The sequence below is a fragment of the Lactobacillus kullabergensis genome (genome assembly GCF_000967195.1).
GTDB classification, from domain to species: Bacteria; Bacillota; Bacilli; order Lactobacillales; family Lactobacillaceae; genus Lactobacillus; species Lactobacillus kullabergensis.
On sequence record NZ_KQ033871.1, the window covers coordinates 1 to 57,671 of the forward strand.

Genomic DNA, 57,671 nt, shown 5'->3' on the forward strand with positions numbered 1-57,671 from the left:
TTGCCGTGCTTTTTAGCAATCCGGCTTAGCTCAGTTGGTAGAGCGCTTGACTGTTAATCAAGATGTCGTCAGTTCGAGTCTGACAGCCGGAGCGAGCAAAGAGAGAAAAGAGGACCTGCGGGTTCTCTTTTTTTGTGCTTAAATTTAATAATTAACTTATATTTGGTTCAATCTTTAGTTTCTTAAATGCTGAAATTAAATTCTTAAGTCCGGGTTTCAGTTTTTGCCCATGTTTAACTGCAATAAAATATTTAATTTGAATCAAATTATGATCAACTGGAAGTAAGTTAATAGGTGTTTGAGCCATTCGCTTGATAATGCTGGCAGCTGAAATAGTTAGTCCTACTCCTTTTATTGCTAAATTAGTTGCAGTAATAATACTGCTGCTTTCCAATATAATATTAGGTTTGATATGAAATTTCTGAAATGCACCATTAACTTGATGACGGATTGCAGAATTGCTTGAACTAACAACGAACGGCTCTTGTAAAATGTCTTTAATATCATATTCATTTGGCTCAAGTATAAATCGACCTTTTTTAAAGTATTTTGATCTTGGTGAAATGATTACAAAATAGTTTTCTCCACCGTTAACATAAAAATCCAATCCTTGATTAAGAGACTCAGGTGTTTGACCCAGATAACAATCAATTTGCTCATGTAAAAGATGAGCTTCACTTACTCTAGGAAAGTTTTCTGATAGCTGAATTTTAATATTTGGATGTGTAAACATAAAGTGAGGTAAAAGCTCTGGCAATAAAAATGTTCCCAGGCTTTCTAAAACTCCAATTCGGATTAATTCTTTATTCGGTGATGCATAGGGAATTAACTGTTCAGCTAACTTTTGCTTGTTACTAATTTTTGTTTCCAGATAATTGTAATAAATTACCCCAGCTTCCGTTAATGTAAATGGGATCGTCTCACGATTAATTATTTCAGTTCCCAATTTATGTTCAATTCGCTTAATTAGTTGAGTCAAATATGGCTGTGATATATATAGTTCACTAGCCGCTCTAGTAAAATTACTTTCTTTTAATAGCACATCAATAAAATGTAGGACGGTTTCAGGATTGTTCATATTTTGCCTCCGATAACAATTTTATTATAGCTTGCTTGCTAGAAAACTATTTCCTTTTAATCAGAAAAGTTAGTAAAATTTAACTAATGAGTATTGAAAGAAAGGAAGTATATTAATGATGAAATCAGGAATTTATGAAGTAAAAGCTAAGGGTCATGGCTCTAGTTTTATGCCTATGAAGGTGAAACTTTCTGAAGACAAAATCAAGGAAATAGATATTGATTCCAGTGGCGAAACTGCTGGAGTAGCAGATGAGGTCTTTAAACGTCTGCCCAAGCAAATTATTGCTAATCAAACCTTAAATGTTGATGCAGTTAGTGGAGCTACAATTTCCAGTCATGGCGTGATAGATGGTGTGGCTCAGGCGATTACAAAAGCTGGTGGAGATGCACAAGAATGGCTTAACAGACCAAAGCCAAAAACTGCTAATGCTTCTGACAGAGAATACCAAACTGACGTTGTAGTTATTGGTGCCGGTGGTGCTGGTCTGACTGCAGCTGCTAGAACAATTCAAAATGGTAAAAAAACAATTGTACTGGAAAAATTCCCTCAAATTGGTGGTAATACCACCAGAGCGGGTGGACCTTTAAATGCTGCTGAACCTGAGTGGCAAAATCAATTTAAAGCTTTGCCGGGTGAAAAAGAAAGTTTGGAAAAATTAGCTGCAACTCCAATTGATGAAATTGATCCAGAATATCGTGATGACTTTAAAGAACTGCAAAAGCAAATTAAGGCTTATGTAGATTCTGGTAAAAATTATCTGTTTGATTCAGTATTATTGCATGAAATACAGACTTATTTAGGTGGTAAAAGAACTGACCTGAATGGTAATGAAATTCATGGTAATTATGCCCTGGTTACTGAACTTGTCAATAACGTACTTGAGTCAGTTAAGTGGTTGACTGATTTAGGCGTAAAGTTTGACCGCTCTGATGTTACCATGCCGGTTGGAGCCTTGTGGCGTCGCGGTCATAAGCCAGTTGAACCTATGGGCTATGCCTTTATTCACGTTTTGGGTGATTGGGTAAAAGACCATGGTGCTACAGTTTTAACAGAAACCCGGGCACAGCACTTAATTATTGAAAATGGTAAAGTTACCGGTGTTGTAGCTCAAAGTAGTGAGGGCAGTAAAGTTACCATTCATGCGCAAAAAGTGATTTTAACTTCTGGCGGTTTTGGTGCCAACACCAAAATGGTGCAAAAGTATAACACTTATTGGAAGCATATTGATGATGATATTGCTACCACTAATTCGCCTGCAATTACTGGTGACGGTATTGCCTTAGGTCAAGAGGCTGGTGCTGATTTAGTGGGTATGGGATTTATTCAATTAATGCCTGTTTCAGATCCTAAGACAGGTGAATTATTTACTGGTATTCAAACCCCGCCCGAAAACTTTATTATGGTCAATCAAAAAGGTGAACGCTTCGTTAATGAATTTGCTGAGCGTGATACTTTAGCTAAGGCCGCTATTGCCAATGGCACTTTATTCTACTTAATAGCCGATGAAAAAATAAAAGCAACAGCTTATAACACAACTGAAGAATCACTTGCTGCTCAGGTAAAAGCTGGTACTTTGTTAAAGGCAGACACTTTGGAGGAATTAGCTGAAAAAGCCGGTATGGATCCAGCCACTTTGGTTGATACTATTAAAAAATATAATTCATATGTTGATGCAGGTAGTGATCCAGAATTTGGTAAGAGTGCGTTTAACCTTAAATGTGAGGTTGCACCGTTTTATGCTACTCCGCGTAAGCCGGCCATTCACCATACAATGGGCGGCTTAAGGATCAATCCAAAAGCGCAAGTAATAAACAAAGATGGACAAGTAATTACTGGTCTTTATGCAGCAGGGGAAGTCGCTGGCGGATTACATGCCGGTAATCGTCTAGGTGGTAATTCACTAGCTGATATCTTTACTTTTGGTCGGATTGCTGCTGACAATGCCTGCAGTGAAATTGCAGATAATGATGCAGTGACAGGTGCATCAAAGGAATAAATATTAAACAAAGTTTATAAAAAATAGTTAACCTAATTGGCTAACTATTTTTTTATTTAAAATAAGTATTAATATAATATGTAATAATTATTATATATTAAAAAACAGCTTATAAATAAAGATACCAACTACTGCGCCTAAAGTAGGAGCAACTATTGGCACCCAACTGTAATCCCAGTTTGAAGAACCCTTATTGGGAATAGGCAGAATAGCATGAACTATCCTAGGCTCCAAACCCCTAGCGTAATAAAAACCCAGCCTCTGTTAGCTTGACTTTCTTTGCCATTAGCCGTTGTTTTCTTTTAAAATGAGTTGGCAACTGATCCATTACCAAAAACTATAAAGATAGCTGTCCCCAAAAGTTTGGCAAGATAGCGTGTCATTCAAGTTCCAGTTATAATTTTCCACCTTTAATTAATTAGACTTTGCACAAACTGTAAATCAACTTCAAACATCCCACAAATGAGCAAATTCTAACTGATACATTTAGTTATTAACCCTATTAAATTTAGTTATTACTTTTTAACTTCACTAATAGTAGGGCTTTAAGTGTCTTTTTAACAAATATGATTGACTTATCTAAGTTGGTTATTCTCTTCATAACTTTTTTTCAAGTGCGAAGAACCATATGATATTCTAACTTTTTACTTAATTTTTGAAAAAATACTAAAAACAATCAAAATTTGATATTTGGTTCCGCTTACATGAAAATTATAATTTGAGAGCAAAAAAATGAGTTTAGTATTGTGAAAGGAATCGCGAGATTATGAATTTTAATAAATATGATAATGTTTTGTTAGAAGCCACAGATGGTATAGGAACATTGACTATTAACCGTCCCAAAGTTTTAAACGCCTTAAACTCTGCTACGCTTCAAGACATTGGAGATGCATTAAGAGAGGTAGAATCTCATCCAGATGAAATTAAAGTATTAATTATTACAGGCTCAGGAACAAAGTCTTTTGTTGCTGGAGCTGATATTACAGAAATGCGTAGTATGAATACAATGCAGGCATTAGCACTTTCTAAATTAGCTCATAAGTCATTTGGTGAAATTGAAGATTTACCTCAATTTACTATTGCTGCAGTAAATGGTTATGCACTTGGTGGTGGCTGTGAATTAGCCTCTTCTTGTGATATGCGTATTGGCTCTGCCAAAACAAAATTTGGTCAGCCGGAAGTGGGCTTAGGTACAATTCCTGGCTTTGGTGGTACACAGCGTCTGACTCGTCTAGTTGGACGTGGAAAAGCAAAAGAAATGATTGCAACTTCTACAATGATTTCTGCTGACGAAGCATATCGTATCGGACTTCTTGATGAATTAGTAGAGCCCGAGGAGTTGATGAACAAGGCTCATGAAATAGCAAAGCAAGTTATGAAAAATGGCATGATTGCAGTTGCTTTAGCCAAATATTCTGTTGATCGTGGTGCAGATTTACCACTTGATGTAGCTGTAGATATGGAATCACAACTATTTGCAGAAACTTTTGCTACTCAAGATCAAACTGAAGGAATGAATGCTTTTGTCGAAAAAAGAGATTCCAAGTTCACAGGTAAATAATTAAAAAATTTTAAGGAGATTAATATGAATCGCGTTACCAATTTATTAAGAATTAAGTATCCAGTCATTCAAGGTGCCATGCAAGAAGTCGCTACAGCTGAGCTAGCTTCAGCTGTTTCTAATGGTGGTGGCCTCGGTATAATTGCTGCAGGTGGGAAAACACCTGAACAAGTCAGAGAAGAAATAAGAAAAGCTAAGAAACTCACTGATAAACCATTTGCTGTTAACTTGATGTTGATGGATAAGAATACTCCCAATGTTGTTAAGGTTTTAATTGAAGAGGGAGTAAAAATTGTTACTACCGGCGCAGGAACTCCAAAACCTTATATGACAGACTTAAAGGCTGCAGGTGTAAAAGTAATGCCTGTTATTCCAAATGTCAAAATTGCTAAAAAAATGGAAGAATTGGGTGCTGATGCAGTTATTGTTGAGGGCATGGAAGCCGGTGGTCACATTGGTAATACCACTTCGATTGTTCTGTGGCCTCAAATTGCTGATGCAATTTCTATCCCGTTAATCGCTGCTGGTGGTATCGGAGATGGTCGTGGTGTTGTTGAAGCCTTTGTTGCAGGAGCAGAAGGAGTTCAATGCGGTACTATTTTCTCAATTGCCAAAGAAAGTCCTGTTGGTGATAATTGGCGCAAGGCTGTCATTGATGCAACAGACACTGGTACTGCAGTGGTTGGAACTTCAATTAAAGGCGGTGCTACTCGTGGTATTGCTAATGAAGAGGCATTAAAGTTGATGGAATTAGAAAAGACTGGTGTCTCTCGTGATGAGTTTAACGCAGCAATGAATAAAGCTTTGTATAAAGGCGTTAGAGAAGATGATCCGAAAGAAAGCTTCTTTATGTCTGGTGAAGTTGCAGGATTGGTCAAAGAGTCAAAACCAGCCGCTCAAATTATACAAGACCTAATGGATGATGCTCAAAGAGTTATTAAAAAGGGTATTGAAATTTTTTAGAAAGTTTGAGAGGCAAGCATTATAGTCGAAGAAAATTTAAGAATCGGATTATCTGGTACATTTACCAAACAAGTCACAGAAGACATAGTTCAGCAATTTGCTGAACTTAGTGGTGACCATAATCCTGTTCACATGGATGAAGAATTTGCAAAAAAAACACAATTTAAACATAGAATTGCACACGGAATGATTACTGCTGCTTTTATTTCTACCTGTTTAGCAGAGCATATTCCGGGGCAAGAAAGCTGTATTTATCTAGATCAGAGCCTTAAGTTTGTCAAACCTGTGTATTTAAATGATGTATTAACAGTCAAATGTACGATTACTGAATTTATTCCTAAAAAAAAGTTTACCATTGTGGTATATGATACTACAGTAACAAACCAAGATAATGTAGTTGTTACTAGCGGTCAGGCACAATGTATGGCTACTAAATAAATTTATGTGTAAAATGCCTTGCACTAACTAGAATTTAACTAGTTATGTGCAAGGTTTTTTATTAATACTATAACTTTCAGTTATACGTATAGTGAAAATTATATATTTCACAATCTATGCTTGTAAGCGGTACCCTAACTGTGTCGGAACAATGTATGAATGACATGGTTCGGGTAATTATTGGTTTGAAATTAATTTTTTGATTACATCAATTGCTCTCAACAATCTTAAAAAACTCATTTTTATTAGTTGTAATTGAATAAATTAAGTTTTAGCTCATTAGGAGGATTTATCTGATGGCAATTCAATTTATTAACAGTCAAAAAGCTGCGGAATTAATTCCAGATAATGCAGTTATTGCACTAGATGGACTTTTAGGGGCTGACAGTCCGGAAGAAATTTTAGAATACTTGAGAGCAAGATATAAAAAAGAAGGACATCCTAAAGGACTAGATGTTTGGCATGCTTCAGGCATAGGCGATAGTAAACATAGGGGAACTAACAATTTTGCAGAAAAAGGTTTTCTTCATCGTTTAGTGGGCGGACATTATGCTTTGGCTCCTGAGTTAGCCCCATTATCTGAAGCTAACGATTTTGAAGCTTTTAATTTCCCACAAGGAGTCTTGTCACAAATATTTAGGGATTCAGCTGCACATAAGCCTGTTTTGATTACTAATGTAGGCTTAGGTACTTTTGTTGATCCAAAAATTAGTGGTGGAAGATTAAATGATGCAGCTAAAAAAGCAACACTAGTTAATAGAATAAATATTCACGGTAAAGATTATTTAGCTTATGAAGTACCAAAACCAAATATAGCTCTTTTACGCGGTACATATGCTGATGAAGATGGCAATATTACCTTTGATGATGAGCCATTGACTTTGGTTGCTACAGCAGTCGCTATGGCTGCTCATAATAATGGTGGCAAAGTTTTTGTTCAAGTTAAACGTGTTGTAAAAAGTGGCTCTATGAATCCTAAAGATATTAGAATTCCTGGTGTTTTAGTTGATTATGTTGTTGAAACCGAAAATAAAGATATGACAAGGCAAACTACTGATACAATATATAATCCTGATTTTGTTAATTCTGCTGTCGTTAAAGAAGCTGATGAAATTAATGTGCCCTTAGATAGCAAAAAAGTAATCGCTCGTAGAGCTACATGTATCCTTGATCAGAGGACAGATCATGTTGTTAACTTTGGCATAGGGAAATATCCAGAGACATGTTCATTAGTTTTAAAAGAAGAAGGTTTATTAGACAATATTGTTACTACAGTTGAAGGAGGTTCGTTTGGTGGTACTCCGTTAGTTGGTGGTGACTTTGGTGCCGCTATTGCTCCACAAGCAATTATCGATGAGCCATACATGTTTGACTTTTATGACGGTGGTGGTATTGATTTAACGTTTTTAGGCTTAGCTGAGGCTGATAGAAAAGGAAACTTGAATGTTTCTAAATTTGGTCCAAAAGTTGCAGGTACAGGAGGTTTTGTTGACATTACACAAAATACACCTAAGATAGTTTTCACCGGTACATTTACTGCAGCTGGTTTAAAGGAAGAAGTCAAAGATGGCAAGCTTCATATAATTAAAGAAGGAAAAGTTAAGAAATTTGTTAAAGATGTTCAGCAAGTAACTTTTTCAGGTGAAGTAGCATATGAAAACAATCAAAAAGTTTGGTATGTAACTGAGCGTGCTGTATTTGAACTGGTTAAAGATGGGTTGAAGTTAATAGAAATTGCACCTGGTATAGATTTACAAAAAGATATCCTTGATCAAATGGAATTCAAGCCGATTATTAGTGATAATCTGAAAGAAATGGATCCTAGAATTTTTCAAGAACCTATTATGAATATTAAAAATAATAGTTAGTTTTATTAAGTTAAGCTAATAAAAGAAACAGTATTTTAAATGATTTAAGAAAATACATTTAATGCTGCTTTTTTTATAAATCTGAATATTAATGAAAGTAGGAAAGCTTATCTTGGATATTAATCAAATTAAATATTTACTTGCGATAGTAGATAATGATTTTAATTTAACTAAAAGTGCTGAGATCTTACATGTTTCTCAGCCAGCAATTAGTAAGTCAATTAAGGATATTGAGTTTAGACAAGGAATAAAAGTCTTTAAGCATAAAAAAGGCAGAATTGTCGGTCTTACCCGTTATGGCCTAGCCCTAGTCAATGAATCAAGAAAAGTATACCAACAGTATATTGAAATGATGGAAAAACTAAATCGCTTTTCTGAAGAAAAAAATGGAACAGTTAAAATCGGTATTGCTCCTGTGATTAATTCAATCGTCTTTAACGATGCGTTGATTTCTTTCATTAATTCTAATCCTGGTATTGAACTTAAACTTGTTGAATGTGGTGCTTATAGCCTGCAGAAAATGCTTGCCTTAGGAGATATTGATTTGGCTGTAATTGTTTCTCCAGCAACAATCGAGGGTATTTATGAGAATTTAATTTATGAAAGCAGTGTTCGAGTTTGGTTTAATTCTAATCATCGTTTTAACAAGATAAAGGAAAAAGTGATACCTTTTACCGAAGTTGAAAAAGAAAAAATAGTAACTTTGACTGACAGCTTTATGGTTACCTTCCAGTTAAATAAAAGATTCAGGGGAGATCGAATAAAGCCTAATTATTTTTTACAAACTGTTTCTTGGGACTTAGTTTTAAACCTAGTACAGCGAGATTCAGGCTTAATTGGAATTTTGGCTGCTCCCATAGGACAAAATTACAGCGATAAGGAAATTAAGAGTAAAGAAATGACCCCAACTTTCCCTTGGAGAATTTCGCTTTGTAATACTATTACATCCATCGAAAGTCCTACTGTTGATTACACTAAAAAATGGTTTTTGAAATATTTTTCTAAGTATAAAAAAATTTCAATTGAAAGCTAGAAAGAATAAAAAATGTTAATGCAAATTGCCAATAGAAAAATATACTATGAAATAACTGGGACAGGCCCCGCAATTGTTTTTTTTCATGGTTTTGGCGGGAATCATGTTGTGTGGGCAGGACAAGTGCCGTACTTAGTGAAGCACGGTTATCAAACAATTACTTTTGACTTGGCAGGTCATGGTAAGTCAAAAGGACCAGCAATAAGCAACATGGTTGAGCTTGCAGATGAGGCAGCTGAATTAATTACGAATTTAGATTTGAAATCCATAATTTTAATTGGTCATTCTATGGGAGCAGGTCTAGTATGGGCAATTTTAAAATATCATCCTGAACTCAATATAGTTAAAATTATTACAATTGATCAATCACCTAAAATGCTTAACGATGAAGAATGGCATTATGGTTGGGTTCACGGTCAGATAGAACTTACACAATATAATTTTAAAGATGTATTGTCATATTATGACCATATTAAAGAAACGCTTAATGTTATTGATGATCAAGTTTGGTCTAAACTTTACCCGTTTAAGCAAAAATATCCCTTTAAGCGAGAGAAAAATATGTCGCTGCTATTTGATCATGTTCAAAAAGATTGGCGTCCAACAGTCTATGGTATTCACATACCTGCACTTTCAATCAGTTCAACTAAAAGTCCTTATTTTAAGATAGGATATGTTACTGAAATGCAAAAACATAATAAGAATATTGAAATAAATACAGTTGATGATGCAGGTCATGACATAATGGCAGAAAAACCGGCAGAATTTAATCATTTGTTGGGGAAATTTTTAGGAATTGAATAAAAAATATGATGGTGTTTTTCCAGAAAGTTTTGATTCTATTAATAATGGTCATTTTGATATTATTGCGAAAGCTACCAAAATACTAATGAAAAGCGTCTTTTTCAGTTGCTAAAAGATATCAATTTGTGAAAGAAACTATTCAGAAATTGGCAAATGTAAATATGGGGATAACGCAAGTAATCTTAACCATGGAAGCTTTAGATAAATTAAATGCAGATGTTATTTTCCGTGAAGTTCGAAACGAATAAAACTTTATCTATGAGCAGAAAATAGTAGCCTTGAATAAAAATTTTGAAATGGTCATTTTGTTTTCTAATTCTGATAGCCGTTTTATTTTTTCTGGCTTGATAAATGGAATGACACATATTTATAGTGATGTTTCTAAATTTGTACCTGTCAAAGTTAATGCTGCACTTAAAATGTCAAAATAAATTAATATGGAGTGAAAAAATATGAAACGAAAAAATACAGTTAAATTAGCAATAACTGCCGTTTTTTTGGCAATACTGATTTTACAAACTTTTGTACCTAATATTGGTTACATTCGTATCTTGCCTGCACTTCCAGCTATTACTACTGTTCCTCTGACAGTCGCAATTTATAGTAGTTTACTTGGACCAAGCTATAATATTGTTTTTGGGCTATTTTGGGGATTAACTAGATTGATAGTGGCATATACACAACCAGGCGATATGGTTAGCTTATTGCTGTTTCGAAATCCAATAATAGCTTTAGTGCCAAGTATGTTTGCTGGCTTTTTACCGAGCTTATTGACAAATTACTTTACACAAAAAAATTTAGAAATTAAAAGTTGGGTATATTCATTAAATGGAGGCATAGCGTCAATAACTAATACGTTGCTAGTTATTATATTGGCAAGTTTGTTTTTTATGAAAAACCCCAATGAATTAATTTCACATATAGGAAATTTTACTGCAGGAATGCCACTATTCCTAGTTTTACTAACATCTTTAGGAATAAACGGATTAATTGAGGCAATTTTTACAGCAGTAGTCACACCTGTAATTGTTTCTCCTTTGCATTATATAATGGAAAGAGCATAGAATATGAAAAATTTTACGAAAGTTTCCCGATATGATTGGTCCCAGACAGAGAATAAAACTAGTGAAATCAGCAAAAGTGAATTAAAGAGTCTTACTTCATTAGGAGATATAGTTAATACCACTGATATCAATGAAATTTATAGTCCGTTAGTACATTATTTATATCTTTTTGTCCATAATGACAAATTACTGTTAAAATCAATGAATCATTTTATTAATGCTAATAATGTTAATAAGCCTTTCATAATTGGTATTTCCGGTCCTGTAGCAGTAGGTAAGTCTACGGTTTCCAGATTATTAAAAGTGTTACTTAAACGTCTGTATCCTACACTTAAAGTACAACTCATGACAACGGACGGCTTTTTATATCCAAACCGAGATTTGCAGAAGAAGAAGCTAATGGACAGTAAAGGATTTCCTGAATCGTATAATATGAAGTTATTAGCAGATTTTCTCTCGGATGTGGCAACAGGACAAAAGGAAGTTTTTTATCCCTTATATTCACATGAATTGTCTGACATAGTTCCTGGGAGCTATGGGAAAATAACTAATCCGGATATATTGATTATTGAAGGAATAAACACTTTACAAATCCCACCTAATAAAATGATAGCAACAAGTGACTTTTTTAATTTCTCGATTTACATAGATGCAAACGAAAAACTGATCAGAACTTGGTTTTTACAGCGTTTTGTTCATCTCTTAGTTATGAATCAAAACAATCCTTCAAGTTTTTATTACTCTTGGTCAAATAAACCAAAAAGCCAAGCAGTCGAAATGGCTGAAAAAGTTTGGCAAACTGTAAATTTAGTTAATTTGCGAGAATATATAGAACCTACAAAAGGTAGAGCAAATGTTATACTGCATAAGACATTAGATCATAAGATTAACTATGTATACTTACGTAATTATTAAAAAAGGAAGGCTTGTGCTTTCCTTTTTATATGTATCCACGTTCTAGAGCTACAAAAATGGTAACAATTAATAAATCTGCACAGCCGCCTAAACTATAATTGTGGGCCAAACAGTCATCATTTAATTTTTGCAGGCTTTTTTTACCAGCTGGAGAAGCATAACCACCTAGCTCTAAATATTTATTAGCTGCTTGATGTAGCCAGTCAGTTACATTATAATTTCCAGCTCGCTTAATCAAATTACTGTCAACCGTGACTGTTGCTATCTTCATTAGGGTATCAAGGAATCTCGTTTGGAGCGTTCCCTTACTGTTTTTTAAAAAGGGTAAAGCTACTTCACGTACAATGGGATAGCCTCGTTCAGCTTGAGCACGAGCCCCGCCAATATGATAATGTTCAAATTCTTTTTCACCTGCTGTTTTTAACTCATTATTTTGAATCAGATCATGCTGTACAAGTCCTTTACACATCTTGCTGATAGTCAGAAATAGTTCAGTATTGTTTGTCATACTGTAGCTTTCAGCGCAGACAAAAATGCCTAGAGCAAAAATTGCTCCTTTATGTGTATTGGCGCCGTGAGTTGCAGCAAACATTTCTTTTTCAGCAGTAATACCTCTTTGTCTTAATTTATAAAACATTTGGGTTAAATCAGTCGATTGAAAATTTTGTCCAATTTCAACAGCAGTAGAAAAATATGCCTCTAAGCTTAAACTGCTGTCAATAAAAGTATAAATATTCATGTCGGGATGCGGACCTTGGCTGATGGGGTCTACTAAACCAGGTTTTGGTGCGGTAACAGATTCATATAAGAGTGAGCGTAAAGCATTTTTTGTAATTGAATTAGTCATAAGTATCTATATTTAAATCATTAATTAGTTTAATAACATCATTTTCAGTATAAACTATTTTAAAATTAAATTTAATTACCTGTAATTTATTTCTTTAGCGAATTAATCTAAAGCATTAAAAAGCCACATATCAAATAACCTTGATATGTGGCTTTTTCTAATGCTATAAAAAATTAATTTTATTTACTAAGTTTGCCAAACAGTTTCTTATAGCGAATTGCAATTAACAGTGTATCAATAAATCCTATTAAAGCAATAATTACGTCTAAGAACATAACATTTTTCATATTGCCAATCCAGCCTATGAAAAGCGGAATGGTAAAGGAAGCGATGGAACCTGCAGTATAAAAGAATCCAGTGACTGTACCTTTACCGGCAGGGAAAAATTCAGCCATAACAGTTAAAGCTAATTGCATTACTCCACCAGCTGCAAAGAATCCTACTAGAAACGCTAAAATGATCATCAAGGCAGCATTAGTTGGAAATAGCCACATTAATAAAATGGAGACAAAAGCTCCCAGAGTGTAGACTGGCACAAATTGAATTTCACTAATCTTTTTACCTAAAACAGCAGTTAAAAGAACACAACAAATTGAACCTAGGGAATACCATGAGACTAAGGAATGGGCAGATGCTTGAGCCATGTCACCAACTTGTTGACCATATTGTGTGAGCATTTGACTTACTAAATAGAAAGTTGCTTGAGAAATATATCCGTAAATGATAAATAATGTACCATCAATCCAGACGTTGCTTGCAATATTGTTACTTGCTTGTTCTTCAGCTTTTTCAGCTTTCTCTTCATCTTCTTTGGTAACTTCATTTGAATCTGGAAAAGCTCCACCAAATAGGAAATATAAAAAAGTAACTACTAGAATTGCAGCTGGAATTATAAATGACCAACCATACCACATGTGTGCAGCGGCGAGTCCGCTAACAATAAATGGTAATAGAAACTGACCAGCAGAAATAAAGGCTTTTAAAACAACATTTGATGTACCCTTTGAGTTGGGATATATTTCCATAAGTCCAGGATACGTACCCGTATCCAAAAATGAATTAGCCATTCCAGCTAAAATACCTAGAATGTATGCTATGACCGTATTGGGTGAAAGTAGAATACCAATAAAAAAGATAAAGTAAGTCACAATACCTAGTTGGACGAAAGGCTTACGTCCAAATTTGTCCGATAAAACACCTGAAATTAATAAATTAATAATCCTGCCTATACCTAAGGCAGAAACTACTGCTAGAGCAGCTGTTTGACTTGTACCCCATTGTTTAGCTAAAGCGGCAGCATTTTGTGATAATATTATCACTCCCATACCATGAACAAAATAGTTAAAATACAAGGCAAGAGCTGTAGGCGTATATTTATTTTTCATACTTTTCTCCTATTCTCCTAAAAATTTTATTTATCTTCGTCTGAAAACATAATTTCACGAATATAATCTGTTGGCATCTCTTTACCGGTCCACAGCTTAAATGAGGCCGCTCCCTGATCAATCATCATGCCAATGCCATCAAAAACATGCTTAACTCCAGCTTTTTGAGCCACTTTCATTAATTTGGTAGTTCTAGGAGCATAAACTGTGTCAAACACCACCATGTCTTCATGGAACCAGGAAGGATCTGAAACCAGCGTCTTATCTTCAAGTGGCTTCATACCAACGCTGGTGGCATCACAATAAATATCGCTTTCTGCAATTGATTGTTTAAATGCTTCCTGATCAGTCAGCTCAGTTAAAGAAACCTGGCAATTAGTTTTTTCTTGAATGGTTTTGACGTTCTTTTCAGCCTGAGCCCACTTGTCATCTTTAATGTTAAAAATTCTGATTTCTTTAGCACCATCTAAAGCCGATTGAACAGCTATTGGGGTTGCGGCACCGCCGGCACCGGCTAAAGTCATCACTTTGCCTTTAATGTCAATGCCTTCATCCTTAAGTGACTGGACAAAGCCAATGCCATCAGTAGTGTAGCCCGTCAAAACGCCATGGTCGTTCACAATAGTATTAACCGCATCACACATCTCAGAAGCTGGCGATAATTTATCAAGGTACTGGATTACCTCTTTTTTATTGGGCATCGAAACGTTTGAGCCACGCATATCTAAAGTGCGGATAGCGTCAACTGCACCTTTTAATTTATCATTGCCAATTTCAAAACAGAGATAAGTATAATTCAAGCCCAACTTAGCAAAGGCATTGTTGTGCATTGTAGGTGACATTGAATGCCGAATAGGATATGCCATTAAGCCAATTAAGTAGGTATGGCCATCTAGCCAGCCAGTAATCGGACCAGTAACACCAGTAATTTTATTAGCCATTATATTTCTCCTTTTTATAATATATAAGTATTCTATTTTATGTTATCGCTTGCAAAGTTAGAATAAATAAAGCTAATTTGTATTATTAATAGAAATGCTTTATGATTTAGATAATACTTAATGTAAAGTGAGCCACTTATGAATTTAAAACATTTACAGTTTTTCGTAGAATTAGCACATACGGAACATATGGCAAAAGCTGCTGAAAATTTGGGTATATCGCAGCCTTCTTTGTCATATGCTATTTCTAATATTGAACATGAATTAGGAGCTCCTTTATTTGAAAAAGATGGCAGAAATATCAAGTTAACTAATTACGGTAAGATATATTTAAAATATGTAGAAGAAAGCCTAAATAAGCTAAAACAAGGCTCCAAGTATATTAATGAATTGTTAGACATTAATAGTGGTCATATCAATTTAGGATTTACTTATACTTTGGGTCAAGATTTATTACCACATCTAGTAAGTGTTTTTAAGAAGCAAGAGGAGAATAAAAATATAAAATTCTCTTTTAAACAGGATACTACTGAACATCTGATTAATGACATTTTAAATGATAAATTGGATCTTGTATGTAGCTCTATGCCAGAGCAAAATTTAGATCAATTGTGTGTTCATCATTTGGTTGATCAACAAATGAAAGTAGCTGTACCACTGCAATGTAGCTTAGCAAATAAAAAAAGTTTGTATATAAAGGAATTAGAAAAATGTCCATTTATAATGTACTCACATAAAAGCGGATTAAGGCCAAAGATTGATCAAATTTTTTCTACTGTAAATTTTAAACCTAAAGTTGCATTAGAAGCAGTTGAAGATCATGCTATTATAGGATTTGTTCATTGGGGATTTGGAATTGCTATTGTCCCTAATTTGCCACAACTTAATGATAAAACAGTTAAACTTTTAGATATAAAAGATAAAATTGCTAAACATAGTTTGTATATCATTACAAAAAACAATCATTTCTTGTCGCCGGTTGTTAATAAATTTCAAAATTTTGCACAACATTATTGCCAAGAAAATTATATTAATAAAAATAAGTTGATATAGTTAAAAATATTAATTAAAGCACAAACATTATTAAAAAACTTACAGAGGGAATCAATAGATAAATTGTATTAATTTAATAGAATTCCTTTATTTTTATTGCCCTAAAATTGTGTCATATTTAAGGTAGTTTTGAAAGCGATTTATTTATGGGGGATAAATTTATGAAAAGGTCTATTACTTATGAAGTTGCCGTGGTAGGCGGAGGAGCAGCTGGTATTGCTGCTGCTCTTGCTTCAGCTAAAGCAGGTGCCAAAACAATTTTAATTGAGCGCGCTTCCGCTTTAGGCGGTCAGGGTGTTAATTCACAAGTTGCTGCATATTGTGGCTTTTATACTAGAGGTCAGAATCCAGATAAGGTTGTTGGTGGAATTGGTGATTTAGTTTTGAAAAAAATGAATGCTGCAGGTATGGATATTACACCTCATCCATCACCATCCACTGGCAATGTTTCAATCAAGTTCGATCCAGAAAAAATGAAATTTATTTTTGATGATTTGTTTCTTCAAAGTAAAGCAGACTTACTTCTTCATACAAGTTTGGTAGGGGTTAACAAAAAGGACAAAAAGATAAAAAGCTTAATTTGTTATGATGATGAAGGATTAATAGAAGTACATGCGAACTCTTTTGTTGATGCGAGTGGTAATGCAAACTTGATTCATTTAGCAGGATTAAAAACTAATTGGGGAGATGAAAATACTCATGCTGTTCAGCAAGCTTCTCTTGCGTTTAGAGTAAATAATATTCCTGCTAGAAATATTTTAATGAGTGAAATCCAGAGTGCAGTAAAAAAGGGTAAAGAAGAGGGTATCCCATATTTAACCAAAGAAAAGGGAGTTTTTATTAAAAATAATGGTGATGATTATGGCTTTCTCACTCTGCCAAGTGTTGATTTAAATTCTCTAGATGGTAGCAATTTGACTAATGCTGAAATTATGCTTAGGAAGAAAGTCCAAAGCTATTTTCTGATTGTTAAAAAATATATTAAGGGTTGTGAAAATGCATTTCTCGTAAGTTCTGGCCCCAATATAGGAATTCGTGAATCCAGACGAATGATTGGAGACACCACTTTGCATGGTAAAGATATTTTAAATGTAGTTAAAAGAAAAGATAGTATCGGAAGGGCAGCATGGAGCCCAGAAATTCATCATACTAATAATCAAGTTGAATACAAGCATATGCCAGATAATGACTATGCCAGCATTCCACTGGGCTCATTAAAGGCAAAAGATATTGATAATATTTGGGGGGCTGGACGCTTGATCTCGGTTGATCATGTAGCTCAAGCTTCTATAAGAGTCATGGGAACTAGCTATATTACTGGACAAGCAGCTGGAATAGCAGCTGGACTTCAGAGTAAAGATACTGATGAAAAAAACTTTTGTGCTGATGCGGTTCAGAAGGAACTTAAAGCTCAAAGAGCACTTTTATAGCGGGAGGAACAATAATGAGTAAACAAAAGAAAGACTATCTGTTTTTATTGGTTTCTTTTCTGATAATACTAATTTTTGGTACGTTGTTGCCTGCTAGTAATGGTTTAACTCCTCAAGGATTATGGACGTTAGGTATTTTTGTGGCTGCGCTGGTAATGTGGACTACAATTTCTATTTCGTGGCCAAGTTTAATAGTCCTATTTTTGCTTGGATTAATACCAAGTGTAGGATATCAAGCCGCGTTTACGGGAACTTTTGGCAATTCCACAGTTGCTTTTCTGATTTTTACTTTTGCATTAGTTTACCCACTATCACAAACAAATTTTATAAGAAGATGTACTATAGCGTTAATTACCAACCGGATTGCTAAAAAAAGCCCATGGAGATTTGTGATTTTTCTATTTACTGCCATTACTTTCTTAGGACTTTTTATTTCACCTACTGTTTTGATGGTGACATTTATGCCATTTTTGATTGATATTTTTAAAGTGTTGCATATAGAAAAGGGAAGCAAGGTTGGCAGCATGATTACCATGGGAGCGACATTTTGCATCAACCTTTCTTCAGGAATGACAGCAATCGCGCATGTATGGCCAACCTTAGCCATAGGATTTTATAAAGGCGCAACTGGAAAAGAAATATCACAAGTTCAGTACATGATGGTTGGAATTCCTATTGGAATTTTAATTATTATTGGTATGCTTCTTGTTTTTCGTTTTATTTATTGTCCAAATGATATTAAAAATATAAATTTAAAGGCTGTTGAAAAACTTAAGGGAACCATCAAACCTGCTGATAGAAAAGAAAAAATAATATTAGCCACTATGCTTTTAACGGTAATATTATGGATAATGCCTAGCTTTATTAAAGGCATACTTCCTACTGTTTATACAACAATAAGCGGTTGGACTACGGCTTTTCCACCGTTATTAGGATGTATTATATTGATGATTGTCAATATTAACGGAAAAAGTATATTGAGCTTTAAAGAAGTTACAAACAAAGGTATATCTTGGGCTTCCGTCCTTATGGTAGGTGTAGCTAGTGAACTTGGTGCAGTTTTAACTGCTAAAACAATGGGAATTGAAACATGGTTAACGAACATTTTAAGCCCATTAGCTAAAGGATTACCAGAAATCCTTTTGGCTCTTTTCTTTATTGTTTGGTGTGTTGTTGAAACTAATTTCTCTTCCAATATTGTGACTACGACTATTGTTTCATCCGTAGCAATTTCTGTAATCAGTTCTTTGAGTACTACGGCAAATGGTATTAATCTAGCAGCAGTAATTATGTTGATTGGCTTTGGGGCTGCTGTTTGCAATATGACTCCTGCAGGTCAAGCGGGCGTTAATCCGGTTGCTATTGGTACGGAATATACAACAGCAAAAGATATGCTAATTTGGGGAGCAGCATTTGCTGTTATATCTATCGTAGTTATGACATTTGTCGGTTATCCATTTGCAAAACTAATCTTGTAATAAATAATATTAATTATTTAAAGGACTCTTTCTGAAAATGAATTAGACATTTTTTATTATATCTCGATTCGAATAAGGTTAAATTTTGCTATTAATTTAAAAAATTGATTAATGTTGTAAAATAAATTTATTTTTCTTATGTTATTACTTTTATATACTGAAAACGGTTAAAAAAAGAAAAAGGACTGAACATTAATGACAGAAAAAATAATTAAAGCAACGGCAGAAGGAAGAAATGGCCAAATCGACTTTGACATCAAAGTTGAAAATAATCACATTACAGATATTAATGTGACCAAAACTGCAGAAACCCCAGGTATTTTTAACCAGGTGGTAGGTAAATTAAAGAAGAATATTATTAATAATCAAAGTTTCGATGTTGATGCCATTTCTGGTGCTTCGATTATGACACAAGCCATGCTTGATTCTGGAAAGAAAGCCTTAAAAGCAAATGATGTAAACGTTGTTGCTAAGTCTAGTGATAAGTCGCATCAAGATATAACTTATGATGTGGATGTAGCTGTAATTGGTTCGGGTATGGCTGGCTTGATGGCAGCCTCTCGGGCACTATCAATGAGTAAAAATGTTCTTTTACTTGAAAAGAATGGCTATCTCGGTGGAGCTACAATTCTTAATGGTTCAAATGTCGTTGGTACAGGTTCAAAATTAGCAGCTGCTTTATTTGGTGAGGAAGCAAAAAAAGATTCTCCGCAGCTTTTAGTCCAAGATATTGTCCGTGAATGTCGGGGGACAAATTATCCGCTACTTTCAAATATACTTGCTCAAAATATTGGTAAAGCAGTTGATTTTATTACTGAATTTGCAGACCTAACTTATCAAAAAGCTGAAACACAGACTATTGAGCATTCTGTTGACCGGCAAATTGAAATGCCAACTGAAAGTTCTTATGAATTGATAACTAAAGTGGCAAATGCCTTTACCAAAAAGGGTGGCAAAATTTTACTTGAAACTCGGGTGGAACAACTTAATAAAAATAAACGGGGCCAGCTTGTCTCATTAATTGCTGAAAGCAAACATGAAACAGTTACAGTAAACTTTAAGTCCTTAGTTATGGCAGCTGGTGGCTGGGGCGCTCGTGATTATCGGCAACATAAAACCAATATTCCTTACTACGGTCCAATGACTTCTACTGGTGATTATTTCGATTTTGCTAAAAATATGAATCTGGCTACACGCAATCTTGATTGGTATAAAGTTTACCCCCATGGTTTAGAAGTTGAACCTGGCATTGCCAAATTAACAACTTATTCAACAAAAGAAGCGACTGATATGGGTGCTATTTTTGTTAATACTAGTGGTAAGCGAATTGTAAATGAATCAGCCCCGTATACTCATTTTCGGGATGCCATTGCAGAGCAAAAGGATAAAATTGCTTTTGTAGTAATGGATGAAAGAACATGGAACAGATTCTATGAATTGCTACTTAAATATGGCTTTAGCAAAGATGAAGTGCAAGGTTTCTTTGATCTTGATGGCAAGAAGAGTCCGATTTTAGTAAGCGGAGATTTGCAAACAGTGGCTAAAAAAGCTGGCATTGATTATGAAAACCTAAAGAAGACTTTAACTGACTACGATAAATACGTTGCTTCAGGTAATGACCCTGAGTTTGGTCGTCCTTCTCAGTTTATGCATAAATATGAAGGCGATACCTACTTTGTGATTGAGCAGAAATTACGTTTTTGTACCACCCTTGGTGGCTATGAAACTAACCAGCATATGCAGCTTTTAGACCAAGACTTTGAAGCACTAGACAATTTCTATGCTGCCGGTGAGATTGTTGGCGGTGCTAATGGTCATGATTCGATGCCAAGTATGATGAATTCTTGGTCCTATGCTTCAGGTTTTGTGGCCGGAACTGAGGCCGCTGATAATGCTAACTATCAAAAGCTGGCAGAGACTGCATCCAATTCAACTGATACAGTGTCTGGTGCCTCTAAAAATTAACTTTAATTAATTATTTTATTTTTAAATTTAATAAAGGAGAAATATAATGGCTAATAAAATTACTGGTGTTACTGGTCCGATTACTGGCTGGCTAGATGGCCATACCTACTTAATTGGCTTAATGGCATATCCTATTCGGCATTCAATGTCACCTACAATGCACAACAATGCCTTTGCTAAGTTGGGCTTGAATTATACTTATCTCTGTTTTGAAATTGGCAATGATAAATTAAAAGGTGCAGTTGACGCTATTCGCACTTTAGATATGCGTGGCTCAAACGTTTCAATGCCCAATAAAAAAGAGGTAATCCAGTACCTTGATAAATTATCACCAGCTTCTGAAATGTGTGATGCGGTTAATACTATTGTGAACGACCATGGCGTTTTGACGGGCTACACTACTGATGGCATCGGCTTTGTCCAGTCACTTAAGGATGAAGGCATTGACATTAAAGGTAAAGTGATGACTTTGACTGGTGCTGGCGGTGCTGCAACCCCAATAGCTGTTCAATCAGCTTTAGACGGTGCTAAAGAAATCAGAATTTTTAATATTAAAGACGATAAATGGGCTCAAGCTGAAAAGAACGTCAAAACTATTCAAGAAAAAACTGATTGCCAGGTTTCTTTAACTGAGTTGACTGATCAAGAAGCATTTAAACAATCAATTGCAGAAAGCGATATTTATTGTGACGCGACCAGCGTTGGTATGAAGCCGCTTGAGGATAAGACGCTGGTTTCAGATCCTTCCTGGTTCCATGAAGACATGGTGGTGTTTGACACAGTTTATGCTCCTAGAACTACCAAATTAATGAAAGTGGCTCAAAAAGCTGGAGTTAAGCATGTTTTTGATGGCATCGGCATGATGATTGATCAGGGTGCAGCCTCATTTAAGTTATGGACAGGTAAAGATATGCCAACTGATTATATCCGTGAAATTATGTTCTCAGATGATAATAATTAGTTGAGGTATTGAATAATGGCTACTGTCAAGATTAGAAATATTGTTTTAGGTGCAGGTCTGCCTAAAATTGCTGTGCCTAATGTCGGTTCAACTGAAAAAGAGATCATAGCTTCAGCTAAGAAGATTAAGGCTGCCAAACCAGATTTAATGGAATGGCGTATTGATTATTATGCTGCAGGAATTAAGGATTTTAACACACTAAATACTACTGCCAAGAAATTGCGCCAAGAAGTGGGCGAGTTACCAGTTTTAGTTACTTTTCGTACCAAAAATGAAGGTGGAGTTTGTCAGCTCGACGAGGATCAGTATTTAAATTTAGTAGAATATGTAATTACTAACAGGTTGGGTGATGCTGTTGATATTGAACTTTTTCATGATGAAAAAAGAATAAAGTCTTTGGTGACTTTAGCTCATAATTATAATGTTGTTGTAATTATGAGTAACCATGACTTTGAAAAAGTGCCAGCTAAAGATGTAATTGAATTTCGCTTACGAAAAATGGCGCAACTTGGTGCTGATGTGCCCAAGTTAGCCTGCATGCCTCATAGTGCCGCTGACGTTTTAACTCTTTTAACAGCAACGACAGAAATGAACAAAGAGATTGCTAATCCCCTGATTACTATGGCCATGGGCGATATCGGTAAAGTCACTAGAGTAGCAGGCCAGGTTTTCGGCTCAAGTCTGTCCTTTGGCGCTGTTGGTCAAACTTCTGCACCCGGTCAGTTATCAATTGAGGATCTGCGTAATGCGGAAAACTACTTAGCATTACAGTAAATTTTATTAAGATAATAGATATTTTGAGTTAGCTTTAAGTATTAAGGCTAACTCTTTTTTGGTTAAATCAAATTTATACTAAAAATACGTGTTAAACTTTTAATGACAACACTATGTATTTCCAGCGTAAGTTTAGTAATGGAGAAATGTATGACTGCAAACGAGAATATTGAATGGTTTAAAAATGCTAAATACGGCATGATGATTCACTGGGGTTTATATTCACTTCTTGCTGGTGAATATGAAGGAAAATCTGCAAGCAATTACGCTGAATGGATTCAGTCTAAATTGCAAATACCTGTTGCAAAGTATCGCCAGCTTGCTGCCGCTTTTAACCCCATATATTTTGATGCCGACAAAATCGTAGCTTTTGCTAAAAAATGTGGTATGAAATATTTGGTAGTTACAACCAAACACCATGATGGCTTTGCAATGTATCATTCACAAGTAGATCCTTATAATGTGTTTGATGCAACCCCATTTCAGCGAGATGTAATCGGTGAACTTGCAGCAGCTTGCCAAAAATTCGGCTTAAAGCTGGGCCTTTATTATTCCCAAGACTTAGATTGGCATGAACCAAATGGGGGAGGCTACCTATCAAATGATATTGAATCCTCTGGCACTACTTGGGACAATAGCTGGGACTTTCCTCAGAAAAATAAGAATTATAATCAATGCTTTACAGACAAAATTCTGCCCCAGATTAAAGAAATAATGAGTAATTATGGGGAGATAGCTGTTGCCTGGTTTGATGTACCTATGACATTAACTGCAAGCCAGAGTCAGGAAATTTATGAGACAGTGAAAAAATTGCAGCCAAATTGTCTAATAAATTCACGTCTTGGTAATGGCAAATATGATTATGTTTCCCTTGGTGACAATGAAATTCCAAGTGAAAAAGAAGAGGAGCAAAAAGATATTAATTTTAACTCACTCAATGGCCTTAAACCTTCACCATATGGTTTATATGAGTCAGCCGGTACCACTAATGATTCTTGGGGCTTTTCTTATCGCGATCAAAATTGGAAATCTCCTGCAACTATTTATCACAACCGCAAATATTTAAATAGCTTAGGAATAAATTATTTATTAAATATTGGGCTTGATGGTTTAGGAAGGATTCCCTTGCCCGCACAGCAAAGTATTGCAGCTGCAGCGAAATTGGCTGAGAAATAATAAAAATTCTATAATTCATCATTGATTTTTTGGCTTTTACTAAATAGAAATTGGAATATTGTGGTTTAAGACTACAAAAGAGGCGCATCGTAAAGGGATGCGCCTTAATTAATGAAAGTAATTTTGGATTTTTTGAATGAGATCTTCTTTGGTACTTAATATAAGTTCGATATAAATTATTTTTTCTTTTTTATCTACACGGTAGAAGATATATTCATATTTATCAATTAGAACATAATAACCATTAAGTAATTCAGAAAACTTAGCTGCTTTAATGCCCAGATATGGAAATGACTTTAAATTATCCAGTTTTTCTTCTTCCCTAGCTAAAACTTCTTTTTTTACTTTTTCACCAAACTTAGCCAATAAGTATGTTTTTAGGTTTTCAAAATATTCTTTAGACGGGCTAGATAATTTTAATGAGAACATTAGCTGAATAGTTTTACTTTAATTTCATCAAAATTATAATGCTTTGACTTTTCAGCTTTTTTCAGCTTAGTTACCAGCTCAAGAGCAGTAGTAAATTCATCATAGTCCTCAATATCTATGAGCGCAAATTTGCCATAGCCGTTTTTGGTAAGAAAAACTGGATTATCTTTTTTAACTTTGTCAAGGACTTTATTGTAATTTCTTAATTCTGAAACAGGTCGAATTTGTAACATGAGCATCACTTCCTTTGACAAATATTGTACATTATTTTTCTAACAATTTACAGTATAATAATGAGCAATAAAGTAAACTAAGATCAGATTGGCAAAAAAGGTAAAAGAAAAGAACCAAGCAGTTTCTTAGCTGCTTGATTCTTTTCTTTTTATTTATATTATCTAATTAATCTTCGTAGGTACCGACCTTTTTCAAATTGCCTAAGACACTTTCACCATGAGGTGATTGTCCTATTGCAACAGTCAGGTCACGACCAGCTAAATTGCCATGGTGTTCACCATTAGTCCAGTGAGGATTGCCAGTAACATCATAAACAACACCTTTAATAGCAACATAAGCTGGGTTGCCATTTTTACCATCATATTTTGCTAAAGATTCTTTTGTAAACTTCTCCATTGGAAATATCCCCTTTCCAAATACACTTACTTATTGTCACCTATATTATAGCTCAAAGAAGCAACAAGTCTAACTTTTACTTTGATTTTTTTGATAGTTAAAACGCCAGCCAGCAATATCCCAGGGGGTAAAAGCCGAATCTAACTTACGCTGGTAAGCCTTTTCATAGGCTGCTACTTTTTGCTGGTAATCGTGCTTCATCATCTGCCTAGAATTTTCATTGGCATTCAGTTTAACATCAGGGAAAATAGGCGGCAAAACGTGAACTACATATTTAGTTTGGTAAAAATTAGGGTGGTCTTTCTCTAATTTGTCAATTGTTTGAATTTCAATAAAAGTTGAAATAACCGGCACATTTTGTTTGGCAGCAAAATAATACGCCCCTCGCTTCAATTCCCGTGGTTTGCGGTAATTCCACCACATTTCTTGTTCGGGATAAATTAGGACCCAACTGTTTTGTTCTAGCGCATCATGTAGGTGACGCGGAAATTCGTTACCGATATAGCTGGGAGTTTCTATTAAAGGAATTGTGCCTACGTAGTTCATTAAGTAGCATAATATTCCGGGCAATTTTAAGTTGGTATCTTCAATAGCAATAGTTAAAGAATGGTGGGTTTTATTTGCTAGGTGCTTAATAGGTAGGGAATCAATTTGATTAAAATGGTTGGCAGTAATAATTGCTCCGCCTTGTGGCAAATTAGCTAAATTTTCCAGACCGGTAAATGTCGTGGACGATGTAAGAATGTGCATCAAAGAGTTGAAAAGCAAGTGGCCAATCCGATTATTAACTTTTCCCTTAAAAGTTTTTTGCTCTCGCCAAAAAGCGTTAACAAGTTCTTTGCTTTCCTTTATTGAAAGAACAGGGTCACCAACTTCGACTTTAGCATCCCATTTGCCACTATTGACTGCTTCTTTGATATTTTGAATAACTTGTTCACGATCGTTGCCTATAATCATAAACTGACAGGTCCTTGCTTTTTCACATTAGCCCAATTATATGGGTCATTAATAGTTTTATCTTCTTTAGCCAGCATGTGATCTAATTTATGCCGGTCTTCATCACGTTGCTTATCAGTGTAAGTATTTAGTTCAGTCAACAGATCATTATAAAACTTAGTTTCTTTTGCACTCTTCCAGAAATATTCTTCATATTGAACGTTTTTAAAATGCCATGGTTTAAAGAAAAGGTTGTAGTGAATCAGGCTGGGGTTAGTTAAAGGTTCAGTATTATCATTTGGCATTGCATCCCATTTGGGGTCTAAATGTAAAATTCTCTTATCGCCAATTTCGTTTAAATAATCTTGATCAGGGGCAATACAGTCAAAATGATATTTGCTGAGTAAACTCATGAAATGATCAATAAAATTCTCATCGCGAAAGGCTTTACAGTTTAAAACCAGCATGCCGGAATTAATGTATTTTTTAGGATCAAGAACTAATACGTCTTTAATGTAGGCAACCATTTTTGTTACAAATTGAATGGAAGAATCAGTACAAGCTGCAAAGAGGTGATTGCCAAGTTCTGTATCATACAATTTACCAATATCATCATTTATGATTGTGTCACTGTCGATATAAATTGCCTTATCATATTGGGGAAACAGATCAGGAATAAATAAGCGGTAAAAAATGGACATGGTAAAGAAATCAGCCCGTAAATAGTTTTCCGTACGATTTTGAATTGGTGCAACTATTTCATCGTTAATCTTAAAGAATTTAACATGAACATTAGAAGAGCCTATTTCTAATAAATCCTGTTTGTGCTGCGATGATAAGTCCTGACTTAAAAAATAGATAGTATAATCTTTATCATCAGCAGCATTCTTTACTAAAGAGTTCAGCGAAACTGCTGCGTATTTTGTAAAATCATCACTAATTGCATAAAAAACTGGAATTGTCATATATTTATTTTCTCCAAACATTATTTTTGTACTAAATTGCTTTTCACATTGAGATAGTAATTCAGAATGTCATCATATTCGTGCAATTTTAGTACTGTATGTACTCGCTTAACATCCCAGGGCTTAACAGTCAGAGTATGAAACACGGGCCAAAAACGGAAACTGGTAGTAAAATGCTGAATTACAGTGTCCGACTGTAATTTATACTGTTCATTATAACGACGCGGAGCAATTTTCTTATTTCTGGCATAACGGTTAATTGCAGTTTGATCAGGCATTAACACGGTTCTAGTCTGCAGAAGGTGCCTAATTCTAGCGAATAATTTTGTTTTTCTAATTTCTGGCAGGTTAAGTAACAAAACGCCGGAATTAATGTAGTCAAAAACTTTATGCTCGTGCAGGTTGTGAAAAAAGAACCGTCCCCAGTAATCAAGAACGCCAGCGAATTCGTAATTAGTTAGATCTTGTTGGTAAAAGCTAACGAGGCTGCGCCTGACTATTACATCAGCGTCGAGGTACAGTATTTTATTTGGCAACTGTGGTATTTCGTCAGCGAAGAGCCTAAGCATAGCATAAGGGGTAAAATGAGTACTCATGTTAGCTATTAACGGCTCTCTGACAAACAGGCCGGTGCAATCCATTAATTTTAACGTATTGTGCGGATTTTGTTTTACCAAAAGTTCTTTTAAATAGTCCGCTGCATGTTTGCTGAAAGGCTTAAATTTCTTGTGATAGCTTTGAGTGTACATTGTTAGGATGTAGATATGGAGTTCCTTTGCACTGCTATTTCTTATTAATGAAAGTGTAGCGATAAGAATGCCATCTTCGGCGTTATGATCGCCACAAAAAAGAATATTCATTGAGAACTCCTTAATTTATTTTTTGATACATATAATATTCGAAATCACTTGTTAAGGCACGTTTTTGCATTGTCTGATAAACCTGCTTATGCAGCTTTTCTTGCGCCTGCTTTTTAGTGAGACGTTTATCTGGATAGAAGGGTCCATCGATGTAGACGGTTATCTGCGGTTTCTTACCCCACTTGGGCTTAGAATAAGTTGTAGTCATAGTAAAGCTGGCAGAGTCAAGTGCAACAGGGAAATGCATGCTGTTCACTGGAAAAGGCCTGATTTTAGTGTAATAAGGCCAAACATGTGATTCAGGATAAATGACGACTACTTTTTTGGCTTTAATAACAGTAGTGATTGCTTTAATCAATTTTGCGGATTGTTCTATGTTTTCACCAACAGGAAGTCCGAAATATGGTAAAACCAGTTTGCCTAAAACAGGGATGCCCCAATTTGATTGTGCTGCAATAGCATAATATTTTTTTGCAGGAACAATGCTGAGCGGCAAAACCACATCGCCAAAAGTTTGGGTATGATTACCATAGATAAAATACCCCTGATCGTTTGTAGCTTGCAACTTTTCCTTACCAATTATTCGTACTCTCAGGATTAAATTAATATAGACCATACTAATTAGATGTCCTAAAGGGCGTACAAACTTGGACCAGATTTTCCCACTTAATGACTTCGGAAAAATAGCATAACTATTTGGTAAATGATAATCTTGGTTCAGGCTAACTATCAAATCATCTGTTAAATGATGATAGAAGTATTTTCGCTTACCCATCGAACCCTTCTTTCAATAAAGTCAATAAGTAATTTTATCATGAATTGCTTAAGATTAAAAAGGTTGCTAAAAAGCTTGATAAAATAGTATAAACTGCTATTTAATCTATCAACATATATAGAAATAAAAAATGATTTTTTGTAATTTTAAGTAATTATATATAAAAAGAGCACACTAATCAAAGTGTACTCTATTATCTGCCAAAAAGCAGAGTAAAAATGAACTTTTATTAAAATAACCCAATCAAACAGCCGATAGTTACAATCACAACCATGATGATAATTACTTTAGTAGCTGTCATTTGTTTACTAGAAACAAGCCACCAGCCTAAAATAACCATAGCTAGTGGTAAAAGTCCTGGAAAGATACCGTCTAGGACTGTTTGTAAGGGTTGCGATTTGCCTCCCAAAGGAATTTTAGCCACAGTTTTGAGAACAATTGTATTTGCAGCTAAAGCTCCTACGACCATTACGCCTAAGATGTTAAACGCATCAGTAATTCTCTTGGAATTTTCGCCCACAATAGTGTCGATTGCACCAACACCCAATTTATAACCGCTGTGAAAGGCAATATAGGAAATTGTGGGTCCGATTATGCCATAAGCAATAATGTAAAATAAAGGTCCGACGGGACTGCCGCCTTTAGCCAAGCTCATTGCAATTGATAACAAAATAGGAACGATAATGCCTTGAATAATTGAATCACCAATACCGGCCAAAGGACCCATTAAAGTAGCTTTAATGTTAACGGGCATTTCTTCTGAAACATCGTTGCCCAAAGCAATTTGCTCTTCCAAAGAAGCAACAATCCCATTAATAATTTGACCTGTTTGCGGTTCGGTATTGTAAAACATGGAATGACGCTCAAGCAAGCGTCTCTTTTTCTCAGGATCATTTTTATAATATTTGCGCGCAAATGGTAAATAAGAATATGCCCAAGCGTGACCCTGCAACTTTTCATAACTCATCGAACTGAGGTGTGTAAAACCCCACCTATACCATATTTGATTAAGTTCATGTTTTGTTAGTAGCTTTTGTGGTTCAGTATTATTTTCTTTTGTAGCCATTTTTAACACCTCTCTTTAAAATAAGTCTTCATCTTCATATTCGTCATCATTATCAACCGCCTGTTCTGCATTATTTGCAGAGCTAGTAGCAGTAGGAGTAGTGCTTTTACCAGTTGACATGTAATACAAATATGCGACTAAAGCAGAAATAAAGACAATTGCAATCATGCTTAATTTGGCAAAAGCAAGTAAAACAAAGCCGACAAAGAAGAAAATAAAGTGTGATTTGTTTTTGATCACTATGCTCATTAACATGGCAATACCCAAGGCTGGCAAAACGCCGCCCAAAACCTGAATAATGTGGGTTACAATAGCAGGAATGCTGTCGATTAGCCAATTGACTAAACCTTTACCATAGTAAATTGCCAGAAAAACTGGTACAGCACGTAAAAGGAAGGTAGTGATTTGCGGATAAACTAAATGGTTCAGGACAATACCACGGTCATCATTATTATGAGCGGCGTTTTCGGCACGGGTATTCCAGAAAGAGTAAAGGGCCATTCTGCCGTTATAGAAAATTAAGCCAAATGTCTGACCAATGAGAATAGATAAGGTAACAGCGATTGCAGGATTTTTAGTGGTCGCCATGGCTAAGCCAATTCCGCCATAAGCTGCATAAGTAATTTCACTGTTAGTAGCACCTCCAGTTGACAGGTTGGCGATGAAAACCGCTTGGACAGCTAAGCCACATAAAATACCATTTTTAATGTCACCAAAGGCCAGGCCGACCAGTAGACCGGCTACTAAAGGTCTACCAACAATGTAGAATCCCCCAGACATACCAAATAGCCAAGGGGTTTCAATCGCTCCCAGGTAACAGAAAATTCCTGTTAAAAGTGCGGGAAAAAATAAATTATTCATTTTTATTGCCTCCAAAAATTAGGACATAGAATCATATTTCTTTTTCATGGTTGACCAAGGCTTAATTTCATCATCAGGTAATAGCTGAAATTGAATATCAATGCCATGTTTAGCAATATCTTCAAAAGCGTTATAGTCATCCTGATCAATGGCTACAGTCCGTCCGAGCACCTTAGTTCCTGGACGGGTATTCATCGGGCCAACATTTAATACTTTGCCAAAATCAATTCCCATGTCTGCCATTTGGGCAAAAGTCTTGGGAGAGTCACTGATTAAGAAGAATTTCTTCTTAGACTCAATTCCTTTTTTAATTTTGTCGCCAGCTTCAGCAACCGTATAAATACCAACTTTTAAATCGTTAGCAGCAGCTTTTAAGACCTTGCGGCGTAACTTGTCATGGGCAATATTATCACCGACAACTAAAATGCCGTCCACAGGACGTGCTTTTGTCCAACGGGTCATAGTTTGGCCGTGGATTACCCGATCATCAATTCTTACTACTGAAATACTCATTATTAATACACCTTTCTTATTTTTTTAAAATTCAATATCGTCATCATCATCTTGCTGGTCTTGAGCAACTTCAATACCATTGGTTCCTGCCTGTAGAACTGTCTGTACGGCTTCATCAAGCGTTGTATTGTCAGATAACTGAGGGACAAGTTCTAAAAGCATTGGTAGGTTCAGACCACTGACTACCCGGGTTTTTTCTGTATGAGCCAAGTAGTACTTATAGGACTCATTGTATGGAGTTCCACCTTTTAAATCTGCCAGAATTAAGACTGGTTCTGTCTCACCGTCAAGTAGCTCTTGTAGACGGTCGCAATATGAACCAATTCCTTTTTCATCTAATTCAAGTGTCATGATATGGTCTGATTTGCCGGCAATAAATTCAAAGCCAGAAGCGATGCCTTGTGCTAAATGTCCGTGTGAAGTTAATAATATTTTCACTAAAATCACTCCTTTTGTAAATACATATTAATTTACAACACAATTATATGTAATCGCTTTATATAAGTCAAACACTATTTTTAAATAAAAAGTAAGCGGTTGACATTATAACTTTCTGTGGTTAAAATCAGTTTATGTAAATACAAAAAGGAGAATAACAATGAAATATACAATAGATGACTTTGCACGACTAATTGATCATACTAACTTACATGCGGATGCGACTGAAGAAGACATGAAAAAGTTATGCGATGAAGCTAAAAAATATCATTTCAAGATGGTAGCAATTAATGAAGTCCAATCGGAATTTTGTGCCCAACAGTTAAAAGGGACGGATATTGATACTGGCGCTGCGATTAGTTTTCCTTTGGGACAAACTACAATAACTTGTAAATTGGCAGAAACTAAAGATGCGTTACAAAACGGTGCCAATGAAATCGATTATGTTGTTAATTTAACGCAAGTGCGGGTTCATAATTGGTCTTATATTGAAGATGAAATGACTCAAATGGTTAAACTTTGCCATGATCACGATGTGCCATGTAAGGTCATTTTTGAAACCTGCTACTTGACTAAAGCTGAAATTAAACAGCTGGCCTTGATTGCTAAAAAGGTGAAACCAGATTTTGTCAAAACTTCAACTGGCTTTGGCACCGCTGGCGCAAAAGTAGAAGATGTAAAACTGATGAAAGAAAATGTTGGTTCGAATGTTAAAGTCAAAGCTGCAGGTGGAATTCGCAATACCGATGATTTTTTAGCAATGATTGCAGCCGGAGCAGAACGGATAGGCACGAGCTCGGGCGTAAAGATTATTGAAACTCTTAAACAGCGGTTTGAAAAAGACGGCATTAACTCAATTGAAATTTAAGTGTAAATAAAAAATAGTGTCAAAAAAGCCGGTGTAAGTAGGGATTATTTAGCTCTTTACACCGGTTTTTGGCATGGTATAGTATTCTTATAATGGTATAATTAACAAGATGAAAGTGGTGGAACTAATTGGTAAAAAAAGAACTTCCTAAATATCAAGTAATTGCCAACGATCTTTTGAATAAAATTCAAACTGGCATTTATGCGCAAAATACAATTATTCCTCCAGAAACTGAATTAGCGGATAAATATCAGGTAAGTCGACCAACAATGAGGCAAGCGATCTCATTGCTGGTCAATCAAGGTTATTTAGAGCGGCGTCGTAAAAGGGGCACCCTGGTTAAAAAAGTTAAAATCGAGCAGGAATTTACCCATTTGATTGAAAGCTATAGCGCAGAAATGAGTGCCAAAGGCATCTACCCTAAAACCAATCTGCTTTATTTTGATGAAGAAAAAGCTACACCCGAAGTATGCAAAAATTTACAGCTGCCTGAGAAAGCACCAGTTTTTAAATTAGTGCGGCTACGCTATGCTAATGATCAACCGATTGTTTTAGTTACAACTTATGTGCCTAAACAGAGGATACCTGAGTTGATTAATTATAATTTTGCCCAAGATTCTTTATACAGCACACTTGAAAAATACCATTTAAAAGTCACCCGGGTAATTAGAAAATTGGAAGTAATGGAAGCTGAGGAAACTACCGCCAACTTATTAAATATTGCAGTCCATAAGCCGATTTTTTACTTTCACACTCAAGGACTGACAAGGGATGAGCAGCCCATTGAGTACTCAATCGCTAAATACCGCGGAGACATTAATTCATTTATAATAGATGTCCAGCGTTAATTTGATATATAAAAAGTCTTACTTTGCCTGTGCAAGTCGAAGTAAGACTTCTTTTATTGAATTTTGATTGAGCCAACCGAGCTGATAGCAGTTAATTGATTGGCACTACCTTCATGCTTGTAAAAATGCTTGCCCATTCTACTGCCATGAAAGTAGATCGAGCCTAAAGTGGCGAATAAATCGTAATCTGTCTTATGCTCTTCATCATCTATCATTTTTAGTGAACCAGCGGCTAGTTTAAAGTGGTTTTTCCCTTGCAAGCTTGTGACCCTGATAGTTCCGGCAGCCAAATTTGCATGAGAATTCATCTTACAGTGATTGATGGATAAACTGCCAGCGTCTAGCACCATTTCGGCTTTATTTTGGATCGTGACGTCCTGTAATTTTAAGGAACCGGCATTTGCTCTGACTTCAAGTTGCTGCATGTTAAGTCCAGCTAGATCAATGCTGCCAGCAAAATTATTTAGCTGGACTTCATTCAGTTCTGCAGCTTGCGGTACTGTAATTGTTATTTTAGGTTTAATTCTGCTAATATAAACTTTTTTGTGAAAATGAGGCTTTCGTTCACGAATAAAAAGGGTTTGCTCTGCCACACGAATTTTTATTCGATTAGGATTAATGTCATGAGTTGATATATGAAAACCAGCGCCCACTTGAATAGTGACACTAGCGGTGGCTATTTCGGCATCTATGTTAATAAAATTTTCTAAATCAATTTCTTGCGATTCTACTTTTTCATCATGAGCTTCAAATTCTTTGTCGAAGTCTCCGTCAATATATATTTTCATGATTAAGCTGTCTCTTATCTTTTTAACATAAATTTAATTTTTTCTTTATCTTATGATATCACGCTAGCTTAAATGAAGCAATAAAAAAATAAAGTATTAGATTTAGTCAGCTAAAATAACCATTTAAAAAGACTAGGATTAATTTTAAAAATCAATCCCAGTCTTTTGCTTTATGTGGGTTAATCAGTTGCAAGATGTATAGAAGTTAATTTATGAGAATGTCACCATCACCACAAGAAACTTTGAGTAGAGGCACATCCCTTAATTTTCTAGCAAAATGTCTGTGATAGTTATTACCGTGAAATATAAGCTCATCCTCTGAAGAAGTTGCCAACTGGTAACTGATCTTGGGAGACCTGCTCATTTGAAAATCGCCTTCGCTTAGATTAAATGAGCTGTTGTCAAGTAAATTAGAATTATTTATCTTAGCATCACCGTCACCTAAGGTAGCCTTGATTTTAAAGTGACTACTGGTAACAATCAGGTCGCCTTCACTCATGTTGAGGAAACTGCTTGTTAATGTTGAATTGGAGATTTTCAAATCGCCATTATCAAGGTCAAAGTTGGCTTTGTGAGTTGTCACATTTTCAGCGCTAACATTACCATCTTCAAGCCGTAAATTGAGGTCAGCAACAGCTAAGTCGGCTAAATGAACATTGCCCTCAGAACATGATCCTGTTATTTCTTTTAGCGAGTCTGCTTCTGGAACAGTGACAATTACCTTATAAGTACCATCCTCATAAGCACCATTGTCTGAAATGGTCAGTTTCTCGCCATGAACCTTGGTACTGATCTTTTTTACATTAGGACCACTAACTTTAATTTGGAAGTTGTCTCCTTTAGCAATTTGGAAGTTGGGTTCTTCAGCGTCAATATTAATTTTAGAGAACTTGCCTACGTTGAAAGTACGGGATTTTGCTGGTACATGATGTGAGTATGCGTGAGTTTGATTACGATTAAAAAAGTTTTCAATATTGGTTGTTATGCCTGAATGGATATTATTGATATCTTCTCTGCCACCGTTAGTTTCACCAATACCAAGCAAAATTATACCGATAGTAATGATGGCAACACTGATTAGGTAAAACTTTTTCATTTTGATTCTCCTTGTTTTAGATAAGTTTTTAATTTTAAAATGGGTATTACTAACCAAGAAAACATTTAAGTAAAGTTTACTTGCCCACTAATTAATTAGAATATCGCCATCCATACTAGTAACTTTTAATACGGGTTTATTTTTAACTTTTTTTGCAAAATGATTGGAATGGTAAGAATCTTTAAAAATGATTTTATCATCCGAGTGATTTGTCAATACATAGTTGATCTTAGGCGCATTTGACATTGAAAAGTCGCCGTCATTCAATATAATTGAGCTGTTATTTAGTATTTGAGAGTCGCTAATCTTAACATCGCCATCATTTAGTTTTAGTGAACTACGTGAAAAAGTCGACTGGTTTACTTTGAGGTCACCGTCATTTGAATTTAGGTCAAGGCTTTTCGCAGTAAGCTTATTAATCAAAACGTCACCATCTTCTATTGTCAAATTGATGCGGGGAACGTTTAAACTATTGATATAAAAATCACCCTCTTCACAAAAACCAGTTATCTTTTTTATGGCGCTTTTAGCAGGAACATAAACATCAACGCTATAATAACCATCGTTATAATCATGTTCAGGCTGATCCGAAATAGTGAGCATATTATGATCAACTTTAGTTTTTATTTTTTTGATGTCTGCACCGTGCCCCCCTCTAACAACCACTTTAAACTTGTTAATATCCTTAAGTGAAATTCGGATATCAGGTCTGTAACAGGCTAACTTAATATTGTCGAACTTGTTCACGTAAAAAGTTTTGCTTTCATTATAATGAGCGTGTTTACCATTATAATCATGTGACGGGTTATCATTTAATCTAAATACGACTAGTAGGATCAGCCCAATAAGTAATAGCAGTCCAAAGATTAGCCCACAAATTTTATAAAACTTTTTCATTTTTATTTTTCCTTATCTGTATTTTTTCCGGTATTAGTTTGAAAATAATTTTTCTTTAAAATATTTTTACCAAGGTTACGCATAAACTGGGTACACTTGGCAATTAAAATTTTGCCTAATTTGATAATGAATGGGAGTAATAAAAGAATAATGCCAATGCAAATTAAGGATTTACCCAAGTAAAGACAGCCGACTGGCCAGTTGTGAGTGAATAGCAGGGTTAATGACTTAAGAAAGTTTAAGCCACCACCGACAAAGAATTTAAACAAAAAGGCTATTATAGTAAAAAATAAGCCAAAGAAAACTGCGAGTATAAAGAAGAGCACGAATAAAATTGCTAAAACGAGTGGGATGCCAATTGGAGCAGCACAAATTCCTAATAAAATGTACCAGCTGGCCTTTAAGTTTGACTTCGGAGTCTCCTTTCTTGGAGAAACAGAATCATCTTTGCTTGAATAATCGGCTAAAATATTGATTGCTAATTGTTTGGGCGTTCCTAGTTCAGCTTCGATGGTAGAACGTCTGATGAAGTCACCGTCCAATAAAAATTCGTGGTAAAATTCGACAACATCTTCGCGATCTTTTTCAGGCAAATCAGCTAAGTTTTGTTCTAGTTCGGAAATATAATCATCAATTACTTTGGTCATTTTGCCCTCCTAATACTTGATTAACTCTTGCACTAAAATCTTGCCATTCATCTTGAATTGTATTTAGCAGCGTGAGGCCTTCATCAGTAATGTGATAGTAACGTCGGTTGCGTCCTTGATAAGGCTCATCATAAGTTGTTAAGCAGTTATTCTTTTTTAGTCTGCGTAAAACTGGATAGATAGTTGACTCGGAGATAGAAAAAATCTTTTGCACATTTTGTGTCAAAGCGTAGCCATACAGATCATCTTGTTTTAGAAAAGCTAAAACCGCACCATCTAGCAAACGAGTCGGTATTTGGATTGCCATGCTTTGCCTCCCCTAATATTATATGATATATAATATTTTAATTTAGATTTAAGAAATTAGCAAGTACTGAACCTAAATTTTCCATAAATAATACAAAAAATAAGACCCCCGAAATTGTCTTAATCTCGGGGGTCACATCAGCTACGTCCTACTTTTATTTAATGATTATATCTCCATCCCTTAAGGTTGCTATTAACGAGTCACTTTGCATACTTTGACTGTTAAAACTATTGCCAATACTGGAATTGCGATAAATAATGTCGCCATCGTTTACTTTAAGCTGCACACTGATGTCATGGGCAAGTTGGCTTAACTTCAAATCGCCATTCGTACTCTTAACAATATTTTGATCGGTTAGCTGGCTTTTCCTGATCAGAACATCTCCATCCTGTGCTTGTAAACTGATGTTAGCATGGCATTGGTTAATTTCTATATCTCCATCATCTGTTTGGGTAATTATTTGCTTAAGGATGCTGCGTTTAAAACTGCCGTCTCCGTTTTGAACTTTACTGGATAACTGAGCAATTTTTGACTGAGTAACAAAGCAATCAGCGTTCTGGCCGGCAAAAATAAATTCATCTGAAACTCTGACATTATTGATGTATATGTCACCATTATGAAGGTTAAGTACGATGCTTTTTAGTTTTAGATTTTGCAACATGATGTCACCATTATGACTTTGTCCGCTAATTTTAGTTAAAGAATCTAATTTAGGAACAGTGATTTCCACGCGACTGACAGCCGTGAGCCTGTTGAACATGATTACACTGTTTTTTTGCTCGATAGGAGTCTCTTTAACAACCAACGTTTGCTTGACTAAATTAGTTTCTATGGGTCTGCTACTGTAATCTGCTACGGTTATTTGAAATTGACTACCTTGATGAATAATTACATCTGTAGTCTTAACTGCCAATTTTACTTGATTGAAGTTTTCAAGGGCAATGGTACGCTTTCTGCGGGGATATCTTTTGACACGCAAGCCATTAAAGTAATTATCACTGGCATGGGGGTCATTAGCAGAGGCAGTAACTGCTGTTAAAAATTTAACATAATCCTGCTTGATTTCTTTTGCCAGGTCATCTGGCGTACCTAGTTCTTTAACTATTTCTTCTTTTGTTTGAAAATCACCGTCCAGCAGAAAATCACGGTAGAAGTCAAGTGTATATTTTTGTTCTGATGTAGATAAAGACGTCAAATTCAGAGCCAATTTGGAGATGAAATTTTCGATTAGTGGAGTCATCCTGTTTCTCCTGTCACTATAAAATATCTTTTTTCTTTTTATTATACGCTATAATTTATGAAAAAAATATTAAAATTGTTTATAACAACTATTTAGCCCACAGAAACTGACCGATAATCTGATCTACTTTGGAATTGTCGTGCAACTTACTGTGTTGTCCACCTGCACCTTTAATTTCAATTTCATGGTAATTTACTTTGCCACGCAACAAATATCGTAAAGACTGGGCTGAAACGCAACTGACGTCATCATCAGAATTGGTACCATTTTCTTTATTGCCAAAAATATTCAACACTGATACATTGTTTGGAAAGTTATGACGATGCGTTAAAAAATACTGATAGGATTGGGTCATATATTTTGGTTTCCCATTTTTAAGCAGATAATTGTGATTGGGCTTCTCATCTAAACCAATAATACCATTAAATGGGGCACCAAGATTGACCTGCTTTTTTAATCGAGGCAAATTGCGATCCTGTCCATATTTTAACTGATAAGAGAGAGTCATGATATTTCCCATAGAATGAGCTACGGTATTATATTGCTTAATATGGTATTTTTGTTTTAAACATAATATCAGGTTGTGAAACCACTCTCGCGTTGTGTAATAGTTGCTGTTTTTATTATCTTGCAAAATTACTTGAATAAGCGGTCTTTTAGTTTTGCGGGGCCAATTTCCCTGTAATTCAACCTTACCTGCAGGAGAAATTTTAGCTGTTAATACCTTGTGTGCATCATTATGCTGTTCGGCATATGCAATCATTCCTGCACTCGAGCGAGCACCAGCACCATAGCCATGTAAATAAATGGTAGGAGTAGCTTTAAAATAAGCTTTTTTCGTATTGCCAGAATTGACTTCTTCCGTAGCCGTATGCGAACTTTTTTGTTCATAAGTGTGAAACAGAACACTTGTAATTAGCAGTAAGCCTAAAATGCTTACTCCTATTAAACATTTTTTCTTCATTAATATTGCCTACTTTGATCATTTATGTATTAATTATATCTTATATATATTATTCTATTATTAAAAATATAAAAGCTTAATAATAGCGTTAGCTTTTTAGACACTCGTATTGAAAGGAAAAAGATGCAATGACACCAATTTTTATTTTAATTAGAGGAAATTCAGGCAGTGGCAAAACTGTCTTAGCCAATTGTTTGCAAAATCATTTTGGCTACCAAAGATGTTTGCTTTTACATGAAGATTTATTGCGCCTTGATATTTTGCATGTTAAGGAAAAAGAGACGGCACCAACTGCCAGTCTGATAGAATTAATGATTGAATGGGGCAAACAATACTACCCTATAGTTATATTGGAAGGGATACTGCCCAAAAGGATTTATGGCACAACTTTAACTAAAATAATTCATGAATTTGGTGCAGGAGCATTTGTTTATTACTTAGATATTTCTTTTGCGCAAACTGTAAAAAATAATGAAGAAAAAGAAAGTCCTTTTCCGCTTGAGACTCTCGAGAAATGGTGGCTTGAACAAGATACACTTGGCGAAAAAGAGCGCAAGCTGACAAGTGCCACTGTCAAAGAACTGGCAGAACAAGTTCTAACGGATATTGCAGATTATGAAAACAAAAAAGGGGACTAGAAAGTCTCCTTCAAGCTGAATTTTTTAAAAGCAATAAAAAAAGCACCGACTACTTGCAGTGCTATTTTTATTATGGTGGGTGGCCAGGGGCTCGAACCCTGGACCCACGGATTAAGAGTCCGTTGCTCTGCCAACTGAGCTAGCCACCCGTCACCATTTCTGTTGACAGTTAATTATGATAACAATTAATTCGGCTTTTGACAAGGCTTTTGTATAAAAAAGTATAAAGAATTCTGCTTAACATTTGCTTAGGGCAGAATTTGTAGTTATAAAGCTATAGTTTGTTGCTTTTATTTGTTAATTTCATGAGGTTTTGCAAAAGTAAAGTGAGTAGATAAAATACTGTTGAATCAATGCTTTTGCTGAAAAAGTGCTGGATTAATTGTTTAAAACAATAACAAATACAATAGAATTGACAAATGAAACTGATCTGATATTATATAAAGGTTTAAGGTCTTTTGACAAACAAAAAAGGCAGCAACCAAGTGATTACCACCTTTAATTATCAATGGGTGGCCAGGGGTTCGAACCCTGGACCCACGGATTAAGAGTCCGTTGCTCTGCCAGCTGAGCTAGCCACCCATAAGCGTTATTACAAATAACCAACGGAGACTATTATGCTATTATTTTCACTGAAATGCAAGTTTTTTTATTAAATTTTGGTGACTTTTTTGGCTAATAAACTAAAAACCAGTATAATGATCACAAAAGGGGGCTTTTCGATGTCAAAGAGAATTCTCGTTGTTGATGATGAAAAACCAATTTCTGATATTATTAAATTTAATTTGACAAAAGAAGGGTTTGACGTCGACACTGCGTATGATGGCGAAGAGGCTATCAAGAAAGTTGACGAATATAATCCTGACTTAATGATTTTAGACTTGATGCTACCCAAAAAAGACGGTTTAGATGTAGCACGTGAAGTAAGACAAACTCATGATATGCCTATCATCATGGTGACAGCAAAAGACACTGAAATTGATAAAGTTTTAGGTCTGGAAATGGGCGCAGACGATTATGTGACTAAGCCTTTTTCTAACCGTGAATTAGTAGCGCGGGTGAAGGCTAATTTGCGTCGGCGCAATATCGTCAAAAAAGATGAAAGTGCTAGCGATGGCAGTTCCACGAAAAATATTACCATCGGCAATCTGGTTATTATGCCAGACGCTTATATTGTTGAAAAAGAAGGCAAAAAGATTGAGCTGACTCACCGTGAATTTGAGTTGCTCTATTATTTAGCACAGCATATGGATCAGGTAATGACCAGGGAGCATCTTTTACAGACTGTTTGGGGCTATGACTACTTTGGTGATGTCCGGACAGTCGATGTTACTGTACACCGTTTGCGTGAAAAAATTGAAGATAATCCAATCCAGCCGCAGATTTTAGTAACTCGGCGTGGTGTTGGCTATTACGTAAAACAGCCTAATGAAGACTAGCAAAGAAAGCCCCGCAATGTTTAGCAAGCGTGGCTTTCTTTTTATTTAATTTTGTAAAATTATGAAAAAAATCAAGAATAAGTTTAAACATTTAACTATTTCTATTAATACTACTTTAGCCATTGTATTTATGGCCATGATCATTGCCACAATTGAGGTTATTGGTGCTTATTTTACGCGCCAATTAGAGCAAAACAGTATTGAAAATTTTCAATCTTCAATTCAGGTTTTGCCCATTGTATCAAACCAATTGTCAACGCAATTATTGAAAGACAATAAGCATACTGACAGTAATTTAAACAGGATTGTCAATGATTATAGCAATGGTATTGGCACAATTAGTGAAATTATTGTTGTAGACAATAAGGATATCATTCGTGCGGTTTCAAATTTAAATGATAAAAACCGGATTGGTCAGCGAGTCAATAATACGCTGGTAAAGCAGGTAACTTCCACTGGCAGGCAGGCAACTAAAGTAGTTAATAATCACGGCGATTATATGGTGCAGGTTACCCCTTTGAATGCAGGCAACGGTTCCGCTAATACTGTTGGTGCGATTTATGTGCGCGCGTCGATGCAGGGAGTTTTCAATGACTTGCGTAATATTTCACTGATGTTCTTAGTTACTTCTTTAATTGCGGCGGTAATGGGTGCCATTTTATCGCTAGTTGTTTCCCATGCGATTACTAAACCGATTGAGGAAATGCAAAAGCAGGCTCTTAGTATTGCTGACGGTGACTATTCAAGCCAAGTAAAGATCTATTCAAATGATGAGTTGGGTCAATTGGGGCAGGCTTTTAACACATTATCTGTCAGAATTGAACGTTCACAAGAAGAATCTGAAAGTGAGCAGCGCAGACTGGACAGCGTCTTGTCCCATATGAGTGATGGCGTTCTTGCTACTGACAGGCACGGTAATGTTAACGTTGTTAACCAGATGGCGCTCAACTTTTTGAATCAAACAGAAGATAAAATTATTAATAAGCCAATTGCTCAAGTTCTAGGTCTGAAAGAATCTTCGCAGGATTTAATTGGCAGCCAAAAGGGAATTGTGATTACAATCGGTCAGGGAACACGCGACGAAGTCATTTTACATGCCAGTTTTTCTCTTATTAAAAGGGTGACAGGTTTTGTTTCCGGTAGTGTTTGTGTTTTGCACGATATTACTGAACAACAGAAAAATGAAAATTCACAAAAGCAGTTTGTCTCTAATGTCTCTCATGAGTTGCGTACCCCGCTTACTAGTCTGCACGCGTACATTGAAACTTTAAATGAAGGGGCCTGGAAAGATCCCAATGTTGCTCCTAAATTTTTACAGGTAACGCAAGAAGAAACCGAGCGCATGATCCGAATGATTAGTGAACTTCTCAGCTTGTCACGCATGGACAGAGGAGTTTCTAAAGTTGATGTGGAATGGGTTAACTTTAATGACTTTGTAGCTCATATCCTTGATCGCTTTGACATGATTGTCAAAACGGATAAAAAAGAAAACAAAAAATATACTATTAAGCGTGAGTTGGGCACACAGGCTTTGTGGGTAGAAATCGATACAGATAAGTTTGCCCAAGTAATTGATAATATTATGAATAATGCAATTAAATATTCACCTAATGGTGGGACAATCACAGTTAAACTTCATTCTGAACAAAAGCGGATTGTTCTCAGTATTGCTGATCAAGGTTTAGGCATTCCACGTGAAGATCTGACTAAAATCTTTGATCGCTTTTACCGTGTTGACAAAGCCCGTTCTCGAGCTCAAGGCGGCACTGGTCTAGGTCTTGCGATTGCTAAAGAAATTGTGGAGGAACATCACGGTCATATTTGGGCCAATAGTAGTGAAGGCAACGGCTCTACTTTTTATATTGCACTGCCTTATGAACCAATGAGCGAAGGGGATGATTGGGATGAAGTCTAAATTTAAGCTCGGCGATGCGCTACTTTTACTGGGGACGGTGGCTGTTTTCGTTCTCTCAATCGTTCTCTGGATTTTTATCATGACTAATGACCAGTATTTTAATCATATTAATCAAACAAACAGAGTAACTGAACAAACAAAAAACAGGCGTGACCGCATTGCTTCCAACCTGTATATCCCCACTAATTCTTATGGATTTAGAAACGGTCAGTTATATCGTTTATATGATGCTAAAAAGAATTTGCCCCTGGAATTTGTCAAAGAAATAAAAGGGGTAAGATACCGTAGTATTAATAAAATTAGCACTGGGAAAACGCAGTATGAAAAAATGCTGCATGATGAAAATTGTATTCAGCTAAGCTTTCCTAAAGAAGTTAGCATCAATCTGTTTACTAGGAAAAGCGTTAAAAAAGATGATGTACAATTTCGACGCGTCTTTGTGACAGACAGCAATAATTACCTTTACCTTGGAAATGATAAGACTTATACCGTTTACCGGGTTCATTTAATTAAAGGCAATTTTTCTAAACTACGCAATTATGCCAGCAGAGCTCAAGGAAGAGTTCCAGTGGAGTTCGTACGTCTCAAAAATTGTTATGAGGTATTCTTTACTAAACAAGACCATTGGAAAATATACAGCTACCTTACTAATACCCAAACTGATTCATATTTCGTATCTCGTCTGCTTGGTACTACTAACGTGACAACCCGCTCTAATAAAAAAGGCTGGACTACGTACTCGCTTAATTACTATACCAATTTACGAGCTCCTAAGGCTAAAACTGGACGACATGATTTTCACTATACTCGGTATGAGAAGCGTAAAGGCATATCCCTTAATGATCAGCTTTTAGAGAGCGTAGATTTTGTTCATAAACTAGGTTTAAGCGAGCAGGATTTGCGTTACTTTGATACTGTAAATGATTCTATAAGCTATATTAATTATATTGAAGGCATACCGGTCTTTTGGGATAAAAATAACCCACAAGTTGCAACCGCTTTCACTGAAGATGCAGTAAAAGTTGATTTTAACAATACAGATTTGCAAATACCAATACCTTTTGATGGTCAGACGAAAACTTTGCCAACAAGCGCAGCAGTAATGCAAAAATTAATAAATGCCGGTATGAGAAAAGATGAAATTCAACGTATAATAGTGGCTTTTAAGGTTGAAAAGGATAATTCACACGACCACTTGGTTAACCTGGTACCGGGATATTATGTTAAAGCATATGATGAGTGGAAGAGTTTAGCCGAATGGGAGAAAATAGATTTTCTGGCTCTGAATAAATATAGGCAGACATTAACGGAAGAGGGGAAATAAGATGGACCGTAAAAGAATAGAATGGTTATTTTTCGTCATTTTCTTGTTAATCGATATTTATTTAGGAATTGAAATTTGGCGTTCGCCTATTAGCTTGAGCAATACTGCCGGTTCTACTGCAACAAGCATTCGTGCCGAGATGCGAGCTGACGGAATTGACGTGCCCCTGCATATTTCACATAAGCAACAATCTGGTTATTATTTAGCTGTTAAAAAGCGTGATTATCTTTCTGGTAAAAGCAGTAGTCTTACACAAGTTGCTACACATTATTCCAAAAGTGACAATTCTTTAACTGGGACACCTAAGTCCATGATTCTACTTAGTGGCAACCGCAAAAATAATATGCAGCAGCTGGAAGATTTTAAAAACGATCCTAAAAATGTACCCTATGGTAAAACTTTTAAGTTTGAACCCAGCATGTCTGGTGACAATACATATTGCTATGTGCAAAATACCGCTTATGGTCGCATTTACGACAGTGATGCGCAATTAACAATTAATGTGCGCAATGATCAAATTATTAACTATACTATTTCCTATATGGGTCCTATTAAAGCAGTTCGTGAACCGCAATTAATTATTAGTGCTTGGCACGCTGTTAAGGCAATGTATACTGACAGGGAAATTGCCAACAATTCGCGGGTAATGCGAGTTAGTTTAGGCTATTCTAAATTAACCGATGTTCGCGGCAGTACAATTTTGCTGCCTACATGGCTAATTCAAGTTGAAAATAAGACGACTAAGAACATCACTGTTAAAAGAGTTAATGCATTTACAGCACAAATCTTGCAAGGCAGCTCATATAATGTTAATGTACAGAAAAATTAGGAAGGGATAATGCGGTGCAGGTTTCTGTTTTAGCCAGTGGTTCAACTGGTAACACCAGCTTAATTGAAACTGGTCAGCATAAAATTTTAATGGATGCAGGTTTATCAGGTAAAAAAATCAAGACCCTGTTAAGTCAAGTTGGCGTTGATATTAAAGACATTGACATGGTCTTTTTAAGTCATGATCATTCAGATCACAGCAAAGGACTGGGGGTTTTAATGCGCCGTTACCCTAGAATTGCGGCTTTTGCCAACAGTGGCACTTGGGAATATTTAACTGAAACACAAAAAATTGGGCAAATACCGGTTGAACAAATTAATATTATTGAGCCGGGGCAAACCAAGACTTTTGGCGATTTGGATGTGACAGCATTTGCGACTAGCCACGATGCAGCACAGCCTCAATATTACGTTTTTACCAGTGGTGGCAAGAGAATTGCTTTTTTGACAGATACCGGCTATGTCTCTCGTAAGGTAAAAAGCGTGATTGAAGATGCGGATGCCTATCTCATGGAGTTTAATTATGATGATATGATGTTGCGCAATGGTCCATATTCTTGGAGCTTAAAGCAGCGCATTTTGTCAGATGTCGGACATTTATCAAATGATGATGCCGGGCAGGCTTTGCTCGATGTGGTGACAAGTAAAACCGAACACATTTTTTTAGCACATAGAAGTCAGCATAATAATACGGCAAAATTGGCTTATAATGCTGCTAAAAAAATAATGGTTGATGGGGATGCTAATTTGCCCAGTGATGTTAAAATTGTTCTGACCGATCCGATCCAGCCAACTAATTTAGTACAAATTTAAGGAAACTTTTTATCTTTTTTCAAGTTTTGTTAGTATAGTAAAAAGATATGCAAAGGAGATTAAATAATGAATAATCAAAACTCTGGTCATCAGCAACATGGCATTATGAAAACTGCTATTGTTGGTGTTGTAGCCGGACTAATTGGTGGAGGAGCTTCATATGTAGCCTTAGATCAAATTAATAACGCTAATATGAATAACAATGCTCAAACGACTATTAGCTCCAGTAGCGCGAAAACTTCCAGAAACAGTGCTAAAACCAGTGGCACAATGACACCAGCTTATAACGACGTTAAAGGTGCCGTGGTTTCAGTTATTAATATGAAACGGCAATCAAGCAGCAGTAACTCTATTTTCGATATTTTTGGCGATGACGATAATGATAATAAGGGTAAGGGAAAACTACAGACATATAGTGAAGGTTCTGGAGTAATTTACCAGAGATCTGGTAATAAAGGCTATATTGTAACTAACAATCACGTTGTTTCGGGCAGCGATAAAGTGCAAGTCATGCTGTCTAATGGTAAAACTGTTAATGCACGTATTGTGGGCACGGATGCAACAACAGATTTAGCTGTTCTTTCAATTGATAGCAGCTATGTAACTCAAACGGCTGAATTTGGTGACTCTAAGAGTTTACAGGCAGGACAAACAGTTATTGCAGTCGGTTCGCCACTTGGCAGCGAATACGCTTCAACGGTTACTCAAGGGATAATATCAGCACCAGCACGTAGTATTACAACTTCTTCTGCTAATCAGCAGACGGTTATTCAAACTGATGCTGCTATTAACCCGGGTAATTCGGGTGGTGCGTTAGTCAATTCTGCAGGGCAAGTAATTGGTATTAACTCAATGAAACTTTCTCAATCAAGTGACGGCACATCAGTTGAAGGTATGGGCTTTGCCATTCCATCAAATGAAGTGGTAACCATAGTTAATCAGCTGGTTAAAAAGGGCAAGATTGTTCGCCCGCAATTAGGAGTTAAAGTGATTGCTTTGCAAGGCATACCTTATAGCAACAGAAAGCAACTTAACATTAAGTCTAATCTGAAAAATGGTATTTATGTCGCTTCGGTTTCCAAGCATAGTGCTGCGTCTGCGGCCGGAATTAAGACTGGTGATGTAATTATCAAAGTTGACAACAAATCTGTGTCAGATGTTGCTTCGTTACACAGCATTTTGTATAATCACAAAGTCGGAGATACCATTAATTTAACCATTAATCGTAACGGCAAAGAGATTAATTTACGCGTAAAATTACAATCCGATTAAACAAAGAATATTCTAGAATTAAGTAATAAAAAGGCTATACTATGCGATTTGAAACATAAGTATAGCTTTTTTCTTAACATTGTTGTTGAGAAACATAAAAAAGTTCGCGAATAATTATTGTCAAGCAAAAAACATGATAGCATATTTTGTTGGTAACTGTGGATAACTTTGTGGATTGTGCATAAAATGCGCAAAAGCGGTTGGGATAAATTGTGTATAACCTGTGAATTGTGTGTAAATAATAGTGAAAATTAATTAGCTCAAACAGTTGTTCAAGGCTCAATAACAGTATTTGAGGGCAAAAAGTTTGTGAAAATCAACTATGAAAAATATTTATGTGGGTAAATCAGTGATGATAAATATAAAAAATTTGGCAAAACACAATTTGTTCGCTTACTAAAGGTAAAAACCACAAAATGTAGTTTTGAACTTTACACAGCTGTGGAAAAAGCAAGTGGAAACTTTGGGAATTGGGGGATAAAATAGCAATTATGAATATTAAAATTATTTGTGTGGGTAAGTTAAAAGAAAAATACTTTAAAGATGCAATCGCTGAATATCAAAAAAGGCTGAGCCGTTTTGCCAAGGTACAAGTAATTGAAGTACCTGATGAAAAGGCACCGGAAAAGTTTAGTCAAGCAGAACAGGATAATGTCAAAGAAGTCGAAGGGCAAAGGATCTTAAATAAAATTAAAGATAAGGAATACGTTTTTGTAACTGCAATTAAGGGTAAACAGCGCAGTAGTGAAGAGTTTGCTCGTGAACTAAAGGATTTGGCAACTTATGGGCATTCTGATTTAACTTTTGTAATTGGTGGCAGCTTAGGTACCAGTCCAGCAGTAAACCAGCGTGCCAATGATCTGCTGAGTTTTGGCAAGTTGACTTTGCCACATCAGTTAATGCGGGTCGTTTTAATTGAACAAATTTATCGCGGCTTTATGATTAATAGTGGTAGTCCTTATCATAAGTAGACCAAATAGTTCTAATGCTGTATTTTAATCATTACGCAGGTCTAATTTTTAAAATTATATTTAAGATGGAATTTTAGCATGAAAAAAATTGGAATCCGCTAGGTTACCGAAGAAGCACAAGTTTTAACGGTTACGGCTTCACAATTTTGGTAAAAGATGGTCAAGAATTGCAGCAGTTGACCCACAGGCATAGATGGATTTAAAAGCTATTTAAGCAGCTGGTAAGCAAACTGCTGTCATGGTATTATTCCCTGAATATAAAAATGGCTTTGCCATCAAGAACAAGGATACAGAAGTAAATCACGGCTATTTAATTTTGCAATTAAACAAGTAAGCGAACTAAAATTTATCAAAATAAGGAAGAAACAAAAATGCGAGTTCCAGCAAAAATTACTAATGAGCGTTATCGTCTTAATTATCACGTTTCAACGCCTTCCGGATGGATGAATGATCCTAATGGCTTTTCGTATTATCAAGGCTACTATCATATTTTTTACCAGTATTATCCCTATTCATCTGAAAGAGGACCGATGCATTGGGGACACTATCGCAGTCAAGATTTGATTCACTGGGAAGAACTGCCAATAGCGCTGACACCAGACAGTCCTGAAGATGACAATGGCTGTTATTCCGGCAGTGCGATTGCAAAAGATGGTCGTTTATATCTGATCTATACTGGCAATCATTATTATGATGTGAATGATCACAGCAGTTTTTGCCAAACGCAAAATGTTGCATATAGTGATGATGGTATTCATTTTACAAAATACAGTGGTAATCCAGTGATTGCCGTACCACCGGCTGATAACTCACAGCACTTTCGTGATCCGAAAGTATGGCAACATGGGGATTCATATTATATTATTGTTGGCAGTCAAGATAAGGCAGGACTGGGTCGTGCAATTACTTATAAGTCAACTGATTTATTGCACTGGAAATATTTAGGACCAATTGCGGTTTCTCAGGGAAGAGATAATGAAGGATATACGTGGGAGTGTCCAGATCTTTTTTCACTAAATGGACAAGGTGTTCTCTTATGTTCGCCGCAGGGAATTGCAGCAAAGGGTAAAAAGTATCTTAATCTTTACCAAACGGGATATTTCATCGGCAAGATGGATTATCGTCAAAATCAGTTTGAACACGGAGTGTTTCAAGAACTTGATCATGGCCACGACTTTTACGCAGCGCAAACCATGTTAACACCCGATAACCGGCGCATTGTCTTTGGCTGGCTTGATATGTGGCATGCTGACTTTCCTGAACAGGCTGATGGCTGGTGTGGTGCTTTAACCTTGCCCAGAGAACTAACTTTAAAGAATAATCAGCTATATATGAAGCCGGTTAAAGAATTAAAACAGCTGCGGCAAGAAAAAGTAATTGATGAAAAGTTGATGACTTCGGTAAAGCAGATTAATGTTTCCGATTCGCAGCATTTGGAATTGCTTTTGATAGCTGAAACAGAAAATTGGTCTGGCAGTGAGATTAATTTTGTACTCAAAAATGAGCAGGAAAATTTGGTGACACTAACTTGGAACAAAAGGAATAACGAAGTGGTTTTAACTCGAGCTGATAAGCCGGCAGATGATTCTCGACGTTATGGCAGATTAAGACCAAAGCCCAATTTGAAAATTCAGGTATTTATTGATACCAGTTCAATTGAATTTTTCTTAAATGACGGTGAGCTGGTATTTTCAGAACGGTATTATACTTCTGAAAAACCTCAGATTTTCGTCAATGCAGATCAGTCAGTCAAAATAAATGTCACAGGCTATACTATGGCAAAATAAATTAGGCTAAAGAAAAAGTGGACCTGCAGGTCCGTTTTTTTATTTTAATGTAAATAATGCCAGGTTAACTAAAAACAGGATAACAATCGACTTAAGCCAATCGCTTTTTTGAACTGGAACAGGTACAATAACTGACCGCTGGGCGCTCTCACGGTAGCCGTGAGATGCCATGCCCTGTGCTAAATTCTCTGCCGAATTAAGCGCAACCAGAATAGCTTTAAAATATAAAACAGGTGACCAAAAGCTTAAATAAACGCCCCTCATCATGCCGGCAGTGCGTATTTGTTTAACTGCTTCCTTCATTCTGGGAACGATATTAAGAGCTGCTAAAACTCCATAGGCAAACTTACTGGGTAAATGAAAATTCTGCTCAAAAGAACGTGCTAATTCCGTGGCAGTAGTTCCTATTGATACACAGTAGATAGTCAGCGTGTAGACGTAAATACGACTCGATAAACTCAGTGCATTTTGCAAATTAGGCTGAGGTGCAAACCAATATAAAGTAGCAAAAACCGTAAATGCAGCAATTAAGGGCATTAATAAAGTTAAAAGCAGATTCTTCAATTTGATGTGTTTGTAGATTAGATAAATTATGGTAAAAAAGATTATTAAAAGATTGGTTAACAAGCTTGATTTAAGAGATATTTCTATCGAAATAATCAGTGCTAGAAAAAATTTAAAACTGGGATTCATGATCACACCTCATTTATTCACATAGGTTAAATGTTGGTCTTTAAAGATGAGGTGATAGTCACACCAATCTGCCAGATTCCTTAGTTCATGACTAATAATTAAAAGCGTTTGACTGCGTGCTTTCTGACTTTCTTTTAATAAAGCCATCACCTTGTTAGCAGAGTCCGCATCCAGGCCATTAAGGGGCTCATCAATTAGCAATACATCCTGATCGGAGATCAACATTAGTAAAATTTGCAGTTTCTTTTGTTGCCCGCCAGATAATGAATAAACCACATGATCGAGCAGTGAATCAAGCTTAAGGGTGGCTAAAGCCTCATTTATTCTGTCATCAGTGAAATAATTATTGGTTCGTTGCTTTTTGCTTAAATTGATTTCATCCGCAACGGAAACGTTGATAAACTGATCGGTCGCATTTTGAAAAATTTGCCCCACTTTAAGCAGATACCTGCGAGCTGATAATTTACTGATTTCCTGTTTATGATAAGTTAAACTACCTGCATATGGGATCATTTTGGTCAGTGCGTTAAAAAGTGACGTTTTGCCAACCCCGTTTGCCCCAGTAATAAGAGTAGTTTCACCAGAAAAGATATTTAAATGTTCCTGTTTTAAAAGTAAGCGATTTTGTATAATCTCTGTATTTTTAAGTTTAAAACAAATTTCTTTGTCATCGTTAGGGATGGCAAAAGTATAAGAAACGGATTCCGTATTTTTTTGCAGCAGTTTTTCTTTTTCACTAGCAGAAAGTTGCACCAAATCTTTACCTTGAAATTGAAACAGATTATCACAATGGCCTTCATAGTCAGTTAATACGTGATCACTTAAAATAATTGTTTTCCCTTGATCACGCAGGTGAGCTAATTTAGCAATTAAGAATTTGCGAGCAGCTGGATCACAGCTGGCAAAGGGTTCATCAAGTAAAAAAAGATCGACATTCATTGCAACAAGTACAGCTAAAGCAACTCTTTGCTGCTCGCCACCAGACATTGTATTAATTTTTTGATCAAGCAAATAATCAATCTGTGTGAACTGAACAGCTTCATTCAAGCGTTTTGTATACTGCGTTTTATTAAGACAAAGATTTTCAAGTGCAAAAATTATTTCTTCTCGTGGAGTTGTCATCGTAAACTGTTCACTGGCATTTTGAAACATCATAGCCGATTTTAATCCGCCTAAATTAACGCTGCCGCTTAATTGGCCCGCAAATTCGGGATATAAATTCGCTAAAATTTTTAATAAAGTAGATTTGCCACAGCCAGTTGGACCAACTAATAGTGAAAGTTCTCCAGTAGGAATAGTGAGATTAATATTTGTTAAAATTTTGTTTTGCTTATCGTATGAAAAATTCAGGTTGTTTAATTTAATCAATTTAGTTACCAAAAAAAATCGTCAGGATAAGGCCTGACGATGTAAAATCTTTCGTTTTCCCTTCGCTGGCATTATCCATAGCAGGTTCGACGGGTCTGTTCTCAGCCTTTGCGGCACCCCGATGTTAAATTTATTATACATAAAAGAAAAATAGTTGTCTACATGCACAAGTATTCTCTTTAATCTCAATAACAAAATTCTGTTAGTAAGATGAAAATTTGCTATATAATAAATCTATATATTCTAAAATTTGAATAAGAAGGTGAAATAATGGCAGCTGTTAAACTTGAACAATATCTAGCCAGCATTTTGGATTCGGCTCAGTCTGATACCAATGAGCTGAGAATCAAACCAAGAAATAATAATTTTGATTTATTCAGAACATTTTTGGAAAATCGCAATACTGGGGTTCATCGTTATCAAACCACAGCTTCAACTATTTTATATGAAGCTCGGGGTTCGGTAAAAGCCAGAATTAATGATCAGGATTTTTTGCTTAAAGCTGGCAATATCGTGTTTTTACAGAGAAAAAGTAATTATGAAATATTGCAGCAGGGCGAAAATGATATATTAGTTAAGCTGGAATTCGACCGTAATTTTAAGATGCTGGATTTTCTCGGAAACTATTCTGTCATGGATTCACGTGAAAAAAGGGTGTTTAAGGCAATCACTGACGCTTATAATCAAAGACGCTTATTATTTTTGAATAGTACATCACTGTCTAAATCTGCAAATGCACTAAAAAAGGTAATTGATGAATATCTTAATCAGGATCTTTACACTCGTCAGGTAATTTTGGCAGAGTTAAACTTGCTATTAATTGCTGCAGTTAGAAATCAAGATTTAGCGACAGCACCTGTGACTGATCACCAATTTGTTCAGACTGATTTAGAAAATTATATTGATGCGCATTTTACTGACATAACGCTTAATGAAGCAGCCAAACATTTTGGTTTCAATCCTAATTATTTTTCAAGTTTGGTTAAACAAAAAACTGGTAAAAGCTTCGTAGAGCATGTTGATGAAAGGCGTATGCAAGAGGCGCGCAATTTGCTTGCACGACCAGATATTTCCGTAAAAGAAATAATTGCACGGGTAGGTTATAGTGGCAAGTCCTTCTTTTATAAAAAATTCAGTGAATATTATCATGAAACGCCAGTCCAAATGCGGGCCGAATTATTTAGACAGGCAAACATCAACTTAAAATAAAAGGCAACCTTGACTAAAAAGGTTACCTTATTTATTACATTTTTTCTAAGCGGTTGATCCTGTCGGCTGTTGGCGGATGACTGTCAAATAAGTGAGCAAAACTGCGCTTTTTACGTACAGGATCTTCAATATACATGCCGGCACTGCTAGGGTCGGCTTTCTTCATTGGCTCGGAACCGTCAATCTTTTCTAAAGCAGAAATCAGTCCTTGCGGGTTGCGAGTTAATTCTACTGAAGAGGCATCAGCCAGATATTCACGATTTCGCGATAATGCCATTTGCGCTAAACTGGCACAAATAGGACCCAGAATTAACACAAACACAATTGCCACAATCTTAAAAATGATAACAATAGTGCCACCATTGTCGTTATCGCTGTCGCGATCATCATCAATCCACCAAATATAACGACTGGCAATACCTGATAAATAAGAAATGACACCAACTAATACTGCGGCAATAGTAGAAACTAAAATATCATAGTTTCTAATGTGCGAAATCTCATGACCTAAAACGCCTTCCAGTTCTTCGCGGCTCATCATGTCAAGTAAACCCTGAGTAACTGCCACAGCAGAGTGGTTGGGATCGCGTCCAGTCGCAAAAGCATTAGGACTAGGATCATCAATAATAAAAACTCGAGGCATTGGTACCCGACCGACCAGTGCCATATCTTGTACAACATGCCACAGTTCCGGATTATCTTGTTCATGGACTTCTTGAGCGTGGTTAAGACTCATAACCATATTAGCCGGGTTAGGCAAGACAATTAGCATGTAGATTAGACTAAAAACCACAGCAATAATTAATCCTAAAACAGGACGATCACCAAAAAGATAACCCAGTCCTGCCCCTACAAGTGCCAAAATAATGACAAATAAGCCCATAATCCCAACAGTTTTACGTTTATTGCTGGCAATTTGTTGAAATAACATAAAAATTGACCTGGTATTTAAAACTTAACTTTAGGTACTTCTTTTTCAGATTCACTGGTTTGCAAATAGTCAACTTTCTTAAAACCGTGAATGTGAGCAACAATGTTAGATGGGAAAGTTAACAGCTTTTGGTCGTACAGTGCAGCAGATGAATTATAAAGTTGTCTCGAATAGGCAATTTTGTTTTCGGTGTTAGTTAATTCTTCTTGCAGTTTTAAGAAGTTTTGATTGGCTTTAAGGTCAGGATAGTTTTCTGATAAGGCAAAAATTGACTTCAGGGCATCAGAAATTTGATTAGAAACTTTTAAAGTTTGAGCGTGATCATCGCTGGGAATATTAGTTAACTGATTACGCAATTGCACAACATTTTCCAGTGTTTCTTTTTCGTGTTTGGCATAGCCCTTAGTTGTTTCGACTAAGTTAGGAATCAAGTCGTTACGCCGCTTTAGTTGTACATCAATCTGACTCCAAGATTCATCGGTGTATACTTTGGCTTTTTGTAAACTGTTGTAAACTGTAATATAAAGTGCAATTAATAAAACAACAATAATTACAATTACCCAAGTTAAACTGTTCATAGTATTCCTCCTTATATGTATCTCTTAATTATAACTGATTAAGGACCTTTTGAATATAAAAAAGAAGCTTATACTATCTTTCATTAGCAAAGCTTTACTAAATTGTATCTTAAATTAATAAAAGTCCCCAGCCCACAACGGTTAAAACAATCAGACCAATAAACTGCATTACAGACCATTTCTTAAAAAATTCGCTTCTGGAAACTGTCGCATTTTGAGTAAAAGTTTTTAAGACCAGCATATTGGCCATTGAACCGATAGGAGAGCCAAAGCCGCCAATGTTAGAACCTAAAAATAACGCTTCAGCGTAAGGAGTAAACTTACCAACTAAAATAGTCGCAGGCACATTGCTGATAATCTGACTGGAGATAATCGAAGTGAAGTAAGTTGAGCTTTCCGAATTAATCATCGTATGTATGATGCTGACAATCAGCGGGATCTGTTGAATATCACTAATGAAGATGAAGAAACAGGTAAAGGTTAATAGCAGAGCAAAATCTACTTTAAGCAAAATTCTGGGATTGATTAATAAGGCTAAGATAATTGCAACAATCATCGGAATTACCACATTAATGACCTTAAATACACCTAGGAAAAATAATGCAAATACTGCCGTAGTAATGATTGTAGGTCTTAAACTGATATTGATCTGTTTAATATCTTGTCTGGGAATTTTTTTACGAGGGATAAAGTAAAAAATAATAAACGTAATGAATAAAGCCATTAATAAATAGGGCAAAGACCAGGAGAAAAACTGCAGGGCATTAACAGAATATTTACTGACCAAAAAGATATTATGGGGATTACCCCAAGGAGTAAAAGCAGCCCCAATATTTGCACCCATACCAATTAAAGTGACAGGTAAAATTTGTGGCAAGTTACATCTTTTGGCAATATTTAAATACAGGGGAATCAATGTAAGCGCTGTTATGTCATTGCCAAGAAACATCCCAGCAATAATCGCTAGAAGCGTAAACAAGATGTTTAATTTCTGCATATTGTCGGCAATACTGGTCAGTTTATACGCCAACACGTCCAGAACGTGCAAGTAAGCGTATATTTGAATAATGATTAGCATCGCGGCGACTGAAAAAATCGTATGTAAGTTGATATCCTCAAGCCGCGGTCTAGCAAAAAAAAGACTGATAATCGTTATTACAAAAGTAATCTGCAGGATTTTATCACTAAAAACCTTTTTCAAGACGGTCATAAAATGTCCCCTTTCACAAGTTATAATCATCTATAATCGCTATATACATTTTGACCTTTTTTTCTGTTATACGCAATAATAAATTTTTCATGGTGAAAAGCACTTTTACTATAAACATAATTTTTGACACTATAACTTAATATATCCTATACTGGAGAAAATTGCTAAGGATTAGGAGGAAATATTAAAATGAGTAATTCCGAATCAGTTAAAATGAATGTTAAAGCAGGTGCAGCTGAGAAAATCAAGAAAAGTGTGAAAGACGGACAAGTTGTTTTGCTTTCATTAAATGACGGTTCCAACAAATATTCTAACATTGCCGGTAGCTGTGCTGCCGGGACTCGTTTTCAATTTGTAGTCTTGGATCAGCAAGACCCAGACTTTTCACTTAAAGTTGAAAATAATATTGGCTTAAATTTATACACCAGTCCTGCAGAAATGCAATATTTAGGCAACGATTTGGTAGTAGATGAAAAGAATGCGGCCATTAGTTTAGCCGATGACAGTGGCGTAATTGATGCTGCCATGACAGTTAGTGAAAATAATTAGTGTATTTAACTAATAATATGTACTCAAAAATCACTTTATTTTTAGCGTTCCAAAATGGAGCGCTTTTTATTTTAAATGGTAAAACAGAACGGTTCAGTATGAGCGAATCTTGCTTCAAAAAGTCCTAAGTGTTAAACTATATAAGATTTTCGAAAATCTTGAAAGGAAGTATAGTACTATGCGTAAAGGTGAAAATTACAACACTGGTTGTGAACCAAACCAAAGACCTAAGAACAAGAAGAACGGCAAGAAACGTGTTGCGCACGTGGCAGCAGTTGTTGCTTTCTTGAACAAGGCCAAAGCAGACGAAAATAAATAGTTTGTTTTTAAATAAGACTAAAAGGTGGATGAAACTTTCGTCCGCCTTTTTTTATTGCTCTAAATTGAGTAGAATTAGATTAATGATACATACATTTTGCTCTAAGGAGAAAGCTTAAAAGTGAAGTTTCAATGCAGTGCGTGTGGATTGCGCATAAATGCCAAACATTTTAAACAAACGGGTCTGATTAATCCTAAACTGACTAGTATTTGCGATCTATGCATTCAAAGAGGAGAAAAGCCGGAAGACTTTGCCAATGTTGCGGTTAAAGTTTTTGCGCAATGCTTATTGTTTACTTTTGTAGGAAAAGGTGAAGTCGCAGATAATTCAACATTTTTGGTTGCTAAAAATGACATGCGTAAGCGTTATGAGGCTTTTATTCAGGATTATGATGGCAATGAATTAGCCCAGCAACAACTATCAGCACATGATTTTAATCAGGCAGTAATTGACAGCGAGACAGGTCAAACTGACTTTGTACCCAGCAGCGAATTTACTTTTGCCGAAAATCTAAGTAAATTAGGCTTAAACGTCGACTTTAAGCTCAATGAAGTGGATTATATTGACCGTGAGCGTATTCGGGCCAAGTACCATTACCGCTGCCAATATTGCGGCAGGCGCGGCCGCAGCGTTGATCACAAAGATCCGGTTTCACTGTCACATAATAATGATTTTGACAACCTGATTTTATCTTGCACGGAATGCAACCGTATTAAGTCCAACATGCCGTATAAATTGTTTGTCAGTTTGAATAATGAAATTCCTGAAGTTAACCAAAAACTGGTCAAATATGAAGACGCTCTTGCTACATTGAAGGGTGAATTTGAGGAAAGACGACGCGAATTAGCCGCTAAAATGCACCTGAAGGGCGTTGTTAATGATCCTGAACTTGACCAGATCCGTAAGCAAAACAAAAAATTGCAGGATGCAATTGATAGCTTGGAGAGCGATTATTCTGACTTGCGT

At 35.8% G+C, this 57,671-nt stretch carries 58 protein-coding genes, 3 tRNA genes, 1 pseudogene and 1 riboswitch (1 of these 63 running past the window's edge); of the genes and pseudogenes, 32 read left to right on the plus strand and 30 right to left on the minus strand.

Translation table 11 applies throughout. The features are described from left to right. Positions 1-19 precede the first annotated feature (19 nt). A tRNA-Asn gene (locus JF76_RS00500) sits at positions 20-92 on the plus strand. A gap of 59 nt (positions 93-151) precedes the next feature. On the opposite strand, the gene JF76_RS00505 is transcribed toward JF76_RS00500, so the two are convergent. Beyond that, complete coding sequence (locus JF76_RS00505) at positions 152-1,078, minus strand: LysR family transcriptional regulator (RefSeq protein WP_045927340.1); 927 nt, start codon at positions 1,076-1,078, stop codon at positions 152-154. Positions 1,079-1,196: 118 nt separating this feature from the next. On the opposite strand from JF76_RS00505, the gene JF76_RS00510 reads away from it, so the two are divergent. After that, entirely contained in the window at positions 1,197-3,077 is a 1,881-nt protein-coding gene (locus JF76_RS00510; RefSeq protein ID WP_045928877.1) for a flavocytochrome c, read from the plus strand. 90 nt (positions 3,078-3,167) lie between these two features. On the opposite strand, the pseudogene JF76_RS10175 reads toward JF76_RS00510, so the two are convergent. After that, a pseudogene (locus JF76_RS10175) lies at positions 3,168-3,320 on the minus strand (aquaporin family protein); the annotation flags it as partial. 523 nt (positions 3,321-3,843) lie between these two features. Between JF76_RS10175 and JF76_RS00515 the strand changes: the two are divergent. From JF76_RS00515 to coaA, 8 genes are all read left to right on the plus strand, one after another. Then, positions 3,844-4,638 carry an enoyl-CoA hydratase-related protein gene (locus JF76_RS00515; protein WP_045927341.1) on the plus strand — a complete coding sequence of 265 codons (795 nt, stop codon included), beginning with the start codon at positions 3,844-3,846 and terminating at the stop codon, positions 4,636-4,638. A 24-nt stretch (positions 4,639-4,662) separates the two neighbouring features. Continuing rightward, positions 4,663-5,601 (plus strand): nitronate monooxygenase, encoded by a 939-nt coding sequence (locus tag JF76_RS00520; protein ID WP_045927342.1) that lies wholly within the window; start codon positions 4,663-4,665, stop codon positions 5,599-5,601. Between the two features lie 42 nt (positions 5,602-5,643). Further along, the gene (locus JF76_RS00525; protein WP_279625414.1) at positions 5,644-6,039 is read left to right on the plus strand and encodes a MaoC family dehydratase; all 396 of its coding nucleotides are present in this window, start codon (positions 5,644-5,646) and stop codon (positions 6,037-6,039) included. 296 nt (positions 6,040-6,335) lie between these two features. Next, positions 6,336-7,907: an acyl CoA:acetate/3-ketoacid CoA transferase gene (locus JF76_RS00530; protein ID WP_045927344.1), complete on the plus strand. Its 1,572-nt coding sequence runs from the start codon at positions 6,336-6,338 to the stop codon at positions 7,905-7,907. A gap of 112 nt (positions 7,908-8,019) precedes the next feature. Beyond that, on the plus strand, positions 8,020-8,940 hold the full coding sequence (locus JF76_RS00535) for a LysR family transcriptional regulator (RefSeq protein ID WP_045927345.1): 921 nt from the start codon (positions 8,020-8,022) through the stop codon (positions 8,938-8,940). Between the two features lie 12 nt (positions 8,941-8,952). After that, the gene (locus tag JF76_RS00540) at positions 8,953-9,744 is read left to right on the plus strand and encodes an alpha/beta fold hydrolase (RefSeq protein WP_045927346.1); all 792 of its coding nucleotides are present in this window, start codon (positions 8,953-8,955) and stop codon (positions 9,742-9,744) included. A 452-nt stretch (positions 9,745-10,196) separates the two neighbouring features. After that, positions 10,197-10,808 (plus strand): ECF transporter S component, encoded by a 612-nt coding sequence (locus JF76_RS00545; RefSeq protein WP_045927347.1) that lies wholly within the window; start codon positions 10,197-10,199, stop codon positions 10,806-10,808. Between the two features lie 3 nt (positions 10,809-10,811). Beyond that, a complete protein-coding gene (coaA, locus tag JF76_RS00550; protein WP_045927348.1) occupies positions 10,812-11,723 on the plus strand; it encodes a type I pantothenate kinase in 912 nt (303 codons plus the stop codon). Positions 11,724-11,748: 25 nt separating this feature from the next. On the opposite strand, the gene JF76_RS00555 is transcribed toward coaA, so the two are convergent. The 3 genes from JF76_RS00555 to JF76_RS00565 form a co-directional block, all read right to left on the minus strand. Next, positions 11,749-12,570 carry a triphosphoribosyl-dephospho-CoA synthase gene (locus tag JF76_RS00555; RefSeq protein WP_045927349.1) on the minus strand — a complete coding sequence of 274 codons (822 nt, stop codon included), beginning with the start codon at positions 12,568-12,570 and terminating at the stop codon, positions 11,749-11,751. Positions 12,571-12,749: 179 nt separating this feature from the next. Further along, positions 12,750-13,955 carry an MFS transporter gene (locus JF76_RS00560; protein WP_045927350.1) on the minus strand — a complete coding sequence of 402 codons (1,206 nt, stop codon included), beginning with the start codon at positions 13,953-13,955 and terminating at the stop codon, positions 12,750-12,752. Between the two features lie 26 nt (positions 13,956-13,981). Continuing rightward, positions 13,982-14,896: a shikimate dehydrogenase gene (locus JF76_RS00565; protein WP_045927351.1), complete on the minus strand. Its 915-nt coding sequence runs from the start codon at positions 14,894-14,896 to the stop codon at positions 13,982-13,984. Between the two features lie 138 nt (positions 14,897-15,034). On the opposite strand from JF76_RS00565, the gene JF76_RS00570 reads away from it, so the two are divergent. From JF76_RS00570 to JF76_RS00600, 7 genes are all read left to right on the plus strand, one after another. Then, the gene (locus JF76_RS00570) at positions 15,035-15,949 is read left to right on the plus strand and encodes a LysR family transcriptional regulator (protein ID WP_045927352.1); all 915 of its coding nucleotides are present in this window, start codon (positions 15,035-15,037) and stop codon (positions 15,947-15,949) included. Positions 15,950-16,110: 161 nt separating this feature from the next. Continuing rightward, complete coding sequence (locus JF76_RS00575; RefSeq protein ID WP_045927353.1) at positions 16,111-17,379, plus strand: FAD-dependent oxidoreductase; 1,269 nt, start codon at positions 16,111-16,113, stop codon at positions 17,377-17,379. A 14-nt stretch (positions 17,380-17,393) separates the two neighbouring features. After that, positions 17,394-18,857 (plus strand): SLC13 family permease, encoded by a 1,464-nt coding sequence (locus JF76_RS00580; RefSeq protein WP_045927354.1) that lies wholly within the window; start codon positions 17,394-17,396, stop codon positions 18,855-18,857. A 195-nt stretch (positions 18,858-19,052) separates the two neighbouring features. Further along, positions 19,053-20,822 (plus strand): FAD-dependent oxidoreductase, encoded by a 1,770-nt coding sequence (locus tag JF76_RS00585; protein ID WP_045927355.1) that lies wholly within the window; start codon positions 19,053-19,055, stop codon positions 20,820-20,822. A 46-nt stretch (positions 20,823-20,868) separates the two neighbouring features. Then, positions 20,869-21,783 carry a shikimate dehydrogenase gene (locus JF76_RS00590; RefSeq protein WP_045927356.1) on the plus strand — a complete coding sequence of 305 codons (915 nt, stop codon included), beginning with the start codon at positions 20,869-20,871 and terminating at the stop codon, positions 21,781-21,783. Positions 21,784-21,798: 15 nt separating this feature from the next. Continuing rightward, positions 21,799-22,557 (plus strand): type I 3-dehydroquinate dehydratase, encoded by a 759-nt coding sequence (gene aroD, locus JF76_RS00595; RefSeq protein ID WP_045927357.1) that lies wholly within the window; start codon positions 21,799-21,801, stop codon positions 22,555-22,557. A gap of 150 nt (positions 22,558-22,707) precedes the next feature. Beyond that, a complete protein-coding gene (locus JF76_RS00600) occupies positions 22,708-23,733 on the plus strand; it encodes an alpha-L-fucosidase (protein WP_045927358.1) in 1,026 nt (341 codons plus the stop codon). A gap of 108 nt (positions 23,734-23,841) precedes the next feature. Here JF76_RS00600 and JF76_RS00605 read toward each other — a convergent pair whose 3' ends face one another. From JF76_RS00605 to JF76_RS00655, 11 genes are all read right to left on the minus strand, one after another. Further along, positions 23,842-24,162 (minus strand): type II toxin-antitoxin system RelE/ParE family toxin, encoded by a 321-nt coding sequence (locus tag JF76_RS00605; protein WP_045927359.1) that lies wholly within the window; start codon positions 24,160-24,162, stop codon positions 23,842-23,844. Continuing rightward, the gene (locus JF76_RS00610; RefSeq protein ID WP_045927360.1) at positions 24,162-24,395 is read right to left on the minus strand and encodes a type II toxin-antitoxin system prevent-host-death family antitoxin; all 234 of its coding nucleotides are present in this window, start codon (positions 24,393-24,395) and stop codon (positions 24,162-24,164) included. Before JF76_RS00610 ends, JF76_RS00605 begins: the two co-directional genes overlap by 1 nt. A 166-nt stretch (positions 24,396-24,561) precedes the next feature. Next, a complete protein-coding gene (locus JF76_RS00615; protein ID WP_045927361.1) occupies positions 24,562-24,792 on the minus strand; it encodes a cytochrome b5 domain-containing protein in 231 nt (76 codons plus the stop codon). 69 nt (positions 24,793-24,861) lie between these two features. Continuing rightward, complete coding sequence (locus tag JF76_RS00620; RefSeq protein WP_045927362.1) at positions 24,862-25,749, minus strand: lysophospholipid acyltransferase family protein; 888 nt, start codon at positions 25,747-25,749, stop codon at positions 24,862-24,864. Beyond that, positions 25,746-26,693, minus strand: coding sequence for a glycosyltransferase family 8 protein (locus JF76_RS00625; RefSeq protein WP_045927363.1), 948 nt, complete (start codon positions 26,691-26,693; stop codon positions 25,746-25,748). The genes JF76_RS00620 and JF76_RS00625 overlap by 4 nt, the downstream gene beginning before the upstream one ends. 20 nt (positions 26,694-26,713) lie before the next feature. Further along, positions 26,714-27,553, minus strand: a complete 840-nt coding sequence (locus JF76_RS00630; RefSeq protein WP_045927364.1) for a glycosyltransferase family 8 protein — start codon at positions 27,551-27,553, stop codon at positions 26,714-26,716. Between the two features lie 10 nt (positions 27,554-27,563). Then, positions 27,564-28,328, minus strand: a complete 765-nt coding sequence (locus JF76_RS00635) for a lysophospholipid acyltransferase family protein (protein ID WP_045927365.1) — start codon at positions 28,326-28,328, stop codon at positions 27,564-27,566. A gap of 229 nt (positions 28,329-28,557) precedes the next feature. After that, on the minus strand, positions 28,558-29,394 hold the full coding sequence (locus JF76_RS00640; RefSeq protein WP_045927366.1) for a PTS system mannose/fructose/sorbose family transporter subunit IID: 837 nt from the start codon (positions 29,392-29,394) through the stop codon (positions 28,558-28,560). 15 nt (positions 29,395-29,409) lie between these two features. Further along, positions 29,410-30,255, minus strand: coding sequence for a PTS mannose/fructose/sorbose/N-acetylgalactosamine transporter subunit IIC (locus JF76_RS00645; RefSeq protein WP_045927367.1), 846 nt, complete (start codon positions 30,253-30,255; stop codon positions 29,410-29,412). 18 nt (positions 30,256-30,273) lie between these two features. Continuing rightward, a complete protein-coding gene (locus JF76_RS00650) occupies positions 30,274-30,768 on the minus strand; it encodes a PTS sugar transporter subunit IIB (RefSeq protein ID WP_045927368.1) in 495 nt (164 codons plus the stop codon). Positions 30,769-30,792: 24 nt separating this feature from the next. Further along, entirely contained in the window at positions 30,793-31,206 is a 414-nt protein-coding gene (locus tag JF76_RS00655) for a PTS sugar transporter subunit IIA (protein WP_045927369.1), read from the minus strand. 160 nt (positions 31,207-31,366) lie between these two features. Between JF76_RS00655 and deoC the strand changes: the two genes are divergently transcribed. After that, on the plus strand, positions 31,367-32,074 hold the full coding sequence (deoC, locus tag JF76_RS00660; protein ID WP_045927370.1) for a deoxyribose-phosphate aldolase: 708 nt from the start codon (positions 31,367-31,369) through the stop codon (positions 32,072-32,074). Positions 32,075-32,202: 128 nt separating this feature from the next. Next, a complete protein-coding gene (locus tag JF76_RS00665; RefSeq protein WP_045927371.1) occupies positions 32,203-32,922 on the plus strand; it encodes a GntR family transcriptional regulator in 720 nt (239 codons plus the stop codon). A gap of 53 nt (positions 32,923-32,975) precedes the next feature. Here JF76_RS00665 and JF76_RS00670 read toward each other — a convergent pair whose 3' ends face one another. The 7 genes from JF76_RS00670 to JF76_RS00700 all read right to left on the minus strand — a co-directional run bounded on the left by JF76_RS00670 (position 32,976) and on the right by JF76_RS00700 (position 38,861). Further along, positions 32,976-33,710: a DUF4097 family beta strand repeat-containing protein gene (locus JF76_RS00670; protein ID WP_045927372.1), complete on the minus strand. Its 735-nt coding sequence runs from the start codon at positions 33,708-33,710 to the stop codon at positions 32,976-32,978. A gap of 205 nt (positions 33,711-33,915) precedes the next feature. Continuing rightward, positions 33,916-34,806 carry a DUF4097 family beta strand repeat-containing protein gene (locus JF76_RS00675; RefSeq protein WP_045927373.1) on the minus strand — a complete coding sequence of 297 codons (891 nt, stop codon included), beginning with the start codon at positions 34,804-34,806 and terminating at the stop codon, positions 33,916-33,918. A gap of 87 nt (positions 34,807-34,893) precedes the next feature. Further along, positions 34,894-35,703, minus strand: a complete 810-nt coding sequence (locus JF76_RS00680) for a DUF4097 family beta strand repeat-containing protein (protein WP_045927374.1) — start codon at positions 35,701-35,703, stop codon at positions 34,894-34,896. A 2-nt stretch (positions 35,704-35,705) separates the two neighbouring features. Next, complete coding sequence (locus tag JF76_RS00685) at positions 35,706-36,350, minus strand: DUF1700 domain-containing protein (RefSeq protein ID WP_052697034.1); 645 nt, start codon at positions 36,348-36,350, stop codon at positions 35,706-35,708. Then, entirely contained in the window at positions 36,334-36,657 is a 324-nt protein-coding gene (locus JF76_RS00690) for a PadR family transcriptional regulator (protein ID WP_034980930.1), read from the minus strand. The genes JF76_RS00685 and JF76_RS00690 overlap by 17 nt, the downstream gene beginning before the upstream one ends. Before the next feature lie 154 nt (positions 36,658-36,811). Further along, on the minus strand, positions 36,812-37,897 hold the full coding sequence (locus JF76_RS09870) for a DUF4097 family beta strand repeat-containing protein (protein ID WP_052697035.1): 1,086 nt from the start codon (positions 37,895-37,897) through the stop codon (positions 36,812-36,814). 88 nt (positions 37,898-37,985) lie between these two features. Next, a complete protein-coding gene (locus tag JF76_RS00700; protein WP_045927375.1) occupies positions 37,986-38,861 on the minus strand; it encodes an alpha/beta hydrolase in 876 nt (291 codons plus the stop codon). Positions 38,862-38,989: 128 nt separating this feature from the next. Here JF76_RS00700 and JF76_RS00705 point away from each other — a divergent pair, with 128 nt between their 5' ends. After that, positions 38,990-39,499 carry a zeta toxin family protein gene (locus tag JF76_RS00705; RefSeq protein ID WP_045927376.1) on the plus strand — a complete coding sequence of 170 codons (510 nt, stop codon included), beginning with the start codon at positions 38,990-38,992 and terminating at the stop codon, positions 39,497-39,499. A 73-nt stretch (positions 39,500-39,572) separates the two neighbouring features. On the opposite strand, the gene JF76_RS00710 is transcribed toward JF76_RS00705, so the two are convergent. Continuing rightward, positions 39,573-39,648: transfer RNA gene (locus JF76_RS00710), tRNA-Lys, on the minus strand. A 360-nt stretch (positions 39,649-40,008) separates the two neighbouring features. Beyond that, positions 40,009-40,081 (minus strand) — tRNA-Lys (locus tag JF76_RS00715). A gap of 140 nt (positions 40,082-40,221) precedes the next feature. Between JF76_RS00715 and yycF the strand changes: the two genes are divergently transcribed. From yycF to JF76_RS00755, 8 genes are all read left to right on the plus strand, one after another. Then, complete coding sequence (gene yycF, locus JF76_RS00720; protein ID WP_045927377.1) at positions 40,222-40,938, plus strand: response regulator YycF; 717 nt, start codon at positions 40,222-40,224, stop codon at positions 40,936-40,938. A 61-nt stretch (positions 40,939-40,999) separates the two neighbouring features. Then, the gene (gene walK, locus JF76_RS00725) at positions 41,000-42,853 is read left to right on the plus strand and encodes a cell wall metabolism sensor histidine kinase WalK (protein ID WP_045927378.1); all 1,854 of its coding nucleotides are present in this window, start codon (positions 41,000-41,002) and stop codon (positions 42,851-42,853) included. After that, the gene (locus JF76_RS00730; RefSeq protein ID WP_045927379.1) at positions 42,843-44,177 is read left to right on the plus strand and encodes a hypothetical protein; all 1,335 of its coding nucleotides are present in this window, start codon (positions 42,843-42,845) and stop codon (positions 44,175-44,177) included. The genes walK and JF76_RS00730 overlap by 11 nt, the downstream gene beginning before the upstream one ends. Before the next feature lies 1 nt (position 44,178). After that, on the plus strand, positions 44,179-45,006 hold the full coding sequence (locus tag JF76_RS00735) for a two-component system regulatory protein YycI (RefSeq protein ID WP_045927380.1): 828 nt from the start codon (positions 44,179-44,181) through the stop codon (positions 45,004-45,006). Between the two features lie 14 nt (positions 45,007-45,020). Next, positions 45,021-45,818 carry an MBL fold metallo-hydrolase gene (locus JF76_RS00740; protein ID WP_045927381.1) on the plus strand — a complete coding sequence of 266 codons (798 nt, stop codon included), beginning with the start codon at positions 45,021-45,023 and terminating at the stop codon, positions 45,816-45,818. Between the two features lie 66 nt (positions 45,819-45,884). Further along, entirely contained in the window at positions 45,885-47,090 is a 1,206-nt protein-coding gene (locus JF76_RS00745; RefSeq protein ID WP_045927382.1) for a S1C family serine protease, read from the plus strand. 491 nt (positions 47,091-47,581) lie between these two features. Further along, complete coding sequence (rlmH, locus tag JF76_RS00750) at positions 47,582-48,061, plus strand: 23S rRNA (pseudouridine(1915)-N(3))-methyltransferase RlmH (RefSeq protein WP_045927383.1); 480 nt, start codon at positions 47,582-47,584, stop codon at positions 48,059-48,061. A 371-nt stretch (positions 48,062-48,432) separates the two neighbouring features. Next, positions 48,433-49,848, plus strand: a complete 1,416-nt coding sequence (locus JF76_RS00755) for a glycoside hydrolase family 32 protein (protein ID WP_045927384.1) — start codon at positions 48,433-48,435, stop codon at positions 49,846-49,848. 39 nt (positions 49,849-49,887) lie between these two features. Here JF76_RS00755 and JF76_RS00760 read toward each other — a convergent pair whose 3' ends face one another. Next, a complete protein-coding gene (locus JF76_RS00760; protein WP_045927385.1) occupies positions 49,888-50,541 on the minus strand; it encodes an energy-coupling factor transporter transmembrane component T family protein in 654 nt (217 codons plus the stop codon). 9 nt (positions 50,542-50,550) lie between these two features. Continuing rightward, the gene (locus JF76_RS00765) at positions 50,551-51,909 is read right to left on the minus strand and encodes an ATP-binding cassette domain-containing protein (protein WP_084600314.1); all 1,359 of its coding nucleotides are present in this window, start codon (positions 51,907-51,909) and stop codon (positions 50,551-50,553) included. 40 nt (positions 51,910-51,949) lie between these two features. Beyond that, a riboswitch (TPP riboswitch) is annotated at positions 51,950-52,040 on the minus strand. Positions 52,041-52,179: 139 nt separating this feature from the next. Between JF76_RS00765 and JF76_RS00770 the strand changes: the two genes are divergently transcribed. Then, positions 52,180-53,118, plus strand: coding sequence for an AraC family transcriptional regulator (locus tag JF76_RS00770; RefSeq protein ID WP_045927386.1), 939 nt, complete (start codon positions 52,180-52,182; stop codon positions 53,116-53,118). 34 nt (positions 53,119-53,152) lie between these two features. On the opposite strand, the gene htpX is transcribed toward JF76_RS00770, so the two are convergent. The 3 genes from htpX to JF76_RS00785 all read right to left on the minus strand — a co-directional run bounded on the left by htpX (position 53,153) and on the right by JF76_RS00785 (position 55,837). Then, a complete protein-coding gene (gene htpX, locus JF76_RS00775; RefSeq protein ID WP_045927387.1) occupies positions 53,153-54,049 on the minus strand; it encodes a zinc metalloprotease HtpX in 897 nt (298 codons plus the stop codon). Positions 54,050-54,066: 17 nt separating this feature from the next. Then, the gene (locus JF76_RS00780; protein ID WP_045927388.1) at positions 54,067-54,627 is read right to left on the minus strand and encodes a LemA family protein; all 561 of its coding nucleotides are present in this window, start codon (positions 54,625-54,627) and stop codon (positions 54,067-54,069) included. A gap of 109 nt (positions 54,628-54,736) precedes the next feature. Continuing rightward, the gene (locus tag JF76_RS00785) at positions 54,737-55,837 is read right to left on the minus strand and encodes an SLC13 family permease (protein WP_045927389.1); all 1,101 of its coding nucleotides are present in this window, start codon (positions 55,835-55,837) and stop codon (positions 54,737-54,739) included. 189 nt (positions 55,838-56,026) lie between these two features. Between JF76_RS00785 and JF76_RS00790 the strand changes: the two genes are divergently transcribed. The 3 genes from JF76_RS00790 to JF76_RS00795 form a co-directional block, all read left to right on the plus strand. Further along, positions 56,027-56,386 carry an iron-sulfur cluster biosynthesis family protein gene (locus JF76_RS00790; protein ID WP_045927390.1) on the plus strand — a complete coding sequence of 120 codons (360 nt, stop codon included), beginning with the start codon at positions 56,027-56,029 and terminating at the stop codon, positions 56,384-56,386. A 178-nt stretch (positions 56,387-56,564) separates the two neighbouring features. Beyond that, positions 56,565-56,705 carry a hypothetical protein gene (locus tag JF76_RS10180; protein ID WP_090094091.1) on the plus strand — a complete coding sequence of 47 codons (141 nt, stop codon included), beginning with the start codon at positions 56,565-56,567 and terminating at the stop codon, positions 56,703-56,705. Between the two features lie 120 nt (positions 56,706-56,825). Then, positions 56,826-57,671 carry the 5' portion of an HNH endonuclease gene (locus JF76_RS00795; RefSeq protein WP_045927391.1) on the plus strand. 72 nt of this gene lie beyond the right edge of the window, so the window shows 846 of its 918 coding nt (coding positions 1-846); its start codon is at positions 56,826-56,828; its stop codon lies beyond the right edge, outside the window.

Excerpts from the sequence above, each read along its gene's own strand:
- JF76_RS00620 (WP_045927362.1), bottom strand. The coding sequence starts at position 25,749 with ATGATTATAGGCAACGATCGTGAACAAGTTATTCAAAATATCAAAGAA.
- JF76_RS00690 (WP_034980930.1), bottom strand. The coding sequence starts at position 36,657 with ATGGCAATCCAAATACCGACTCGTTTGCTAGATGGTGCGGTTTTAGCT.
- JF76_RS00520 (WP_045927342.1), top strand. The coding sequence starts at position 4,663 with ATGAATCGCGTTACCAATTTATTAAGAATTAAGTATCCAGTCATTCAA.
- JF76_RS00540 (WP_045927346.1), top strand. The coding sequence starts at position 8,953 with ATGTTAATGCAAATTGCCAATAGAAAAATATACTATGAAATAACTGGG.
- JF76_RS00745 (WP_045927382.1), top strand. The coding sequence starts at position 45,885 with ATGAATAATCAAAACTCTGGTCATCAGCAACATGGCATTATGAAAACT.
- JF76_RS00630 (WP_045927364.1), bottom strand. The coding sequence starts at position 27,553 with ATGAATATTCTTTTTTGTGGCGATCATAACGCCGAAGATGGCATTCTT.
- JF76_RS00555 (WP_045927349.1), bottom strand. The coding sequence starts at position 12,570 with ATGACTAATTCAATTACAAAAAATGCTTTACGCTCACTCTTATATGAA.
- aroD (WP_045927357.1), top strand. The coding sequence starts at position 21,799 with ATGGCTACTGTCAAGATTAGAAATATTGTTTTAGGTGCAGGTCTGCCT.
- walK (WP_045927378.1), top strand. The coding sequence starts at position 41,000 with ATGAAAAAAATCAAGAATAAGTTTAAACATTTAACTATTTCTATTAAT.
- JF76_RS00590 (WP_045927356.1), top strand. The coding sequence starts at position 20,869 with ATGGCTAATAAAATTACTGGTGTTACTGGTCCGATTACTGGCTGGCTA.
- deoC (WP_045927370.1), top strand. The coding sequence starts at position 31,367 with ATGAAATATACAATAGATGACTTTGCACGACTAATTGATCATACTAAC.
- JF76_RS00760 (WP_045927385.1), bottom strand. The coding sequence starts at position 50,541 with ATGAATCCCAGTTTTAAATTTTTTCTAGCACTGATTATTTCGATAGAA.
- JF76_RS00640 (WP_045927366.1), bottom strand. The coding sequence starts at position 29,394 with ATGGCTACAAAAGAAAATAATACTGAACCACAAAAGCTACTAACAAAA.
- JF76_RS00635 (WP_045927365.1), bottom strand. The coding sequence starts at position 28,328 with ATGGGTAAGCGAAAATACTTCTATCATCATTTAACAGATGATTTGATA.
- JF76_RS00790 (WP_045927390.1), top strand. The coding sequence starts at position 56,027 with ATGAGTAATTCCGAATCAGTTAAAATGAATGTTAAAGCAGGTGCAGCT.
- JF76_RS00685 (WP_052697034.1), bottom strand. The coding sequence starts at position 36,350 with ATGACCAAAGTAATTGATGATTATATTTCCGAACTAGAACAAAACTTA.
- JF76_RS00700 (WP_045927375.1), bottom strand. The coding sequence starts at position 38,861 with ATGAAGAAAAAATGTTTAATAGGAGTAAGCATTTTAGGCTTACTGCTA.
- JF76_RS00615 (WP_045927361.1), bottom strand. The coding sequence starts at position 24,792 with ATGGAGAAGTTTACAAAAGAATCTTTAGCAAAATATGATGGTAAAAAT.
- JF76_RS00545 (WP_045927347.1), top strand. The coding sequence starts at position 10,197 with ATGAAACGAAAAAATACAGTTAAATTAGCAATAACTGCCGTTTTTTTG.
- JF76_RS00585 (WP_045927355.1), top strand. The coding sequence starts at position 19,053 with ATGACAGAAAAAATAATTAAAGCAACGGCAGAAGGAAGAAATGGCCAA.
- JF76_RS00580 (WP_045927354.1), top strand. The coding sequence starts at position 17,394 with ATGAGTAAACAAAAGAAAGACTATCTGTTTTTATTGGTTTCTTTTCTG.
- JF76_RS00735 (WP_045927380.1), top strand. The coding sequence starts at position 44,179 with ATGGACCGTAAAAGAATAGAATGGTTATTTTTCGTCATTTTCTTGTTA.
- coaA (WP_045927348.1), top strand. The coding sequence starts at position 10,812 with ATGAAAAATTTTACGAAAGTTTCCCGATATGATTGGTCCCAGACAGAG.
- JF76_RS00645 (WP_045927367.1), bottom strand. The coding sequence starts at position 30,255 with ATGAATAATTTATTTTTTCCCGCACTTTTAACAGGAATTTTCTGTTAC.
- JF76_RS00510 (WP_045928877.1), top strand. The coding sequence starts at position 1,197 with ATGAAATCAGGAATTTATGAAGTAAAAGCTAAGGGTCATGGCTCTAGT.
- JF76_RS00625 (WP_045927363.1), bottom strand. The coding sequence starts at position 26,693 with ATGACAATTCCAGTTTTTTATGCAATTAGTGATGATTTTACAAAATAC.
- JF76_RS00560 (WP_045927350.1), bottom strand. The coding sequence starts at position 13,955 with ATGAAAAATAAATATACGCCTACAGCTCTTGCCTTGTATTTTAACTAT.
- JF76_RS00730 (WP_045927379.1), top strand. The coding sequence starts at position 42,843 with ATGAAGTCTAAATTTAAGCTCGGCGATGCGCTACTTTTACTGGGGACG.
- JF76_RS00605 (WP_045927359.1), bottom strand. The coding sequence starts at position 24,162 with ATGTTCTCATTAAAATTATCTAGCCCGTCTAAAGAATATTTTGAAAAC.
- JF76_RS00780 (WP_045927388.1), bottom strand. The coding sequence starts at position 54,627 with ATGAACAGTTTAACTTGGGTAATTGTAATTATTGTTGTTTTATTAATT.
- JF76_RS00650 (WP_045927368.1), bottom strand. The coding sequence starts at position 30,768 with ATGAGTATTTCAGTAGTAAGAATTGATGATCGGGTAATCCACGGCCAA.
- htpX (WP_045927387.1), bottom strand. The coding sequence starts at position 54,049 with ATGTTATTTCAACAAATTGCCAGCAATAAACGTAAAACTGTTGGGATT.
- JF76_RS00565 (WP_045927351.1), bottom strand. The coding sequence starts at position 14,896 with ATGGCTAATAAAATTACTGGTGTTACTGGTCCGATTACTGGCTGGCTA.
- JF76_RS00600 (WP_045927358.1), top strand. The coding sequence starts at position 22,708 with ATGACTGCAAACGAGAATATTGAATGGTTTAAAAATGCTAAATACGGC.
- JF76_RS00770 (WP_045927386.1), top strand. The coding sequence starts at position 52,180 with ATGGCAGCTGTTAAACTTGAACAATATCTAGCCAGCATTTTGGATTCG.
- yycF (WP_045927377.1), top strand. The coding sequence starts at position 40,222 with ATGTCAAAGAGAATTCTCGTTGTTGATGATGAAAAACCAATTTCTGAT.
- JF76_RS00575 (WP_045927353.1), top strand. The coding sequence starts at position 16,111 with ATGAAAAGGTCTATTACTTATGAAGTTGCCGTGGTAGGCGGAGGAGCA.
- JF76_RS00610 (WP_045927360.1), bottom strand. The coding sequence starts at position 24,395 with ATGTTACAAATTCGACCTGTTTCAGAATTAAGAAATTACAATAAAGTC.
- JF76_RS10180 (WP_090094091.1), top strand. The coding sequence starts at position 56,565 with ATGCGTAAAGGTGAAAATTACAACACTGGTTGTGAACCAAACCAAAGA.
- rlmH (WP_045927383.1), top strand. The coding sequence starts at position 47,582 with ATGAATATTAAAATTATTTGTGTGGGTAAGTTAAAAGAAAAATACTTT.
- JF76_RS00705 (WP_045927376.1), top strand. The coding sequence starts at position 38,990 with ATGACACCAATTTTTATTTTAATTAGAGGAAATTCAGGCAGTGGCAAA.
- JF76_RS00530 (WP_045927344.1), top strand. The coding sequence starts at position 6,336 with ATGGCAATTCAATTTATTAACAGTCAAAAAGCTGCGGAATTAATTCCA.
- JF76_RS00675 (WP_045927373.1), bottom strand. The coding sequence starts at position 34,806 with ATGAAAAAGTTTTACCTAATCAGTGTTGCCATCATTACTATCGGTATA.
- JF76_RS00570 (WP_045927352.1), top strand. The coding sequence starts at position 15,035 with ATGAATTTAAAACATTTACAGTTTTTCGTAGAATTAGCACATACGGAA.
- JF76_RS00785 (WP_045927389.1), bottom strand. The coding sequence starts at position 55,837 with ATGACCGTCTTGAAAAAGGTTTTTAGTGATAAAATCCTGCAGATTACT.
- JF76_RS00670 (WP_045927372.1), bottom strand. The coding sequence starts at position 33,710 with ATGAAAATATATATTGACGGAGACTTCGACAAAGAATTTGAAGCTCAT.
- JF76_RS00680 (WP_045927374.1), bottom strand. The coding sequence starts at position 35,703 with ATGAAAAAGTTTTATAAAATTTGTGGGCTAATCTTTGGACTGCTATTA.
- JF76_RS00755 (WP_045927384.1), top strand. The coding sequence starts at position 48,433 with ATGCGAGTTCCAGCAAAAATTACTAATGAGCGTTATCGTCTTAATTAT.
- JF76_RS00505 (WP_045927340.1), bottom strand. The coding sequence starts at position 1,078 with ATGAACAATCCTGAAACCGTCCTACATTTTATTGATGTGCTATTAAAA.
- JF76_RS09870 (WP_052697035.1), bottom strand. The coding sequence starts at position 37,897 with ATGACTCCACTAATCGAAAATTTCATCTCCAAATTGGCTCTGAATTTG.
- JF76_RS00515 (WP_045927341.1), top strand. The coding sequence starts at position 3,844 with ATGAATTTTAATAAATATGATAATGTTTTGTTAGAAGCCACAGATGGT.